This window comes from Paraburkholderia sp. WC7.3g (assembly GCF_050436345.1).
GTDB classification, from domain to species: domain Bacteria; phylum Pseudomonadota; class Gammaproteobacteria; order Burkholderiales; family Burkholderiaceae; genus Paraburkholderia; species Paraburkholderia podalyriae.
The window spans coordinates 284847-342517 of record NZ_JBNDMA010000001.1; the positions used below are offsets into that span (position 1 = coordinate 284847).

Consider the following 57671-nt stretch of genomic DNA (forward strand, 5'->3'; position numbering starts at 1 on the left):
GGCAATCAGGGGCAGGGCCTTCAGCGTCACGCTCGACGTGACGTTCACGATCACACCGGCCCTGCGCTGGCGGAATTGCGGCAGCACCGCTTGCGTCAATGCGATCGTGCCGAAGGCGTTGGTTTCAAAAATTTCGCGTACCGTGGCGATCGGGGTTAGCTCGGCGGGGGACGCCGCGCCGAACCCCGCGTTGTTGACGAGGACGTCGATCGGCCCTGCGGCCTCGACAGTCGCGCGAATGCTGTCCGGGTCCGTGATGTCGAGCGCAAGCACGCGCAGACCGTCGGCGGGCGGCAGTACATCCGCGCGCGGCACGCGCATTGTGGCGATGACGTGCCAGTCGCGCGCGAGGAAGTAACGGGCGATCTCGAGGCCGAATCCGGAAGAGCAGCCGGTGATCAGTACGGTTTTCATGGGGACTCCTGTAGGGCGTGTGTCCGTACGATAAATCGCCAAGGCCGTACTTGCTACAATCGATCATCCGAATTTCATTTGCAGGAGTCCGGCAATGATTGACCCGTTGGCCGAAGTCGTGACGCTGCTGCAGCCGGGCGCCCGGTTCTCCAAGCTCGTCCACGGCGCGAGTCCCTGGCACATTAGCCGCTCGGTCGCCGGCCAGCCGTTCTATTGCGTGATTCTCGAGGGCGGCTGCCGCATCGCGATCGACGGACATGAGGCCATCGAGCTCCTGTCAGGCGACTTTGTCCTGATTCCGGCGGCTTACGGCGTAGCGATGTCGAGCCTCGAGCCGCCATCGCCGGGCGTCGAGACGCGGCCGCCCGCCGCGCTGGGCGACGGCGAGTTCAGAATCGGCGACCCCGATCGCCCCATCGACGCGCGCATGGTGGCCGGCCACTGCAGTTTCGGCTCACCGGATGCATCGCTGCTGGTCTCGCTGCTCCCGCAACTCGTGCATGTGCGCGGCGAACAGCGGCTGGCCACGCTCGTGCAACTGGTGCGAGAGGAAACACGGGAGCAGCGGCCCGCGCGCGAGGTCGTGCTCGCACGACTGCTGGAAGTGCTGCTCATCGAAGCGCTGCGGTCCGCGGCACAGACTAATGCGTCGCCGGGCCTGGTGCGCGGGCTTTCCGATGGCCGCCTCGCGGCCGCGATCCGCGGGATGCACGAACATCCGACACGCGCCTGGACCGTTGCTGAACTCGCGAAGGAGGCCGCACTCTCGCGCTCGGCCTTTTTCGAGCGCTTCAGTCGCACGGTCGGCATCGCGCCGATGGAATATTTGCTCGCCTGGCGCATGGCACTCGCGAAGGACCTGCTGCGTCGTCATGAAGGCCGCATCGCCGAGATTGCGCAGCGCGTCGGCTACAGTTCAGCCAGCACCTTCAGCGTCGCCTTCACGCGGCACGTCGGTCGGCCGCCCACGCAGTATGCGCGCGACGTGCAGGCGGTCGCGAACGGCGCATGAGGCGGCTCAAACAGGCTGTTCTCCGATGTGGACGCGCGTTCCTATGCGATCCGCACTCACCAGGAATGTCCGTTATCGACACCGCTACAGCCCATCGAATGTCCGGCGTCTACGGCCGATGGATGACCGCAGGTGGCCGATTGCACCAGTTGGACGCCCGTTAGCGGAGGCAGTTCGGTTTGCGGGTATGCATCGTGCGGGAGTCTGCGAACCGGCACACCAGTGCTGCATCACTGACGGAGGATCAATGGAACACCAGGAGCATCAATCTTGCATACGGGCTTGTGACGCCTGCGCTGCCGCTTGCGATCATTGCGCAACGGCATGCCTTTCGGAACAGGACGTTGCACATATGGCCGAATGCATCAAGTCAGACATGGACTGCGCAGACATTTGCCGTCTGGCTTCCGCCGTCATGGCTCGAGGCAGTAGTCGCGCGAAGGATATTTGTTCGTTGTGCGCGTCGATCTGCAACGCCTGCGCCGCTGAGTGCGAAAAGCACCGGCACGAACACTGCAAGCAATGCGCAGAAGCCTGTCGGAACTGCGCGAAGGAATGTCGGGCTATGGGGCAGTAAGAAGGGCTCGCTCGCCGAGGTCGCACATGCATCGACGTGCCGCTGCCTGCGCACTGCGCGGTGACGGCTACGCTCGGATCGCACCGGACAGGGATCGATATCGACCGGCAGCATGGGCGTTGACCACGTGCCTGCACGTCAAGGCGCAAAACCATCAGAATAAGGCGCGAAATGTAGAGATTCCCCGACCGGTTTTGACAAAATCAACTGCTATGCTTGAAAACTTGAACCCGTTCACTATCGCGGCTTTTCCAGGTAATTGATGCCGCAGGTCTCGCCAAAGGCAGTCCATCAGCGCCCATACCCGGAGTCGTCAACGTCCCGCGAAATTCGCAACCCGATGTCACAGGGTAGCGAGAGCCGGTACTCCGGAAACGAGTTGCGCAGGTCTCAGCATGGCCCCGCACTGATATGAGGGAGAAATGCATAAACCCATCGACACTGAAACGATCCCGAGCAATGAATTGCAGCAGGTCAGGACGGCTTATGCCAAGCTTTGCGAGGACTACATTGCACATCGTAGCGACGGTGAATACGTGGACTATGTGCAATCTGTCATTGCCAACGACGCGAGTCTTGATCGCCACGTGCGCGCGTTCGAAATTTACGCACCGTATATCAAGCGTGGGATGAAGGTGCTCGACTGGGGATGCAGGCACGCCCCAGATTCATGCATGCTCCGCACGCTCTACCGTGACATCGACATATATGGCTGTGACATCTGCGAGGATGGGCAATTCGCGGAGTTCTATCAGTACGCCGGACTATCTTTCGCATCGCTCGATCATGAATTTCTGCTGCCCTACGAAGACAATCAATTCGATGTGGTGATTGGAAGCGGTGTGCTCGAGCACGTGGCCCGCGAACAGAAGAGCCTCGATGAGCTTTGGCGCGTGCTGAAGGACGACGGTTTGCTGATCATCACATTTTTACCTAACCGCTTATCGGTCACCGAAAACGCATGCCGAGTCATGAAGAAGTACACCGGCCATAATCGGCTGTACAGCCTCAGCGACGCTAAGCGCCTGTTTCTCAGGTCGGGGTTCGTTCTCGAGGAATGCGGCTATCATCAGGTCTTTCCCACTTTCGCAAAAGGTATAAAGGGAGGCGGAGCGCTTAACGCACTTGCCAATATAGGCATGAAGCTGAACCGGCCTTTCGAGCGGATACCGATCGTCAATGCGGTGTCGGCTAATCTGTTTTTCATCCTCCGCCGCGTGCATGAGATGTAGCAGGCGCCCCCCGGGCGGCCTATCTCGCGGGATCATTGCGCAAGGCCGCGCCCTCCTGTTGCGAAGTCACGAATCCTCTCAATGCGGGGGTCAGTCGAAAGACGAGCTTCTCTATTTCCACCACGAAGAAAAACAGCACGCCACCAGCGACGAGCCACGCCCACGCCGACAGGGGCAGAGCCTCGGTGTCGAAGATGGCATTGAACGGTAGCGTATAGGTGAACAGAAGCTGCAAGACCACGACACCGGCTATTCCGTACCACAGATAGCGATTGCCCAGATGGGCGCGCACCGACAGCGACGAGTCGAGCAGATAGCGGATGTTGAGCAGATAGAACACCTGGCCGAGCGTAATGGCGTTGACCGCGGCCGTGCGCGCCATCGGATCCGACGCCCCTTGCCCCTTCATCCAGAAGAAAGTCGATAGCGTATAAAGCACGAGCGCCGCGCCCACGAAGAGGATGCGCCAGATGCCGAAGCGCGTGACGATCGGCCGGTCGATTGCTCGGGGCGAACGGCTCATCACGTCTGCCTCGTGTGGCTCGAACGAAATGGTCAGGCCGAGCGCCACGGATGTAATCATGTTGACCCACAGGATCTGCGGGGCCGTGATCGGCAGCGTGAATCCGAACAGGATCGCCACCGCGATCACCGCGCCTTGCGCGACATTGGTCGGCAACATGAACAGCATCGCCTTCTCGATGTTGTTGTAGACCGTGCGCCCCTCCTTCACCGCCGCGGAGATCGACGCGAAATTGTCGTCGGTGAGGATCATCCCTGCCGCCTCCTTGGTCACCTCGGTGCCCTTGATCCCCATTGCCACACCGATGTCCGCCTTCTTGAGCGCCGGCGCATCGTTGACGCCGTCGCCCGTCATCGCGACGATCTGCCGATTCGCCTGGATCGCCTTGACGAGCCGCAGCTTGTGCTCGGGGCTGGCGCGGGCGAAGACGTCGACGCCGCGCACGCATTCCATCAGCGCCGCATCGTTCATCGCCTCGATCTCGGTGCCGGACACGGCCGTCTTGCCGTCGCCGATGCCAAGCATGCGTGCGATCGCCGCCGCCGTGATCTTGTGGTCGCCCGTAATCATCGTGACGCGGATGCCTCCGCCGTGGCATTCGCGCACGGCATCGATCGCCTCTTTGCGCGGCGGGTCCATCAGGCCCACGAGGCCGAGCAGCACGAGGGTCCGCGGCAGGTCCTGCGGCCCCAGGCCGCCCGTACGGAGGCCCGGGTCCGACAGCCACGCCAGTCCGAGCACGCGCTCGCCTTGCGCGGCGAGCCGGTCGCCCTCCGTGGCGAAATGCTCGCGATCGAGCGGCGCTGGACCTTGCGCCGTTTGCTGCCGGTCGCAATGGTCGAGGATCACCTCTGGCGCGCCCTTGACCAGCAGCATCTCGCCGTCCGCCGAACGGTTCAGCGTCGCCATGAACTTGTGCTCGGACTCGAAGGGAATCGCGTCGATCCTCGGACCGGCGGCGGTCTCGGCGGCCCGGTCCATACCGAGCTTGGCGGCGAACGGATAGAGCGCACCCTCGGTCGGGTCACCCTCCACTTTCCATTTTCCGTCTTCCTCGAAGAGCTCCGCGTCGTTGCACAACAGCGACACGCGGCCCATCAGCTTCAGCACGTCCGGCGCGGCGCCGAGCGGCTTGCCATCGGCGCTGACCTGTCCCTCGCTGGCGTAGCCGTCGCCCGTGACGGCGTAGGCCGCTTCCGCCGTCACGACGGAGGTCACCATCATCTCCATCAGCGTCAGCGTGCCCGTCTTGTCCGAGCAGATGCGCGAGACGGCGCCCAGCGTCTCGACCGCCGGCAGGCGGCGAATAATGGCGTTGCGCCGGGCCATGCGCTGCACGCCGATAGCAAGCGTGATGGTGATGAGCGCGGGCAGCCCTTCCGGGATCACCGACACGGCAATCCCCACGATGGCCTGGAACAGCTCGACGAAAGTCATGTGGCCGAGCCAGTGACCCCACGAGAACAGCAGCACGCTGACCCAGGCGATCACTGCCGTGATCACGTAGCCGAATTTCTTGATCTGGCGCAGCAGCGGCGTCTCGAGCGCGCTGACTTCGGCGAGCATCTGGTTGATCCGGCCGAGTTCGGTCTGGCTTCCGGTCGCCACCACGACGCCGGTTGCCCGGCCCGACAAGACCATCGTGCCGCAGAACGCCATGTTCTCGCGGTCGCCGACCGTGGCCTTGGCCGGTACCTGAGCCGTGCTCTTCTCGGCCGGGACGGATTCGCCAGTGAGGGCCGCTTCTTCGGTGCGCAGGTTCCTTGCGTCGACGAGACGCATGTCCGCCGGGATCTTGTCGCCCGATTCCAGTAGCACGATGTCGCCAGGAACGAGTTCCTCGGCGGGGATCAGGCGAACCTCTGCGCCACGCAAAACGCGCGCCTCGGCGGACAGCATGTTGCGAATCGAGTCGAGCGCCTTCTCGGCGCGTCCTTCCTGCAGGAAGCCGAGCAGCGAGTTGAGGATGACGACGGCCAGAATGACCGAGCCATCGAGCCAAAGGCCCAACAGGAACTTGACGAAACCGGCCGCGAGCAGCACGTAGATCAGAATGTTGTGGAGCTGCATCAGGAATCGTGCGACCGGCCCCTTCTTCTTGCCTTGCGGCAGGCGGTTCGGCCCATAGGTGGCCAGCCGCCCGGCCGCTTCCGTTGCATCGAGGCCCTGCGCGGAATCGACGTTGAACTGCCGCTCGATGTCACCGGCCGGTATCGCATGCCACGGCGTCGCACTGTCAACTGAGCTCATCCTCGTCTCTCCCGGTTCCAGTGTTTTCGGGTCAGGGGGCCGCTCTCAATGGCCTGGATCGCCCCCGGATTGATCGGGTGTCGTGCCGTCCACCGCTTCGGCGTCGAGCTCCGCCCTCGCCGCGGCGAGATCCTTCATCTGCCCTTGCGTAGGTTTCGGATATTCGAGGTCGAGCTTCTCGACGGCCTCGACGATCGCGGCCGCGACGACGAGGCGCGTGAATGGTTTGTTGTCGGCGGGCACGACGAACCACGGAGCCGCTTCGCAAGCCGTCGCGCGGATGGCCGCTTCATAGGCGTGCATGTAGTCGTTCCAGTATCGACGCTCGCGAACGTCAGATGCGGAAAACTTCCAGTGCTTGTCGGGATTGTGAAGGCGCTCCATGAATCGCTTCTTCTGCTCCCCGTACGACAGGTTCAGATAGAACTTCAGGATGACCACGCCCTGGCGCGTGAGATAGTCTTCGAACCGCGCGATGTCGGCGAGCCGCTCGTCCCATAGGTTGTCGCCGAGCCGTGCCGGCGGGATCCTCTGCGCATCGAGCAGATGCTGATGCACGCGCACCACCAGCACCTCCTCATAGTAGGAGCGGTTAAAAATACCGATGTGCCCGCGCTCAGGCACTTTCCTGCCATAGCGCCAAAGGAAGTCATGAGAGAGTTCCTCAGCCGACGGCTGCTTGAACGAGATGACATCGCACCCCTGCGGATTGACGCGCGACATCACGTGCTTGATCGTCCCGTCCTTTCCCGCCGCGTCCATGGCCTGGAACACCAGCAGCACGGACCAGGAATCCTGCGCGTAGAGGATTTCCTGCTCCATCGCGAGCCATTTCGAACCGCGCTGCAGAAGTTGCAGCGCCTCTTCCTTATGCATTTTCAATCCCAGCGTGTCGCCGGGATCGAAATTCTTCAGGAAGAAATCGTTGCCGCTCGTGACGCGGAACGGATCGGTGTACGCCCGCACCGCGTCGAGTATTTCCGTGCGAACCATCGCTGTTTCTCCACGACATCTGCAATCAGTTGCACGATTCGCGGATTGCTGTCCGGGCTACCGGAACGCGGCGTGGGCTGTCTTCTGGCGTTTCACCGAGGCTGTTCCGGACGAGCAGCATCGCAACCGCAGTCGCACTGCGCACAACTCCTTCTGATAATAGGTCACACGAACAGAAACGTGCTCATCGGCACGTCGACGTTCCAGATCAGCGGCGCGATCGGCTCGGTTGGCATTGGCTATCTGATGGACAGGCGTTATCCCGGCGCCCTGCCCAACACCTGCGAATCCGACGCCGCCGCCGTCGTCGACGTCGACGTCTCGTCACGCACGTGCCCATGCCCCGTCGTCGTGACCGCGTTGGTGCCACCCGGCCGACGCACCGACCTGGCGTGCCGCTCGATCAACCGTTGCAGCAAACAGAACGCGCACAGCAGCGCGCCGATCACGATCCGCGTCCACCACGAACTGAGCGTGCCGTCGAACGTGATCAGCGTCTGAATCGTGCCGAGAATGCCGACACCGAACAGCGAACCGACCACATATCCGACGCCGCCGGTCAGCAGCGTGCCGCCGATCACCGTCGCTGCAATCGCATCGAGTTCCATGCCCTGTCCTTGCAGCCCATAGCCCGACAGCACGTAGAACGTGAACACCGCGCCACCGAGCGCCGAGCAGAAGCCGCTCAACGCATAGACGCCGACCCGCGTGCGCGCGACCGGCAGCCCCATCAGCAGCGCCGAGCGCGGGTTGCCGCCGACCGCATACACGTTGCGTCCGAAGCGCGTGAAATGGGCGACATAGATCGCGGCCGCAAGCGTCGCGAGCGCGATCAGCACGTTCGCCGATACCGAACCGACGCCGACATTGAGACGAAACGCGGAGATCGCCTTGAACGTCGGATCGGTGATCGTGATCGACTGCGTCGTGATCAGAAAGCACAGGCCACGCGCGAAGAACATCCCCGCCAGCGTCACGATGAACGCCTGCAGGCGGAAGTAATGAATCAGCGCGCCCTGCACGGCGCCGAATACGGTGCCCATCAATAGCACGATCGGAATGATGAGCCAGACCGACACGTGCATGTGCTCGGATAGCACCGCTTCGACGATCGTCGTCAGCGCGACGATCGAGCCCACCGACAGATCGATGCCGCCCGACACGATCACGAACGTCATGCCGATCGCGACGATCAGCAGGAACGCGTTATCGACGAGCAGATCGAGCAACACCTGCCACGAGAAGAACCCGGTGTACATCACCGAACCAAAGCCGAACAGCGCGCAGAACAGCAGGACCGTCACCGCGATCGGCAGCGTGCGCGGATCGACCACGCGGGCGAGTGCTTCGAGAACGCGCGTCATCGTGCCACCCCGCGCGATCTGACGAGCGACGCGCCGAACGACACCGCGAGCGCGCGCGCCGCTGGCGACTGGATCACGCTGACCGCGAGCACGACGGCCGCCTTGACGACGAGCGTCGCTTCCGGCGGCACGCCGATCGAATACGTGGTGTACGTCAGCGTCTGGATGATCAGCGCGCCGAGCACCGTGCCCGCGAAACTGAAGCGGCCGCCGAGCAGCGACGTGCCGCCGAGCGTCACGGCGAGAATCGCGTCGAGTTCGAGCAGCAGGCCGGCATTGTTGCCGTCCGCACTTCGCACGTTCGAGCTGATCAGGATGCCGGCCAGCGCCGCGGTCAAGCCCGAGAAGCCGTACACCGCGAACACGATCGCCTTCGAGCGCAAGCCGACCAGCCGCGTCGCAACCGGGTTCACACCGATCGCACGAATGAACAGACCGAGCGCCGTGCCCTCCACCAGGGCGGCGGTCGCCAGCACGGCTACGGTCGCGATCCATACCGAGCACGGCACGCCGAGCCAGTAGCCGCCACCGACGAACAGATAGCCGGGCGCGCCGATCGGGATGATCTGCCCGGCGGTCAGCAGTTGCGCGATGCCACGGCCCGCGACCATCAGAATCAGCGTCGCGATGATCGGCTGCATGCCGACGAACGCGACGAGCAGCCCGTTCCACATGCCGCTCAATACGCCGACGACGAGCGCGGCCACGAGCGCCTGCGCGATCAGCGCACCGCTCGGCACGGCTTCGGTCGCCAGTATCGTCGCGGCCGCGGCGCCCGCGATCGCGACCACCGCGCCGACCGAAATATCGATGCCGCGCGTCGCGATCACGAGCGTCATGCCGATCGCGACGAGCACGAGCGGCGCCGCGCGATTCAGGATGTCGATCGGCGCACCGAACAGATGGCCGTCGAGCATGCGCAGCGCGAGAAAATGCGGATTGACCGCGAGGTTCAGTCCGCACAGCAACACGAGCGTCAGGCATGGCCACAGCAGCGGACGCTCGACCCCGTCGCGCGCGAACCAGTTCGATAGCTTCATTCGCCGCTCCCTGCGATGAGTCGGTAGATGTTGTCTTCGTTCGATGCCTTGCCGGCCACCTCGGCGATCTTGCGGCGATCACGCAGCACCGCGACGCGGTGGCTCACGCGCAGCACCTCGCTGATCTCCGACGAGATGAACAGGATGGAGAGGCCGTTCGCGCACAGCGCGAGCAACCGGTCCATGATGTCGAACTTCGCGGCGACGTCGATGCCGCGGGTCGGCTCGTCGAGAATCAGCAGTTTGGGATCGGTCGCGAGCCAGCGCGCGAGCAGCGCCTTCTGCTGGTTGCCGCCCGACAGCAGCCCGATGGGCTGCTCGGCGTCGGACGCCTTGATGCCGAGCCGCTCGATCCACAGATCGGCGAGCTCGCGCGCGCGTTGCCGGCTGATCTTGCGCCACCAGCCACGCCGCGCCTGCAACGCAAGCAAGATGTTTTCGCGAATCGACAGCTCGGCGACGATGCCTTCCTTCTTGCGGTCTTCCGCGCAATAGCCGATGCCGTGGCGCACCGCGTCGTGCGGCGTGCGCAGCCGCACGACGCGCCCCTCGACGAGGATCGTGCCGCTGTCCGCGCGATCCGCGCCGAACAGAAGCCGCGCGGTTTCGGTGCGGCCCGAGCCGAGCAGACCCGCGAGGCCGAGAATCTTGCCGGCCTGCACTTCGAGATCGATCGGCTGCAACGTGCCGCGGCGGCCGACGCCGCGCAGCTCGACGAACGGCCGCGCGGCCGCGGCGTCGGTTGCGTCCGCGTGGTCCTGCTCGATGTCCTGCAGGTCATCGGCGGCCTGCCCTTCGTGCGCCGCTTCGCGCAGACGCGCGCTCATGCGCTCGTGACCGACCATCTTCGCGACCAGCTGATCCGCGGACAGATCGCGCGCGAGATATTCGCCTTCGCGCTCGCCGTTGCGCATCACCGTGATGCGATCGGAGATCGCATAGGTCTGCTCGATGAAATGCGTGACGAACAGAATCGCAATGCCCGATTGCTTAAGATGTCGAAGTATTTTGAAAAGCTGCGCGACTTCGCCGTCGTCGAGGCTCGAAGTCGGCTCGTCGAGAATCAGCACACGCGCATCGACGGACAAGGCTCGCGCGATCGCGACCATCTGTTGCACGGCGATCGGATAGGCGTCGAGCGAGCGCGTGACGTCGAGCGAGACGTCGAGGCGCGCGAGCGCTTCCTGTGCGCGCCGCTTGATGTCGGCCCAGTCGATCGCGCCGAAGCGGCGCGGCTGCCGCCCCGCGAAGATATTCTCCGCGACCGACAGATTCGGGCACAGGTTCACTTCCTGGTAGAGCGTGCGCACGCCGGCCGCCTCGGCTTCCTGCGGCGAGCCGAACGCGACCACCTCGCCGCCGAGGCGGATCGTGCCTGCATCGGGTGCGAGCACGCCTGTGAGCACGTTGATCAACGTGGATTTGCCGGCGCCGTTCTGGCCCATCAGCGTATGGACCTCGCCGGGAAGCAGGCGGAAGTCGACGTGTTGCAGCGCCTTCACACCCGGAAATGTCTTGCTGACGCCGGAGGTCGCCAGAATCGGTTCGCGCGCGCTGATGTCATTCTGTCGGCTTTGCGCGCCCGGCGCGCCGCGTTTCGGCTGGTCCGGCTGATTCGGTTCGGTAGCGGAATGGGTCATGGACCTCGCTCGATCGGCTATGCATGGTTCGGCAGGCTCCAGCGGCATGCCCCGAGGGCGCATGCTCCTGAAAAGAGACCGCCCGCTGCAGAAGCGAGCAGCCCGGGCGGTCAGGCACCACTGGAGAAACCTGTTCGATGCGTCCGTACTGCACGTCTCCTTCGCGCCGTGGGCCCGTTGGCCCCGGCGCCTGAACACCGCACATGCCGCGGCACTCGCGCGAACGGTGCCGCGGCGTCGTTGCGCGCCGCGTCAGTACTTACGCGACGGCAGAGTTTGCGCGGCCACGCTCATCGGGAAGACCGTCTCCTGAGTCAGGATGCGCTTGGGCAGCGGCTTGCCGGCCATCACGTCCTTGACCGCCGACATCAGTTGCGGTCCGAGCAGCGGGCTGCACTCGACGTCCACGTTCATCTTGCCCGCGGCCATCGCCTGGAAGCCGCCCTTGGTTGCGTCGAACGAAACCACGACGATGTCCTTACCCGGATGCATGCCGGCTTCTTCCATCGCCTGGATCGCGCCGAGCGCCATGTCGTCGTTATGAGCATAGACGACGTTGATCTTGTTACCGTAGGTCTTGATGAACGCTTCCATCACCTGCTTGCCGCCGGCGAGCGTGAAGTCGCCGCTTTGCGACGCGATGACCTTGAACTTCGGATCGTTCTTGATCACTTCGATCAGACCCGAGTGGCGGTCGTTGGCCGGCGCGGAGCCGACCGTGCCCTGCAGCTCGGCGATATTGACCGGGCCTTTGTCGTCCTTGTAGTGGTCTGCGAGCCATTTGCCGCCGCGCCGGCCTTCCTCGAGGAAGTCCGAGCCGATCATCGTCACGTACAACGACGTGTCCTTCACGTCGATGTTGCGGTCGGTCAGGATCACCGGAATCTTCGCGGCTTTGGCTTCGAGCAGCACCGGTTCCCAGCCCGATTCGACGACCGGCGAGAACGCGATCACGTCGACCTTCTGCGCGATATACGAGCGGATCGCCTTGATCTGGTTTTCCTGCTTTTGCTGCGCATCGGAGAATTTGAGTTTGATACCGGCGTCAGTCGCCGCCGACTTCACCGATTCGGTATTCGCAGTGCGCCATGCGCTTTCCGCGCCGACCTGCGCAAAACCGAGCGTAATCTGTTTATCCTCGGCATGCGCGCCAGGTGTGGCCAGCGTCAGCGCCCCGAGACTCGCGGAAAGCGCGAGCGCGCCCAGAGCGCGACACGCGGCACGTCGTGTATTCGCCATGACAGTCTCCAATCGTTGTTGTGTAGACGACCCAGCGATCGGCCCGGCCCTCGTGGCCCTCACGGCGCATGGATCGTGATGTAGCGTACTGTGCGAGGCGTTAACCGTCCAATCACATGATTCGCGCCGTCGATACCAATTTTGATATAACGCGGTGGTCAGGGCATCGCGGGTCGCTGCGTCACGTTGGCGTGACCCTCGGCGTGACCCAGCGAAACGTCAGATTGATGCGCTCGCCACTCACGCGCGGCTCCTTCGGCACCCGATGACGCCACTGCGCCTGAGTGTCGCCCTTCATCACGAGCAGGCTGCCGCCCTTCAGCGAGAACGATTGCACGACACCGCTGCGGTTGTGCCGTAGATCGAACCTGCGCGCGACGCCGAGGCTCACCGACGCGATCAACGGCTGGCCGCCGAGTTCGGGCTCGCGGTCCGCGTGCCAGCCCATGCTGTCGGCGCCGCTGCGGTAACGATTCAGCAGCACGCTGTTAAAACGCGCGCCGCTGGTCGCCTCGACAGCGGACTTCAGCTCCGCGACGGCGGGCGTCCACACTTGCGGCACGTTGCGGATGCCCGAGTAGACGTACACCGCGTCCCGCTCGCCCTGCCAGGCGGTCAGACGCGGCAGTGCAACGCGGCCGGCGGGTGTGCCGATCATCTCCTGGCGCCATTGCACCTCGTCGATCAGGCGGGCGAGCAGGCGCTCGGCGTCGGCCGGTGCGAGCCAGTCGGGATACCAGTCGACGTCGGGCGTCGGCAGGTCGTTGAAAAGATCGGAGGTCATGGGAATGCCTGGATGCAAGCGGACGAGTAAAAACCCTGGCTATTATGACGACAACGGCACACCCGCTGATTCACGCGCGTTGCTCTGTCATTCGACGCGGCTCTCCGCGTTCCCTTTCTTCTTTCGCAAAAGACCACTTTCATGACACTTTCCGATCAGGCGCTCGCGCAGCTGTTTCGCGACGCGCGGACGCACAACGACTGGCAGAACAAGCCGATCGACGAGGCCCTGCTGCGCGAGCTGACCGAGCTGGTACTGCTCGGCCCCACCTCGGCCAATTCGAGTCCGGGCCGCTTCGTGTTCGTCAGGACGCCGGAGGGCAAGGAGAAACTGCGCCCGGCGTTGTCGGCTGGCAATCTCGAGAAAACCATGGCCGCGCCCGTCACGGTGATAGTCGGCATGGACATGGCCTTCTACGAGCGTCTGCCGAAACTCTTTCCCCATGCGGATGCGCGCAGCTGGTTCGTCGGCAACGAGCGGTTGATCGCGGACACGGCGTTTCGCAATTCGACGCTGCAAGGCGGCTATCTGATTCTCGCGGCGCGTGCGCTCGGTCTCGACACCGGGCCGATGTCGGGCTTCGATCAGGCCAAGGTCGACGAAGCGTTCTTTGCGGGCACGACGGTGAAGTCGAACTTCCTGATCAATCTTGGCTACGGCGATCCGTCGAAGCTGTTTGCGCGCAGCCCGCGTTTTTCGTTCGACGAAGCGGCGCGAATGGCGTGACGGTGCGTTGATGATGAATGGCGCGAGTGTCGCGCCACGCGGCGGATCGAATCGCGTCAGATCAGCACCGCGATGTAAAACACCACGGTGCCGATCAGCGCGCCGAAGAAGCAGAAACCCTCTTCGGCCTCGTCGCCATTCGAGCGCAGCCACGCGCCGACCACACCGAACAGGCCCGCGATGCCGAGCGCGACGCACACCATCACGATGTCGAACAGCGCGCTTTTGCCGAGCTCGGAGAAATCGATGTTGCGAACGCCGATGTAGAGCGCGATCGCCATCAGCGAGATGCCGACGAGCGGCAGCATCACATGGCTGCCCTCGCGTCCGACATGATGCTCATGATGAACATGATGCACGTCGTGCGCGTGATGCAACTGGTGACCCGATTTGAGCAGTTTCATGGTGTGTCTCCCCCCGCCCTATCCGCCCTATCTTTCCCGGCGACAGAACCAGACGAGGCCGAACCGCCGCTGCGCGGGCCCGGCAACAAGCTGGCCTGTGTCAAGCATACTCCACGCAGGATTACAATTCAAAGCCCATTTAATTCGCTTGCATAGGCATTGAATCGCGTGGCGCGCGGCCCTATGTGCTTGTTCCAAGCACGGATCGCGCCTGCCACGGGCGTACCCCGCTCGTGGCTCGTTCCGGCGCCTTCCGGCCCGCGTGTCGTGCGGTGCGAGAGCACGAATTTTGCGGCCACAGCAGGGGACGAAGCATGCCGGTAGAATGACTCGCCGCGTTCGCCAATCATCGCGAACGCATGCATTGCCCGCCAACCGATCGCCGCCGCGCTGTCGCCGATGTCGGCCCCTTTGGCTTCCTTCCCGCCACGATCCTCTTTATGCGACGTTCATCGTTTCTGTTCCGCATCATCCTGATTGGCGTCCTGCTGCATCTCTACGTCGGCTTGCGCCTGATTCCCGACATGCCGATCGACGCGGCCGGCCGCGGGCTATGCGTGCTGTGGCTGCTGCTGTCGATCTACCTGATCCCGGTCGGCATGATGGCGCGCGGCTTCAAGCGCCAGCCGCTCGGCGATCGGCTCGCATGGGTTGGCCTGCTCGCGATGGGCTTCTTCTCGTCGCTGCTGGTACTGACGTTCGCGCGCGACCTCGTGCTGGCGTCGCTGCTGACGATCGACGCGATCTGGCCGAACACCCTCGCAATCGCGCATTGGCGCACCGGCTCGGCGGCGGCGGTGCCGCTGCTCGCGCTGCTGTCGACGCTGATCGGCCTGTTCAACGCGCGCCGTCGCGCGCGCGTCGTCACGATCGACGTGCCGATCGACGATCTGCCTGCCGCGCTCGAAGGCTTCACGATCGTGCAGATCAGCGACATCCACGTCGGCCCGACGATCAAGGGCCGCTATGTCGACGCGATCGTCGACGCGGTGAATCGGCTGCAGCCGGATCTGATCGCGGTGACGGGCGACGTCGTCGATGGCAGCGTGCCGCAGCTGAGCCGGCATACGCAGCCGCTGTCGCGGCTCGCCGCGCGGCACGGCGCGTTCCTCGTGACCGGCAATCACGAGTACTACTCCGGAGCGAACTCGTGGATCGCCGAGTTTCGCCGGCTCGGCTTGCGGGTGCTGCTGAACGAACACGTGATCGTCGATCATGACGGCGCGCGCGCCGTGATCGCCGGCGTCACCGATTACTCGGCGGGCCATCATGACCCCGCGCATCGCAGCGACCCGGTCGCGGCGCTCGCCGGCGCGCCGGGCGACGTGCTGATCAGGGTTCTGCTCGCGCATCAGCCGCGCTCGGCCGAAGCGGCCGCGGCGGCCGGCTTCACGCTGCAGCTGTCCGGTCATACGCACGGCGGGCAGTTCTTTCCGTGGAATTTCTTCGTGCGCCTGCAACAGCCGTTCACGGCGGGCCTCGCGCGCCTGAACGGCCTGTGGGTTTATACGAGTCGCGGCACCGGCTATTGGGGTCCGCCGAAACGACTCGGTGCGCCTTCTGAAATCACGCGCTTGAGACTCGTGCCGGGTGAACCGGATTGAACTCTACGTTGGCAGTCCGCATTAATTAATTGCTATAGCAAACCCGCAAGCACACTCCTTGCCGATCGCGGCTTGACCAGGCTTTGCGCAGCTCCCACATTTCATTGTCATTGCCGTACTGCCGGTGAAGCGCAGCATGACTGCGATGTCACGCCGATGCCGCACGGTCTGGCCATAGGTGCGCGCGCGTATTGAGCCGCGCACACACCCGCCTGCTTTTACCGTACCCGAGGTAGACGACGTGACTGTCTCACGCGTACGCTTCACGCTGCGGCAGCATGCACGCCAACCTTTCTGAACGATGACACTCGAATTCTTCTTGCGGCTTCTGACCGCTTTTGCTTGCGGCGTTGCGATCGGCCTCGAACGACAGATGCGCCAGCGCAATGCCGGCCTGCGCACGATCACGCTCGTCGCGAGCGGCGCCTGCCTGTTCGTCACGCTTGGCGTGCTGACCGGCAACGGCGTCAGCGGCATCACGCAGATCGCCGCCTATGTGGTGTCGGGCGTCGGCTTTCTCGGCGGCGGCGTCATCATGCGTGACAAAGGCTCGATTCAGGGGATCAACACCGCGGCGACACTGTGGTGCTCGGCGGCCGTCGGCGTGTTGAGCGGCGCCGGCCACTACGGGCCGGCGCTCGCGGGCACCGCGGTCGTGCTGCTGACCAACACCGTGCTGCGCGAAGTAAGCCGGATGATCAACTCGACGCCGGTTTCAAACGCCGATCTCGTTCGCGAGTACGTGTTGACGATCGTTTGCCGCGAAGCCGACGAGATTCACATTCGCACGGCGATATCGAACTCGATGTACTCGGCGCCGCTGTCGTTCCAGAGCCTGACGAGCGAGGATGTCGAGGATGAACCCGGGCGCATTCGCGTGACGGCGACGCTGAAGACGCATCCGAAGGATCAATCGAAGCTCGAACAGATGGCGAGTCGCCTGAGCATGGAAAAGAGCGTGTCCAGCGTCAGTTGGACCGCGCGAGAAGCAGAGCCGACGCCCGAGTGAATCGCGGCGCGCAAGTCACCTTTGTTCGCACGCGTCGTCTACACTTAGCTGGCAGCAAATTCAGATAACGTTAATTCCGCGTCCTGAACATGGACTGTCCCATAACCTTCGACTAAGCTCTGTCACTGTGATTTGTTCACACTCAACCATGGAGTCTCGAATATGGAACACGGCATCATTGCATGGATCATCATCGGCGCGATTGCGGGCTGGCTCGCCGGAGTGCTGGTCAGGGGCGGCGGCTTCGGCCTGATTGTCGACATCATCGTCGGGATCATCGGCGCGTTCATCGGCGGCTGGCTCGCCGGCGTGCTGCATATCTCGCTCGGCGGCGGCTGGATCGGCTCGATCATCACCGCGTTGATCGGTGCGGTCATTCTGCTGTTTATCATCCGGCTCGTGCGACGAGGGTCCTGAGCACGGCATCCAATGACATCAAGCGCCAGCGGGCTCGTGCCGCTGGCGCTTTTTTGTTGCCGGTCGCATGTACTTCTAGCGCTGCAATTGCGGACGCCGCTGCTCGGTGACGACCACGTCGACGTCGTGCTCGTTGTGATCGCAGTGCGGCACCATCGGCACGATGCTCGAAATGCGGCCGTCCTTCGCGGTCGACTTGCTTGCGAACACCGCGCACGACGCATTGCGCGCAAAGTCGCCCGACCCGCCGATGCCGTTCATCATATGCGTGCCGCCCACATGCGTCGAATTGACGTTGCCGTAGATATCGAATTCGAGCGCGGTATTCAGCGCGATCAGACCGAGCCGGCGAATCACTTCGGGATGGTTGCTGACTTCCTGCGGACGCAGCACGAGCCGCTCACGATATCGCCCGATCTCGCCGAATACCTGCGCCTGCCGAGCGGCCGACAACGTGATCGACGCGCCGGATGCGAACGCGACCTTACCGGCGTCCATCAGATCGAAGGTCGAATCTTGCAGGACTTCTGAATAAACTTCGAACACATCGAAAGGCGAATCGACGAAACCCGCCAGTACCGCGTTGGCGATCGTACCGATGCCCGCCTGCAGCGGCGGCAACTGCTTCGACATGCGGCCACGCGTTACTTCGTGCTGAAAAAATTCGATCAGGCGACCGGCGATCGACACGGTTTCCCGATCCGCGGGCAGCACCGTGGACGGGCTGTCGGCCATGTCGGTGATCACGATCGCCGCAATTTTTTCGGGCGGAATCTCGATGGCAGGAGTGCCGACCCGGTCCTGCGCGCGCACGATCGGCAGCGGCTCGCGATGCGGCCGGCGCCCCGGAATCCAGATGTCGTGCAGGCCTTCGAGCCCGAGCGGCTGCGCAAGATTGATTTCGACGATGACCTTGTCCGCGAGAATCGCGAAGCTCGCCGAATTCCCGACCGACGTCGTCGGCACGATACCGCCGCTCTCCGTGATCGCGGCGGCTTCGATGATCGCGACATCGAGCTTGCCGAGCTGGTTCGCGCGCAGCATCTCGACGGTCTCCGATAGATGCTGATCGACGAACATCACTTCGCCGCGATTGATTGCGTCGCGCAGCGTCTTGTCTACCTGAAACGGCAGACGGCGCGCGAGCACGTGCGCTTCGGTCAGCATGCGATCAACGTCATGATCGAGCGAGGCGCCCGTCATCAACGTGATGCGCAGCGGCTCGCCGAGCTGACGCGCACGCTCGGCAAGCGCAACCGGCACGGCCTTCGCGTCGCCCGCGCGCGTAAAACCGCTTGCGCCAACGCGCATGCCGTCGTGAATCAGGAGCGCCGCGTCGACAGCCGTGGTGATCTTGCCGCGCAGCGCGGCGCAGCGAATGCGGTCTTCATACATGCAAGGAAGTCTGTCCATAGTCGCCAGCTCCGTCTAGTGGTGCGCACGTCTGCGGTGTGCTTCGCTCAATAGGCGGTTGCCGCTCCCGTCGCGGCGTCTCGATCGGACGGCGTCGCGTGCAGGTGTTGGGTCGCGTGACATGGTCCGCGACAGGTGTTGCGCGTGACGCAACCGGGCTTAGCTGCCGAAGTAGATGTTGCAGAAGCTCATCGGGCCAACGCATTCATCGGCTTTCGCTTTTGGTGCTTGCACGTGCTTGCGAGCGGCAAGCTTATCGGTGCGCTGACCATCCACTTGTGCAACCTGCTGCGCGGGCTCGGTCGGCGCGGTTTGCGCATAAGCGGCGGCAGCGGTGGACAAAGAACACGCAATCAGGACCATCTTCAACACTTTCATCTCATTCTGCAGGGGTTACGACTACTGTGACGAGTACTGCGAGGCAGTGACGAAACTATATGACCGCCACCTACGCGGATAAACGGGGTCGCCTGGAAGGGATCTTTCCATATGGCAGAAAGATCCACGAAGCATTGCTCAACGAGGATTGAACGGCGCGTCCTTGTCGAGCAACGCGTTACGAATGAAGTGCGGACGGCTCAAGATGCGCTGCAGATCGTGACGGCGGGCGCGATCGGCATGCACTGTCTGCAGCACCAGCGAAGTGCGTCGCGCCGTCGTCGTGAACGGTGTGTCAGCAGCATGCGCAGTTGTGAAGTCAAATCGATCGCCGGTTGGTTCTGGATCGCGACCAACTGGCCGAGCGGCGGCCTCGCCGTGATTGGCCCAAACGTTGGTCTGTGCGTTGACCTCCACTGCGCCACGCGCCACCAGAATGACCGATGATGACCGCCGAGCGCAGGAACGTGAACAACACGGCGAAGTGGTTGGTGCGGCATAAAGGTTTGATTGTGCGGTGGCTTTTATGTGGGCTCGATTTGCGTCGCCGTGTCGAAGTCTGCAATCGATTCCTTGGACGCAGCTTCGAGTGGCCACCTGGTTTCGCGTACCCGCGTGGCAGGTTCGCTCGAAACAGGCGCAGGTCAGCAGCTACGCGCGATGCTTCGACGCCTGCTGCAGCTTGTACCTGGACCAAGCCTCCCAGTTCGTCGAAGTACGGACCGATGGCCGCGAGTATCGGCGCGGCACGGCTCGTTCGCAACCGTTTGAGCAACTAATGCAGTGCGTGCAGACGCGTGCACGCATCCATGAATTCGCAATTCAGACGCGCGAGATGCGCACTGCGCGAGCGCATCGCCGGATCTTCGAACGCGACGAACGTGCGTGTTGCTTCGGAGCCGGCGATTTCGTCGACGAAATCCGCGAAACGCCGTTCGAACCGATTGCGCTCGAGCCCGCGTGCGAGCACCTCGACAGCGAACGCGGTAAAAATCGCGAACCTGACCTGAAGGTTACGTCGTAGCGCAAGGCTCGAGCTCTGCGGCAGCAGCAACGTGCTGAGCGCACTCGAACACACGATGCCGACCGCCACTTCCGCCGCGCGCGCGACCGCCGCGAGGAACAGTCCTTGAGGCGCCATGACGTTCGGAATGCCGATCAGCGCGGCGGTGTAACCTGCGAGCACAAAGCCGTATCACCTGAAATGCCGATACCGGACCGCCGCAGCAATACAGGCGCTCACCCACAAGATCATACCGAGTATGTACAGTTCGGGCTTCTGAACGAACAGCCCGCCGAGCACGAGTGCGGCCACGGTCCCTACTGCTGTTCCAAGAATCCGGTAAAAGCTCTTGGCAAGCACCTTGCCGCTGAACGGTTGCATCAACACAAAAACCGCGGTCATTGCAATGCGCGGCTGCGGCAGATCGAGCAGTATCGCGATGCCCAGCGCGAGCAGACCGGCGGTGACCGTCTTCAACAGATGCAGCCAGTTCATACCGTCGCTGCTGGCCCAATCGCGCATGGCCCGATTGAGTTTGGCTCGGCCGAGTCGTCGCCGCATGTCCGCGCGCGGACCGAAAAAATCCGCCCGCGGTTCAAACGCATGATCGGGTTTCTACTGAAAACAGTGCGCCCCACGCGGTGGCTGAAAGAGGCTCCGGGCAGAATCGCTGACACCGGGGCAGGCGAGGCGCCGATTGTAGGTGCCTGCGATGCGCGCATTAAGACGACGGGTGCAGAACATCTGTTCCAGAATGGACAACAATAGAGTTCTGAGACTGACGGAAAATATGATCCTGGTCATGAAACAGAAGGTTTGATGGACACGCTACAAAATATGCGAGTGTTCGTCCGGGTGGTTGAAGCCGGTAGCTTCACCGCGGCCGCGCAATCGCTCAATTCAACGACCGGCGCGATGTCTCGCGCAGTCTCGGAGCTCGAAGCACATCTGCGCACGCGGCTGCTGAATCGCTCGACGCGTCGGCTTGCGCTGACCACTGCCGGCGAGCGCTATCTGAAGCGATCGCAGCAGATCCTCGCGGACGTCGATATCGCGGAAGAAGAAGCCAGTTGCGCGCACGAGCGACCAAGCGGCGCGCTGCGCATGCATAGTTTTGCGAGCATCGGCCAGCACTACGTTCTGCCGGCCATTTCGCGTTATCGCGCGCTTTATCCTGATGTGACCGTCGAGTTGACGCTGTCGCAGCGCATGCCGGATCTGTTCGAGGGCAGCGCCGATGTGGCCGTGGTCGGCGCATCGACGCTGCCGAATTCGGACCTCGTATCGTTCCCGCTGGGGACGACGTTCAGCATCCTGTGCGCATCGCCGGCCTACGTGCGCGCGAACGGCGCGCCGCAAAAGCCAGCGGACCTTGCGCGTCACGAATGTCTGATCCTGCATACGCCGGCGTTCCCGCCACATGAATGGACGCTCGACGGCCCCAACGGCAGTGAGATGATGGAAGTCAACGGACCGGTGCATGTGAACATCGCCGAATCATTGATCGTGGCGATCCGCGAAGGCATGGGCATCGGCATGGTACCGCTTTACGCGGCCATTTCGGGGTTGCGCGATGGCTCGCTGGTCCGTGTGTTGCCGGAATATATGCTACAGAAGTCGACTGTTTATGCGCTATATCCGTCGCGCAAGTTCATCGACGCAAAGACGCGCACGTGGGTCGAATTCCTGCGCTCGCATCTGCCGAATGTCATTGCGCGCGACGAAGCATTGCTTGCTGAGGTCGCGCGGTGCGATGTTCCAGTTGGACGATGAGATGAAGGTCTATGCTCATCGCGACACCGTTGATTTCCTTGGAACATCAACGGTCTTGCAGTCATCGTCGAGCAATCGATGAGGCTCGATCCGTTCGTGTGGGCAGAGTGTATATTCAGCAATCGGAGTCGCGATCGCGTCAAGATTGGCGTCGTGTCGTTGTAGTGTGACTCGATTGCAAGGAGCTGATCGATCAATCGTGAACCGCCCCGGGTTTGGCGGAGGCTCCAACTCTTGAGAGAATGGAGCCATGAACAAGAAGGTAACCAAGTTTTCCCCGGAAGTCCGAGAGCGCGCAGTGCGCCTGGTGCGCGAGCAGCGTAGCGAACATCCGTCGATGTGGGCGGCGGTCGAATCGATTGCGCCGATGATCGGCTGCACACCGCAGACACTGCACGAGTGGGTCAAGCGCGACCAGGTCGACAGAGGTGGCGCCGAGAATCCGGACAGGTCGGTAAGTGGAAAAGCTGGGGCGTGAGTCGGTCATAATGGCCGGCAAAGGAACCAGAAGATGACGAAACGCAACCGACGGACACACTCACCGGCGTTCAAGGCAAAGGTGGCACTCGCGGCGCTCAAGGGCGACAAGACGCTGGCCGAGCTGGCCCAGCAGTTTGATGTGCATCCGAACCAGATCACGGACTGGAAGAAGCAACTGCAGGAGCGTGTTGCCGAAGTGTTCGAGACGGGCCAAACATCGGCCGAGCCCCCGGTCGATGTGAAGGTGTTGCACGCGAAGATCGGGCAATTGACTCTGGAGAACGATTTTTTGGAAAGCGCGCTCGGCAAGGCGGGATTGCTGAGCGTAAAGCGATGATTGATCGCGAGCACGCATTGCCGGTGAGCCGGCAGGTGCGGCTGGTGGGCATTGCCCGTTCAAGCGCCTACTACCAACCGCACCCGGTCAGCGAGGCCGATCAGGAGCTGATGCGGCGGCTCAATGAATTGCATCTGGAGTAATGAGATGGTCACCCCCACCCTATGAGCGGACTACGCTGTAGGGGTTTCCTTTGTGGAGAGGCCCATCATGCAAGACGTGACACTGGTAGGAATTGATCTTGGCAAACATTCGTTTCATCTCCACGGTCAGGGTCGGGCGCAAACACGTCGGCACGCTGATGAAGCGCATGGGCATTGAGGCGCTGTACTGCAAGCCGAACACGAGCCGCCGTCATGCGAAGCACAAGATCTGGCCTTATCTGTTGCGGGGCATGACGATCAATCGGGCAAACCAGGTCTGGGCACTGGATACGAGCTATATTCCGATGGCGCGCGGCTTCGTCTATCTGACCGCCGTGGTGGACTGGGCCAGCCGAAAGGTACTGGCCCACCGCGTGGCGATTACGATGGAAGCGATGCACGCTGTCGAGGCGTTGGAAGAAGCGTTTGCGAAATACGGGCAACCTGAAATCGTCAACACCGACCAGGGCAGCCAGTTCACCGCGACAGCGTTCACCGACGCCGTGCTCAGCAGGGGCATCCGCCTGTCCATGGATGGCAAAGGCGCCTGGCGCGACAACGTATTCGTCGAACGCGTGTGGCGCAGCGTGAAATATGAAGAGGTGTATCTGAAAGCCTATGAATCAGTCAGCCATGCGCGCCGCTCCATCGGCGATTACCTGAATCTTTACAACCAGAAACGGCCCCATTCGAGTCTGTCCGATCAGACGCCGGATGAGGCATACTTCGCGACGCTGCCAGCGATCAAAGCGGCAGCTTGATGACCCCGGCGCTTCCACTTATAAATTCGATCTGACTGTCCGAACCAACGGCGCCACCTCTGTTAGCCGTCGTTCATCAACACGGCGGCGGGCTTGATGCGGGCATAGCTGCCTTGTCGACTGCCCCCGTCGCCAGACTAACGCGCCTTCGCTCGCCTCCCGCAAGCTTCGCCGTCCATTGCGGGCATACTGCGTATTTCGGTCCAACGTGACCGACCGTTTCGGCATCGTGACCGGCGATTTCGGGAACGTGACCGAGGATTTCGGCAACGTGACCGAGGATTTCGGGAACGTGACCGAGGATTTCGGCAACGTGACCGGTCGCAACGACAGGCGGGTTTGGCGTTGCGCGTGACCCCAGCCACGCGGGCTATGCTCGACGGCTTTGGCCGGAGAGACGATGCCCGCGCACCGGATGAACACGCGCATGATCAAAGACGTTTTACGACTGAAGTTCGACGGCGGCTTCTCGCATGATCGAATCGCCGCGTCGCTAGGCATTTCCAAGGGCGTTGTCACGAAGTACGTCGGCCTGGCCAAGGCGGCCGAACTCGACTGGGCGAGCGCTTGCGATATGGATGAGGGCGAGCTCGAACGGCGTTTGATGGGCAAGCCCGCTGGGCCGGCGGCTTACGCCCAACCCGACTACGGCCGCATTCACCAGGAACTGCGACGCAAGGGCATGACGCTTACGCTGCTCTGGGAAGAGTACCAAGCCGAGTTTGCCGATCGGCAGACCTACCGCTACACGCAGTTCTGCGAGCACTACCGGACGTTCGCCAAGCGGCTCAAGCGCTCGATGCGCCAGATCCACCGCGCCGGCGAGAAGCTGTTCGTCGACTTCGACGGACCCACGCTGCCGTTGACGACGGGGCGGCGCGCGCACGTGTTCGTCGCCGCGATCGGCGCTTCGAGCTACACGTTTGCGTGCGCGACGCCTGCCGAGACGATGGAAGACTGGCTTGGCGGCATCGCACGAGCACTAACGTTCTACGGCGGCGTGCCGCAACTGATCGTGCCCGACAACCCGCGCGCAATGATCGCCGAGCCCGATCGCTACGAGCCTCGTGCGGGCGACACCGTGTTGGACTTCGCGCGCCACTATGGAACGTCGTTCCTGCCGGCGCGCGAACCTACCGACCGCAGGACAAGGCCAAGGTCGAGTCGGCCGTGCAGGTCGTCGAGCGCTGGATCATGGCGCGTCTGCGCCACCATGAGTTCGGCTCGATGCAGTCGGTCAATGAGGCGATCAGCCCGTTGCTGAAGTACCTGAACGAACGTCCCTTCCAGAAGCTGCCCGGATGCCGCGCCACTGCGTTTGCGCAGCTCGACGCACCCGCCTTGTTGCCGTTGCCGGCCCAGCCGTACGAACTTGCACGCTTCAAGACGGTGACCGTGCACATCGATTACCACGTCGAGGTGGGTAAGCATCGGTACAGCGTGCCGCATGCGCTCGTCGGTCTGAAGCTCGAAGCCCGCATCACCGGCGGCGCCATTGAACTCCTGCATCGCGGGCGTCGTGTGGCGAGCCATGCTCGCAACGACCGAGCTGGCGGCTACACGACCATCGTCGAACACATGCCTGCTGCGCACCGCGCGCACCTGGAATGGACGCCACAGCGTCTGATCCACTGGGCGCGGCAGATCGGCTCGGCAACGGCGACGCTCGTCACGCGATTGCTGGAAGAACAGCGCCATCCCGAACACGGCTATCGGGCGTGCCTGGGGCTGCTCTCGCTGTCGAGGCGCTACGGTCGTGAACGGCTGGAAGCCTCATGTGCTCTCGCTCTCGAACTCGGTGTGCATCGTTACCGGCATGTGCGCGAGATCCTGCTCAACAACCGCGACCGCGCCGTCGCCATGACACCGGCGGACTGGACGAGCCCGAGCCATGCGCACGTGCGTGGCCCCGGCTATTACCAATAAGGAGGCGCACTGCGATGATGATGCAACAAACCCTGACACAACTGCGCACGCTCAAGCTCGACGGCTTCGCCGACGGTCTCGAAGAACAACTCGCGCAGCCCGGCAGCGCCAAGCTGAGCTTCGAGGAGCGCCTGTCGTTGCTGGTCGACCGGGAAACCCACTGGCGCGATGACCGGCGTCGCACGCGCTTGCTCAAGCATGCACGCCTTAAATATCCGCAGGCCCTGATCGAGGATCTCGATACGCGATCGGGTCGCGGCATCGATGCTCGCGCGCTCACGAGCCTGGCGCTGGGCGACTGGGTTCAGTCGGGCTACAGCCTGCTCATCAGTGGCCCCACGGGGGGCAGGCAAATCGTGGCTCGCGTGTGCGTTGGCGCAGTACGCCTGCCGGCGTGGGCACTCGGCGCTGTATCTGCGTGTGCCGAGGTTGACCGAAGAACTGAGAATCCTGCACGGCAGCGGCGGCTTCACGAAGTGGCTCATGCAAGTCGCGCGCGTTGACGTCTTGCTACTCGATGACTGGGGCATGGCGCCGCTCGACCCGATGGTACGCAACGACTTGCTGGAGATGATCGACGACCGCGCGGCCGGCAAAGCCACCATCGTGACCAGTCAATTACCCATCGAGCACTGGCACGGCTGGATCGGCGACGAAACGATTGCCGATGCCATGCTCGACCGACTCATGCAGCGACATCACCGCATCACGCTCAAGGGCGAGTCGCTTCGAAAGGCCGCTCCAAACGCTCAAACAAAGGAGGTCGTACTCGACGAAAGCTGATCCAAAAACCTAGAATCAACCCCGCGCAACATCGAACCTGCCAAATCGGTCACGTTCCCGAAATCGGCGGTCACGTTCGCCGAAATACGCACTTACTAACCAGTGCGTAAGTAAGCGAACATAAATCGACGCCATGGTCTAAGCTTTAAGGGGTTTAGGGAGAGGCGAGATGCGCGAGGACGACGGCCGGCAGCTTTCACATGCAACGCTGGAAGAGATCCGCATTCGGGCTGTCAAGCGTGTCGAAGCTGGCGAGTCGCCGGAGGACGTGATCCGCACGCTGGGATTCTCGAGAGCGCGTATTTACGAGTGGTTGGCGGCCTGGCGCGAAGGGGGCATCGAGGCGTTACGAGCCAAGGCAATCCCTGGTCGACCGATGAAGCTGCCGTCCGAGGCTATCCGCTTCGTCTATCAGACGGTCACAACGAAGAACCCAATGCAGATGAAGTTCGAGTTTGCATTGTGGACGCGAGACATGGTGCGGGAGTTGATTCGCGATCATTTCAACGTCAGGCTCTCCGAGGTGTCTGCCGGTCGACTGCTGCGCAAGCTCGGGCTTTCACCCCAGCGGCCGCTTGCGCGTGCTTACCAACGCGACCCTGAACTGGTCGAGTCATGGATGCAGAACGAATACCCGGCCATTGTCGGGCAGGCCAAACGCTGCGGGGCACAGATCTTCTTCGTCGACGAATCGACGGTGCGATCGGACTATCACAGCGGCACGACCTGGGCACCGGTCGGTCAAACACCGGTAGTCGAAGTCACTGGCGCGCGCTTCAAGGTGAACCTGATCTCAGCGATCAGCCCGCGTGGCCAACTTCGATTCATGTGTTTCGAAGGCAGCTTCAAGATCTCCGTGTACGTCGACTTCGTCAAACGACTGATGCTCACCGCCGATGCGCCTGTCTTCCTGATTGCCGATGGTCATCCGGTACATCGTTGCAAAGCGATCCGGCAGCTTGGCGCGGAATCGGATGGGCGCCTTTGTCTGTTCTTCCTTCCTGCTTACTCGCCAGACCTGAACCCGGACGAGTTGGTATGGGGTTATCTCAAACATCACAAGATCGGCAAGCTTGCCATCAAAGGTCCGGGGCATCTCAAGCAGCGAGTTCGAGCGGTTCTGCGCTCGTTGCAGAAGATTCCGGCCTTGGTCCGATCCATGTTTCAACATCCGTCAGTCCGCTACGCGGCATGATTCATGTCCGGTTACTTTGTTTCGGCTTAGTATGTTTATGTGCAGATCATATGCGCAAAGAAGCGTCAGTAGTCGGCCCTGAACAATTCGTTTCGTCACGCAGATGAAGCCACGCCGCTGACCGGGGAGCGGTTTTGAAGCCGAGCAAAGCGACGAGAATCAGGGCGTAAAAAAGCCGCAGCTTGCGCAAGATCATCCGCAGGTTATAACCGGCGCCGCACAGCACCGCATGCAGTGCATCGCCCAGCGCACCCTTAAGCCAATTGCGACCGAGCTTGCCGTCGGCCTTCATGTGCCCGATGGCCGGCTCGATTGCGCTGCGGCGTCGGATCATTGCTCGCAGGCCTCGCGTGATGCCGCGTCGCAATCCGGGGTGATAGACCTTCACACCATCGACGGCGACGCCCTTGTAGCCACGATCGACGACGGCGATCTCCGGCTGTACGTCGCTCAGGATCGCCGCCTGCTCCAGCGCTTCAGCCAGCGTGTGCCCATCGTAGGGATTGCCCGGCATCGAACGAGCTCCGACGACCAGACCTTCCTTGTGCGTCGTGGTAATCGACACCTTCACGCCGAATTCGTACGGCTTGCGTGCCTTGCCCTTGGCCAGACACTCGACTTCTGGCGCATGCAGTGCGTAAAGCTTGTTTTTGTCCTTCTGCTTCTGCGTGAGAATGCGCTTCGTGCGGCCAATCAGATCTTCCAAAGCCGCTCGACTTTGCTGAGCGACGCCGTCCAGCTGCCGCTCGACGTCACGCATCACGCGCCCCACGCGCGAGCGCAACGTGCGCAGCGCTTTCTTCATCCGCTTGTACTGCTTCGCATGCGCATAGCGGCCGATCTGGCCCGCCAGACGCGGCGCTTCTCGGTTGTAGTTCTGCCGAAGCTTCAGCCCGTGCTGGGCCGCAGCCTTCACCAGATGTTCCCTGCAACATTCGAGCAGGCGCGAATCGGTGGGATGCGCTATCGCCTTCTCCATCACCGTCGTATCGACTATCACCCGCTTCAGGCTCGAAGTCTTGATCACGTTGGCACGTTTGGCTGCTTCGATCGTCTCGGCCAGCAGCTCTTCAATGCCGGCTTCGCCCATCCGCTTGCGCCAGCGCGTCAGGCTCGACGGATCGATCGGCGGCTTCGTCTGCAAGTACGTCTCGCCGGTGAACACCTGCCAATACGGGTTCTCCAGCCATTGCCAGACGACCTCCTCGTCCGACAGGTCGAAGGCGTGCTGCAAGTACAGCAGCCCTGCGATCAAACGCGGCGACGTCGCCGGTCGGCCACGATGCGACACGAAACTGGCGCTCATCGCCGTGCTCAACCGATCCCAGTTGGGCAGCGACAATTGTCTTGGCCGGTCGTTGACGCTTGTTTTGGCCGGTGGTGAGGAGTCGTAGGCGGCGTAGCCGCCGGAGACGACGAGCCACCGGCAGCGCCAGGTCGACGGGGCTTTAGGATGGGCTGATCGAAGCTTGAAGAAGAAGCGGTCAGCTCATGTCTGGAACCCGCATTACCGACCAACAGGTTCATCTCTCTCAATAAACACATCGCAAGGTCTTGATTTTGCGAGGAAACAGGGGTAAGTTTGAAACCCAGTTTTTCGGCCCGACGGGCAAGATGATGCATGACGCGTTGACGGTAACGCTCCTCGTAGTAGTCTTGCCCCTGATCGATAAATTCGCCGCCTTTCGTCAGCATCGCATAGATCAGACGCGCCAGCTTATGCGCGGTCGCCGTGATGGCCTTGGGTCGGTCCAGTCTGGCGCACATGCGCCGGTAGTAGGCGCCCAGTGCAGACTGGCTGGTACGCAGTGCTGCGGCTGCCAGACGTAAAGCGTGTGCCGCACGGTTAGTAGTACGTTTGCTCGCGCTGGACAGCACCTTGCCCCCGGAGATCTTCGTTCCAGGACACAGGCCGAGCCATGCTGCAAACTGCTTGGCGCTTCTGAAGCGCGAGAGGTCCGTGCCTGTTTCGGAAATCACCTTCAGTGCGGTTGCCGTGTCGATGCCGTTAATGCGCGTCAGATCAACACCGCACAGGCCAATCAGGTACGTGCGTAAGTCGAACCGTGGAGCATTCTTGCCGCGCGAACGACGCTGAGGCTTATCCAGGCTTCCAGCATGCTTTTGCAGCGCGGCCAGCATGGCCTCAAGCTGCTGGTCACACACCATCAGTTGCGTACTGTATGCGTCATACAATGACATGGCCTGCTTCAGTGTGAACAGGTGCTCGTCGCGCCAGTTGCCCTGCAATGACTTGACGATGTCCTCTTCACTGGCGCGGATGCGGGCGTGTTTCATTCTGGCCAGGGTCACGGCGTCCCGCTCGCCGGAGATGATGGCGCGCACAATCTTCTGTCCCGTTTCGCCCATGATGTCGGAGATCACGTTGGCGAGTTGAACGTTCATTTGCGATAAGGCTTTTTGTATATGCTGGACGTGTCGCGCCTGATAGCGCAACAGCATATCCCGTTGCCGTGAAACAGCCCGCAAGGCGCAGATTTCGTCTGTCGGCCGAAACGCTCCCGACAGCAACCCGTAGCTCATCAGTTGTTGCAACCACTGGCAGTCAAGCACATCGCTCTTGCGGCCCGACACATTCTTTACGTGCCGGGCATTGACCAGATGGACCGTGAAACCCCGTGATTCCAGCAACTCGTACACGGGTATCCAGTAGACTCCGGTCGACTCCATTGCCACAGTGTCGATGCCGCAGGCTGTCAGCCAAGTGGCCAGCTTCTCCAGCTCACAAGTGAAACTCTTGAACTCGCGCACAGGTTCGTCGTCACGATCAGCAGGCACCGCCACATAATGGCTTGCCGAACCAATGTCGATGCCCGCCGCGTTCGGACAGGCTATCTCCAGCGTTGTTCTTGTGCGCATTGCCATGACTTTCGTCCTTTGGATTCGAGGTTGCCGCACAGGTTCGGGTACGTCGTTGTACTCACTCTCTCAAACGGGATGGCCGTTCATCACGGTCTCACCAGTGTCGCCGACGTGACCCAGGACCACGCTCTATCGCGGGCTGAGATGCACCATTGATGAATCGGTCTTCTCCCGCGCGGAATTCAACCTTACCGCAAGGGCGTCGCCACATGTTTATTGCAAACGCCTTTCGGCCGGCGCACCGATTATTTCGCTCTATATGAACAAGCGCAAACAGCATTCTCAGGAAGTCGCGGCCGCCAAGACCGGTATCAGCGTGCGTACGGCACGCCGCATCGAGCGCGATGCCACGTTGCCCTCGCAGAGGCCGCGTCAATCATGGCGGACCCGCCCGGATCCCTTCGTTGACGTATGGGACAGCGAAGTCGTACCGCTGCTGCGCAACGCGCCCAACCTGATGGGCATCACGGTCCTGCGCAAGCTGCAGGATGATCACCCGGATCGTTATCCCGATAGCATGCGGCGCACGCTGGAACGGCGTATCCGCCAGTGGCGGGCCCTTGAAGGGCCGACCCAGGAGGTGTTCTTCCCCCAGGAACATCAACCGGGCGTGCGCGGACTGTCAGACTTCACCGATATGAGCAAGCTGTGCGTGACGATCGGCGGCGCCCCATTCGGTCACCGGCTGTATCACTTCGTGCTGGCGTTCTCGCGCTGGGAGTACGCGAACGTTGTTGAGGGTGGCGAGAGTTCCGAGGCCCTCGCAGCGGGATTGCAGAACGCGCTATGGCAGGCCGGCGGTTGCCCGCGCGAACATCGTTCTGACAGCCTGTCGGCTGCCTTCAAGAATCTGACAGAGCAGGAGGACTTCACGAAGCGTTACGCAGCGCTACTTGACCATTACGGCATGGAGGGCACGCGCAACAATCGTGGCCTGGGTCACGAGAACGGCAGCGTGGAATCCTCGCATCGGTATCTGAAGGAAGCGGTCGACCAGGCCTTGATGCTTCGCGGCCATCGCGAGTTCGCTGACCGGGCCGCGTACGATGAATTCATCCGTGAGGTGGTGATGCGCCGAAACCGGCGCAACGCTGCGGCGTTTCGCATTGAGCGCGCACAGTTGCAGGATTTGCCTGAACGTCGTACCACTGACTTCGCCGAGGAAGAAGCGCTCGTGACCCGCTGCAGCACGTTCACTGTGCGGGGCATCCTGTACAGCGCGCCGTCGCGGCTGATCGGCCACCGGCTGAAGGTTCGGATCTATGGTGACCGGCTCGACTGTTACCTGTCCGGCGCGCCGGTGCACAGCACCGCGCGAGGTTCCCGTGCAGCCGACCACCGCCACGCGCTGGATTATCGTCACTTCATCGATTCTCTCAAGCGCAAGCCGCAGGCGTTCAGGGGGTTTGCGTTTCGCGACGCGCTGTTTCCCCGTGAAGCCTACCGCCGAACCTGGGAGAAGCTGGAGGCGCAACTGACGCAACGTCAGGCATGCAAGACGATCGTGGGGCTGCTCGAACTCGCAGGACACCATGGCGTTTGAAGCGTTGCTGGCCGAGCGGCTCGACGTCTTGCTCGAAGCAGGCGAACTGCCCGATCTGAAGCAGTTGCGCGATGAATTCGCACCACGTCAGGCCCTATGTCCCGAGGTGGTGGTCGAGATGCCGCCCGTCGCGGTCTATGACGAGCTGCTCGACAAGGTGGCGGCATGAACATCCCCGCCCATGACAACGGCCGTCTGGCCCTGATGCTGAACGAATTACGCCTGCCGACGATCGGCAGGTTATGGCCCGAGTTCGTTGAGCGCTCTGACAAGGAAGGTTGGCCGGCTACGCGATTGCTCGGGGCGCTGCTCGAGCATGAACTGGCCGAACGTGCCAAACGACGCATCGAGCGGCACCGGACCGAGTCGCCTCTGGACCCGACCAAGACGCTGGCCACCTTCGACTTCGGCATGGTGCCAATGGTCTCGAAGGCGCATGTTACTGCGCTGGCTACCGGAGATTCGTGGCTGGAGAAAGGTGCCACGATTCTCCTGTTCGGGCCGCCCGGTGGCGGCAAAAGTCATTTAGGTTCGGCCATCGGACATGCTCTGATCGACGTCGGCTATCGCGTGCTGTTCACGCGCACCAGCGAGCTCGTACAGAAGCTCCAGGCCGCGCGCCAGAGTCTGCAACTTCCATCCGCGCTCACCAAGCTCGATCGGTTCGATCTCATCATCCTGGACGACCTGTCGTACGCGCGCAAGGACCAGGCTGAAACCAGTGTGCTGTTCGAACTGATCGCCGAGAGGTATGAGCGCAAAAGTCTTTTAATAACGGCCAATCAGCCGTTCTCTGGCTGGAATGACGTGTTCCCCGACCCCGGCATGACGGTCGCAGCCATCGACCGGCTCGTCCATCACTCGACGATCTTCGAACTGAATGTAGAAAGCTATCGCCGTCGAAAGGCCAACGACAAACAGAGCGCGCGCCGACGACAATTACCCGACGACAATTACGATGGAGGCGCGACAACTATGAATTAGCCAGCGACAACTACACCCGTTGACCGGCCAAAATAATTGTCGCTGACCGGCCGTGCTGCTTGACGCTGTCTACTGTCCGGATTCTCGGCGCCACCTCTCCGAGCCCCCGGTCGATGTGAAGGTGTTGCACGCGAAGATCGGGCAATTGACTCTGGTGAAACGCGCGATATCGGCCGCGTAAACGCAAAAACCCCACCGCGAGGGGTGGGGTTTCTGACGGGGTAAGGAGCCTGACGATTACCTACTTTCACACGGGCAATCCGCACTATCATTGGCGTGGAGTCGTTTCACGGTCCTGTTCGGGATGGGAAGGGGTGGGACCGACTCGCTATGGTCATCAGGCATGACGGGTTGTTGCGTCGCGGGGTGCGCGCCACAGCCAATCTGGAAGAAGTAGTTTCTGGTGATGCTCACCAGGGTAAGGCAGGTTGTGTTGTTTCTGGCACAACACTGATCTCAACCGTGTGTGGTCTGCATAAGACCCTGCGCTTTGCGCAGGGTGGGGCATCCATAAGCGCTGAAGCGCTAACGGCTGCCGACACACACCGGTTATAGGATCAAGCCTTACGGGCAATTAGTATCAGTTAGCTCAGTACATTACTGTACGTGCACACCTGACCTATCAACGTCCTGGTCTTGAACGACCCTTCAAGGGGCTCGAAGCCCCGGGGATATCTCATCTTAAGGCGAGTTTCCCGCTTAGATGCTTTCAGCGGTTATCTCTTCCGAACATAGCTACCCGGCGATGCCACTGGCGTGACAACCGGTACACCAGAGGTTCGTCCACTCCGGTCCTCTCGTACTAGGAGCAGCCCCCTTCAAATATCCAGCGCCCACGGCAGATAGGGACCAAACTGTCTCACGACGTTTTAAACCCAGCTCACGTACCTCTTTAAATGGCGAACAGCCATACCCTTGGGACCGGCTACAGCCCCAGGATGAGATGAGCCGACATCGAGGTGCCAAACACCGCCGTCGATATGAACTCTTGGGCGGTATCAGCCTGTTATCCCCAGAGTACCTTTTATCCGTTGAGCGATGGCCCTTCCATACAGAACCACCGGATCACTATGACCTGCTTTCGCACCTGTTCGACTTGTCAGTCTCACAGTCAAGCACGCTTATGCCATTGCACTATCAGCACGATTTCCGACCGTACCTAGCGTACCTTCGTACTCCTCCGTTACACTTTGGGAGGAGACCGCCCCAGTCAAACTGCCTACCATGCACTGTCCCCGATCCGGATCACGGACCAGGGTTAGAACCTCAAACAGATCAGGGTGGTATTTCAAGGTCGGCTCCACGCAAACTGGCGTTCACGCTTCACAGCCTCCCACCTATCCTACACAGACCGGTTCAAAGTCCAATGCAAAGCTACAGTAAAGGTTCATGGGGTCTTTCCGTCTAGCCGCGGGGAGATTGCATCATCACAAACACTTCAACTTCGCTGAGTCTCGGGAGGAGACAGTGTGGCCATCGTTACGCCATTCGTGCAGGTCGGAACTTACCCGACAAGGAATTTCGCTACCTTAGGACCGTTATAGTTACGGCCGCCGTTTACCGGGACTTCAATCAGGAGCTTGCACCCCATCATTTAATCTTCCGGCACCGGGCAGGCGTCACACCCTATACGTCCACTTTCGTGTTTGCAGAGTGCTGTGTTTTTATTAAACAGTCGCAGCCACCAGTTTATTGCAACCCTTTCACCCTTCTGGCGCAGGCCAGTCAGGCTATGAGGGCGTACCTTATCCCGAAGTTACGGTACCAATTTGCCGAGTTCCTTCTCCCGAGTTCTCTCAAGCGCCTTAGAATACTCATCTCGCCCACCTGTGTCGGTTTGCGGTACGGTCACTGTGAAACTGAAGCTTAGAGGCTTTTCCTGGAACCCCTTCCAGTTGCTTCGTCGCCTAAGCGACTCGCCTCGCACCCTTGAATCCCGCGCCCGGATTTGCCAAAGCGCCTTCTCCAATGCAAGGACCGGGACTTCCAACACCCGGACAACCTTCCGCGATCCGTCCCCCCATCGCATTTCACAATGGTGCAGAAATATTAATCTGCTTCCCATCAGCTACGCATTTCTGCCTCGCCTTAGGGGCCGACTCACCCTACGCCGATGAACGTTGCGTAGGAAACCTTGGGCTTACGGCGAGGGGGCCTTTCACCCCCTTTATCGCTACTCATGTCAGCATTCGCACTTCCGATACCTCCAGCACACTTTCCAGTGCACCTTCGCAGGCTTACGGAACGCTCTCCTACCATGCACATTACTGTGCATCCGCAGCTTCGGTATATGGCTTAGCCCCGTTACATCTTCCGCGCAGGACGACTCGATCAGTGAGCTATTACGCTTTCTTTAAAGGGTGGCTGCTTCTAAGCCAACCTCCTGACTGTTTTAGCCTTCCCACTTCGTTTCCCACTTAGCCATATTTGGGGACCTTAGCTGGCGGTCTGGGTTGTTTCCCTCTTGACACCGGACGTTAGCACCCGATGTCTGTCTCCCGTGATTGCACTCTTCGGTATTCGGAGTTTGCTATGGCGTAGTAATCCGCAATGGACCCCACAACCATGACAGTGCTCTACCCCCGAAGGTGATACACGAGGCACTACCTAAATAGTTTTCGGAGAGAACCAGCTATTTCCAGGTTTGTTTAGCCTTTCACCCCTATCCACAGCTCATCCCCTAACTTTTCAACGTTAGTGGGTTCGGTCCTCCAGCACGTGTTACCGTGCCTTCAACCTGGCCATGGATAGATCACCTGGTTTCGGGTCTACACCCAGCGACTGGACGCCCTGTTCGGACTCGCTTTCGCTACGCCTGCCCTAATCGGTTAAGCTCGCCACTGAATGTAAGTCGCTGACCCATTATACAAAAGGTACGCCGTCACCCCTTCGCAGAGGCTCCGACTGTTTGTATGCATGCGGTTTCAGGATCTGTTTCACTCCCCTCCCGGGGTTCTTTTCGCCTTTCCCTCACGGTACTGGTTCACTATCGGTCGATCACGAGTATTTAGCCTTGGAGGATGGTCCCCCCATCTTCAGACAGGATTTCACGTGTCCCGCCCTACTTCTCGTACACCCAGTCCTTCCATGCTGTTTTCGTCTACAGGGCTATCACCTGCTATGGCCGCACTTTCCAGAGCGTTCGACTAACAATACAGATAACGTGTACAGGCTGCTCCCATTTCGCTCGCCACTACTCTGGGAATCTCGGTTGATTTCTTTTCCTGCGGTTACTTAGATGTTTCAGTTCACCGCGTTCGCTTCGCGTAGCCTATGGATTCAGCTACGGATACCTCAGAAGAGGTGGGTTTCCCCATTCGGACATCTCCGGATCAAGGCTCGTTTGCCAGCTCCCCGGAGCTTTTCGCAGGCTACCGCGTCCTTCATCGCCTGTGATCGCCAAGGCATCCACCACATGCACTTGTTCGCTTGACCCTATAACGGGTGTGTCTCTGTCGACCAGTGTTAGCGCTTTAGCGCTTACTCTGGTCCCATCCCCGGAGGGGACAGGTTCCCGAAGGAGTCGACCATTCACGTTCCGCTACAGGTTGAGTATTCGTGTTGCGCCGTATTCCAAAGCGATCTCTCGATCACCTTTAAAATACATCGATACAATCACAACCCTGATTCACCTACTCACACACCCATCTCCAGGCACGCTTTCGTGAATCTCCTTACTACTTCTTCCTGATTGTTAAAGAACGACAGCCGGTATCAGGCTTGTGCCTCATACCGCCCTGACTGGCTCAATCGCCAATGCGCAACGCTCTGCCTTCATGCAGAGCCCTGCGCATTGAGGATTGGTGGAGGATGACGGGATCGAACCGACGACCCCCTGCTTGCAAAGCAGGTGCTCTCCCAGCTGAGCTAATCCCCCAGTCCCACAGCTATTCCAGAGGCCCCAGCCCTTCAGCTCACCAGACAAGACACTGGTGGGTCTGGATGGATTCGAACCATCGACCCCCGCCTTATCAAGACGGTGCTCTAACCGGCTGAGCTACAGACCCCTGAGCCTGTCTGCGTTTCTTTCATCACCACAGCCGATAAGCGTGAGCACTTGACGCGAGCAATGCATAGCTCTGGAAAGGAGGTGATCCAGCCGCACCTTCCGATACGGCTACCTTGTTACGACTTCACCCCAGTCATGAATCCTACCGTGGTGACCGTCCTCCTTGCGGTTAGACTAGCCACTTCTGGTAAAACCCACTCCCATGGTGTGACGGGCGGTGTGTACAAGACCCGGGAACGTATTCACCGCGGCATGCTGATCCGCGATTACTAGCGATTCCAGCTTCACGCACTCGAGTTGCAGAGTGCGATCCGGACTACGATCGGTTTTCCGGGATTGGCTCCACCTCGCGGCTTGGCAACCCTCTGTTCCGACCATTGTATGACGTGTGAAGCCCTACCCATAAGGGCCATGAGGACTTGACGTCATCCCCACCTTCCTCCGGTTTGTCACCGGCAGTCTCCCTGGAGTGCTCTTGCGTAGCAACTAGGGACAAGGGTTGCGCTCGTTGCGGGACTTAACCCAACATCTCACGACACGAGCTGACGACAGCCATGCAGCACCTGTGTTATGGCTCCCTTTCGGGCACCCCCGGCTCTCGCCAGGATTCCATACATGTCAAGGGTAGGTAAGGTTTTTCGCGTTGCATCGAATTAATCCACATCATCCACCGCTTGTGCGGGTCCCCGTCAATTCCTTTGAGTTTTAATCTTGCGACCGTACTCCCCAGGCGGTCAACTTCACGCGTTAGCTTCGTTACCAAGCCAATGAAGGCCCGACAACCAGTTGACATCGTTTAGGGCGTGGACTACCAGGGTATCTAATCCTGTTTGCTCCCCACGCTTTCGTGCATGAGCGTCAGTATTGGCCCAGGGGGCTGCCTTCGCCATCGGTGTTCCTCCACATCTCTACGCATTTCACTGCTACACGTGGAATTCCACCCCCCTCTGCCATACTCCAGCGCTGCAGTCACCAATGCAGTTCCCAGGTTAAGCCCGGGGATTTCACATCGGTCTTACAGCACCGCCTGCGCACGCTTTACGCCCAGTAATTCCGATTAACGCTCGCACCCTACGTATTACCGCGGCTGCTGGCACGTAGTTAGCCGGTGCTTATTCTTCCGGTACCGTCATCCCCCAGGGGTATTAGCCCCGGAGCTTTCTTTCCGGACAAAAGTGCTTTACAACCCGAAGGCCTTCTTCACACACGCGGCATTGCTGGATCAGGGTTGCCCCCATTGTCCAAAATTCCCCACTGCTGCCTCCCGTAGGAGTCTGGGCCGTGTCTCAGTCCCAGTGTGGCTGGTCGTCCTCTCAGACCAGCTACAGATCGTCGGCTTGGTAGGCCTTTACCCCACCAACTACCTAATCTGCCATCGGCCGCCCCTTGAGCGCGAGGTCCCGAAAGATCCCCCGCTTTCCTCCTCAGAGCGTATGCGGTATTAATCCGGCTTTCGCCGGGCTATCCCCCACTCCAGGACACGTTCCGATGTATTACTCACCCGTTCGCCACTCGCCACCAGACCGAAGTCCGTGCTGCCGTCCGACTTGCATGTGTAAGGCATGCCGCCAGCGTTCAATCTGAGCCAGGATCAAACTCTTCAGTTCAAACCTGTTACTGTTTTCGGTCCATCTCTGAACCGGTCGCTCACTCAACGTACTGACGATGATCAATCCGTCTTCCGACAGATCAACCTTCCTCTGATACTGTGTGAGGCTTCCTGATACTGTTGCCTGACAGCAGGTTCCGCAGAACCCGCCGCCGCACCGCGCATCAAGCGCCCACACTTATCGGCTGTTAGTTTTTAAAGATCGTTCCGCCCAACCCGCAGCACCTGCACCACAACCACCGGCACCGCTTCGTTTGCGTCGCTGCATCTGCAGCAGAGAAGCGAGATTATGGAGAACTTCCTTCGGATCGTCAACAGGTTTTTATCACTCGCCTGACCTGCCCACGCCGCTGAAACCCCCGCCATCCAAGGCTTCCCGCTTCTCCGTGCCCCGGCGTCCGGAGCACGAAAGAGCGGAATTCTAGTCGCCGCCATCGGGACTTGCAAGCGATATTTTGACGCGCGCGGCGCAACCTACCGCGACCCAACGCACCTCGACTCAAGCAGTCGCATGCGCGCGCATCGCCCGTTCGACCACGGCCAAATAACGGTCGATCTCCGGCGTCGCGCGACCCTTCTCTTTCGCGCGATCGTCCCATCGGCGCAAACGCATCGCGTCTTCCGCGTACGGTTTCTGCATAAACGCCTGCGCCTCTTCCTCGCTGAAGATCCCGCCCTGCAATTGCAGGCTGCGCACCGAGTCGGCGGACAGCTGGCCGAAATAGGTGGCGTCGATCGCGCATAGGCAGCGCTTCGCGTCGACGTGCAGACGAATCGGCTCCAGCACCGCATCCGACAACACCGGCCGCAAAAACGGCAAGGCGAAATACTGATGCAGATCGTCGACACCTCGCTCCGTCGGCGTCTCGCCTTGCAGGTTCAGCAGATGCCCGAGGTCGTGCAAAAACGCCGCGGCGACCAGTTCGTCGCTCGCGCCCTCTGCCTCGGCCAGCGCGCCGCTCTGCAACGCATGCTCGAGCTGCGTCACCGGTTCGCCGCTATACGCGAGGCTGCCGTGTCGCTCGAAAAGCACACGGATATCGTCGAGACTCAATGCCACCTGTTACTCCCAAGGTAACGACAACGACTTCAGATTAGTAAAGCTCTTCATCGCTTCCTGAACGCCTTCCTTAGCCCAGCCCCGAATCCTTGATGCCGCCGAATGGCGTCAGCCCGATCCGGTAGCCCGGGACTTCGCACACATTGACCGTGCCCACGCGCAGCTCATTAATGAAGCGCGTGATCGCGTCCTGCCGGTTCGTACACACGCCCGAAGACAACCCGAACCGCGTCCCGTTCCTAATGCGGATGGCGTCGTCGAGCGTCTCGAATGCCCACTTTGTGCGCGACCTCGTTCATCGGATGATTAAATGGTGTGATCGCGGCGATCACGCCCGCGAGCGGCTCGCGCTGCGAGAACACGCGACGCTTTTTGCCATGCGGCGTCAGATCGGCAGGAGAAGCGCTGAGCGTCGTCGCGCAACGCCTCGATCGACGCAAAGCGGAACACGTCGGCGACGCGGCCGCCCTCGTAACGCGAGTCCTGCTTCGACAGCCCCGACTCGAGCGAGATCAGATCCGACGCCGGTTCGAAGCGCTCGCGCAGCAGCACCGCCGCGCGCTCGAGAATCTGCGAACGCTCGAACACGTCGAGCGTGCGGGCGCGTGTCGCGCGCTCGCCGCCGAGGCGCAGCGCTTCGGCGCGGAACGCCGGATGGTCCCGCAGCGCCGTGTTCATGATGCCGATACGTGATTGAGCGCGACGTCGAAGATATCGAAATTGCGCAGCCGATTGCCTTCGCTGCCGGCGGCCGAAGGCTGAACGCGCCGGTTGAACAGCAGCGGCACTTCCTGCTCGGAAAGTCCGCCATGCGAGCGCAGCGGCACGGTGAGCCCGGACAGGTCGTGCTCGTCGCGCCGCGTGCCGAGCACGACATGCCTGGTGCCGATCACGACGAGATCGCCGATGCGATCCTCGGGCAACCCGAAGCGCGCGCACGCGGCGCGCCGATCGAGCGCGACTTCGATTCCCGGCAGGCGACCGATCCGCGCAATCACGGACACAGCGTCGATCTCGCGCGGCAAATAGACCGTCGCGAACGAACCCAGCGCGCCGTGATGCACGACATACGGGTCGGTGATCGGCAAAATCACGCGCGCCGTCGCCGCGCCGAGCCAGTCATCGAGCAGGTCCTGCAGATAGATCACGTTCGGCTCGCCGGTCTTCGGATCGTGCTTCGCGTTCATGCCGTGGTCGGCGGTGAGGCCAATCACCCAGCCAAGTGCGTCGAGCTTCGCGAGATAGCCGTCCATCATCGCGTAGAACGCGTTCGCGCCTTCGGTGCCGGGCGCCCATTTGTGCTGGATATAGTCGGTCGTCGACAGATACATGAGGTCGAGCTCGCGTGTCTGCGCAAGCCGCACGCCGGCCGCGAACACGAACTCCGACAGCCCCGCGCTATATACGTCCGGCAACGGCAGACCAACCAGAGCGAGCACGTCGTCGATTCCATTTTCCTCGCGCGTCACCTGGTCGGCTTTTTCCGCAGAAAAGCAGATGCCCTTCAACTGCCAGCCGAGCAGCGCGCGCAGTTTGTCCTTCGCGGTGACGACGGCGACCGCGGTGCCTGCGTCGGCGGCGGCCGCGAGCAGCGTGGGCGCGCGCAGGTAGGCCGGATCGTTCATCAGCACCGCCGCGCCCGCGCCGTCGTTCGCGTCGGTGTCCCAGAAGTAGTTGCCGCAGATGCCGTGCACGGACGGCAGCACGCCGGTCACGATCGACAGGTTGTTCGGGTTCGTGAACGACGGGATCACGCAGTCGCCGCGAAACGCCGCGCCGTCCTCGAGCATCGAACCGATGAACGGCGCGACGCCGGCCGCGACCGCCGCTTCGAGATAGGCAAACTCACAGCCGTCGACACAGACGACGACCGTCGGTTGCGAAGGCAGCCGGTAGCTTCGGCCGTTGACTTCGATCGTGCGTTGCTCGAGGTGTGTCATCGCGTGCTTTTCCATTACAGGGTTGTCACTGTCAAGGTTTGATCGCCTGTGGTCCGTTCGCGGGTCGTGTTGCCGAAGCGTTCGCCGCAGCGTCATCGCCCGCGCGAGCGAGCCGCGCCCGCGGCCGCCGGGATGCGTCGCTCGTGCACCGCATCGCCCGCCACCGCACAGGCCGCATGCGCGCGCATCAACTGTGCGGCCTGCTCGGCATCGCGCGACGCAAGCGCGGTCAGAATCGCGCGATGCTCGGCCAGCGAATGCGCCATCGCGTCGCCCTGCACGACCAGCGCCGCTCGCCGAAACAGCTTCAACTCGCTGACGAGCCGGCGATACGTGTCGTACAACTTCGAATTGCCCGCCGCCGCGACGAGCGCATCGTGAAACGCGACGTTCGCGCGCGCATACGCATCGTGATCGTGCGACGCGAGCGCGGCGCGCATCGCGTCGACCCAGTCGCGCAGCACCGCGAGCTTGCCCGCGTCGATGCGCGCGGCCAGCATCCGGCACGCCGCCTCTTCGAGCACCGCGCGGACCGCGTAAATCTCGTCCGCCTCCGCGAGCGACACCGTCCGCACGAACACGCCGCGATTCTTCACGGTGCGCACCAGCCCCGCCTGCTCTAGCGCGCGAAACGCCTCGCGCACCGGCCCGCGCGACACCCGCAGCCGCGCCGCCCAGTCGGCTTCATTGAGCTTCTCGCCCGGCGCCAGCGAGCCGTCGACGATATGCCGCTCGATCTCGTCGCGCACCAGCGTCGTCAGCGAGTGGCGGCGCACGACCTCGATCGGATCGACGGAAGCTGAGTGCATATAGTCAGTCATTTTGACACATTTCGCCACATCGATCGACGCCAACTGGTTGACGTGCGTGCACCAGATCACGAAAATCGCCCGGCGGTCAGTCGGGTCGGACGGGTCAGTCGATCCGGCGGCGGGGAGCGCGCGCCGCGATCAACAGCAGCGCGACCAGCGACACCAGCAGCAGAATCAGCGACAGCGCGGAAGCCGGCAGGTAATAGCCGCGCTCCACCTGCCCGACGACGACGATTGGCACCGTCGCGAAGCCCGGCGGATACACGGTCAGCGTCGCGCCCAGTTCGCCGAGCGAAAGCGCAAAGCCGAGCGCGAGACTCGCGCGGATCGCCGGCACCAGTTGCGGCAACACGACGCGGCGCAGCACCATCGACGGCGGCGCTCCAAGGCTCGCGGCCGCTTCGCGCAGCACGGTCAGCTCGGGACGCAGCGCGGCGGCCGCGCAGCGGTAGCAGAACGGCAGCACCAGCGCGAGCTGCACGAACACGACGATCGCCGCCGAGCTCGATAGATCGAGCGGCCGCTTGTGATACGCGATCAGCACCGCGAGGCCGAGCACCACGCTCGGCACGCCGTTGGGCATCATCGCGATCGTATCGACGACGGCGCCGAGACCGCGGCGGTCCCGTCCTTCGAGCGCGAGCGCGAGCCACAAACCGAGGATCGTGCCGAGCACCGCGACGCCCATGCCGACTTCGAGGCTGGTCGTCAGCGCGTCGAAGTCGCTCGAACCGAGGCGCTCGAACCAGCGCATGCTGAAACCGTCCGGCAGAATCGTGCCGGACCAGTGTGAGGCGACGCTCGACAGCGCAACCACCAGCACCGGCAGCACGAACAGCCAGAAGCACAGCAGCGCGGCGAAGCCGAGAAACAGACTGCCCAACACACGCACCGCGAAGCCGTGCCGCACCGGCCGGCCCTTCTTGTGCATGACCGGCAGCACGGTCGGATCGAGTTCAACGGCCATGACCGGCTCCTTTCACCTTGCGACTATTGACGCGCCGGTACAACGCGTACAGCGACAACGACATCAGCAGCATCACGACCGCGCCGGCGGCGGCGGTCGGCAGATCGAGATCGACGGTGGCGGCGCTATAGATCGCGACCGGCAGCGTGATCAGATGCGCGCTGCCGAGCACCAGCAGAATGCCGAACTCGTTGAGCGTCAGCAGAAAACACAGGATCGTGCCTGCCGCGATACCCGGCCACGCGAGCGGCAGGATCACCTTGAACGCGACCATCAGGCCGTTCGCGCCGAGACTGCGCGCGGCTTCGATCAGCCGCTGGTCGAGCAACGCGAACGATGCCAACGTCGGACGCACGACGAACGGCGTATAGAACACGACTTCCGCGAGAATCACGCCGCCGATGCCGAACAGGAAATCGAGCGGCGGCGCCTGCAGGTTGAACAGCCGCTGCAGCCCGATGCTGACCGAGCCCTGCGAGCCGTACAGAAAGATCAGCGTGAACGCGACCAGAAACGACGGAAACGCGACGAACAATTCGAGAAAGCGCGTGACCATGCGCGCGCCCGGAAACGGCTTGAAGAACAGCAGCGACGCAAGCGCCACGCCGAGCAGGGAAGCGAGGCTCGCGCTCGCAAACAGGATGCCGAGCGTGGTGCCGATCACGCCGCGCGTTTCGGGGTTGCTGAAGAACGTCGCGTACGCGTGGCCCGAGAGGCCATGCGCGTCGGTCAGACTCAGCATCACGAGCCGCACGAGCGGATAAATGACGAGCGGTCCGAGCACCACGACCGCAATGAACAGCAGATGCCATTGCGCGAGGCGCTCACGCCGCTTCACGGCGGCCGCATGCGCCGCGGCGCTCGCGAGACGGCGCGCGGCGGCGTCGGCCTCCGCTTGCACGGCAAGGCCGAGCGGATCAGGCGTGTCAGGGCTTGATAAGGACGACATCGTCAGCCTCGTAACGCAGGGAAACACGCGCGGCCTTCTCCGGCGTCACGCCGTGACCGCGCTGCATCGTGACGAGCACAGGGTCGTTCGGCAGCGCATCGAGCACGACCGATACCGACAAGGCCGCGCCATACCATTCGACCGACGCGATCGCGCCGTGCACCTGCCCTTCTCCGGGCGGCACGATGCGCAGCGCCTCCGGACGCAGACACGCGACACGTTCGCGTTCGTTGTAGCGCGCGTCGTCCATACCGAACGCGACCTGCGGCGGCAGCAGATTGGCCGCGCCGAGGTAACGCGCGACGAAGCCGTCGGCCGGCGTGTCGTACAGCTGCTGCGGCGTGCCGAGTTGCGCGATACGGCCATCACGCATCAGCAGCGTGCGGTCGGACAGCACGAGCGCGTCGTCCTGATCGTGCGTCACGCAGATGATCGTCAGATTCGGCAGGCGCTCATGCAGCGCCTTCAGTTCGGAGCGCACCGACGCGCGCAGATTGGCGTCGAGCGCGGACAGCGGTTCGTCGAGCAACAGCACGTCCGGCTCGATCACGAGCGCGCGGGCGAGCGCCACGCGCTGCTGCATGCCGCCCGACAGTTGCGCGGGCATCACGTGACCGGCGTCGCCGAGTTGTACGAGCTTTAGCGCGTCGGCGACGCGGCGCGCGACGTCGCGTGACGGAATCCGCCGTGCGCGCAAACCGAACGCGACGTTCTCGAATACCGTCAGGTGCGGAAACAGCGCGTAGCTCTGGAACAGCAGACCGAGATTGCGCTTGTGCGGCGGCACGTGCGTCAGATCGCGGCCGGCCACCGTCAGCGTGCCGGCCAGACCGTCGGCCTCGATAAAGCCCGCGATGAAGCGCAGCAAGGTGGTCTTGCCGCAGCCGCTGCGGCCGAGCACGGTGAGCAACTCGCCGCGCTCGATGGTCAACGACAGATCGTCAAGCACCGTGCGCGCGCCGAAGCGGACCGTCAGGTGATCGATCTGCACGCCGCCCGGCGCGTCCGCACGCGCGGCGTCGAGCGCATCCAGCGGAGCGCCAGGCGCAGTGGGGTGAGCGAGACTGGCCGTATTCACCGGGGTCGTCCTCCAACAGAATCAATGCTGAGGCGGCGCCGCGCACTACGCGCGAAGCGCCGCCTGAATCGACTTACTTCGGCTTGACCACTTCGGTCTGTTTGCCCGACGAACCGATCACGTCGCTCTTCCAACGGGCGGTCCAGTCGGCCTTCTTCGCCATCACGTGGTTCCAGTCAACCGGAATCAGCTTGACGCCGCTGATCGCCTGCTTGACCGCTTCGCCGTTCTTGCCCGCGAGCGGCACGTCGCTGCGCCCCGGAATGCCGAAGATGTCCGGCACCTTCGACTGCACTTCGGTCGACATCAGATAGTCGATCAGCTTCTTGCCCTCGGCCTGGTTCGGGCCGTTCTTGATCAGCCCGATCGCGTACGGCAGCTGGAACGTGGTCGGCTGACCGCCGGGGGCGGCGGCGAGGAACACCGGCTTCAGCGACAGTCCGCCGTTGGCCGCGTCGTCGAGATCCATCTGCAGATCGCCGTTGGCGACCGCGATCTCATTACGCGAAAGCAGCACGTCGAGATAGCCCGTGCCCTTGGTGTGGAACTTGGCGCTCTGCTCGAGCTTCTTCAGAAAGTCGAACGCCTGGTCTTCGCCCATCAGCGACGAAGTCAGGATGATCACCGCCATACCGTCGCCGGCGGTCGCCGGATTCGAATACGCGACCTTGCCGCTGAAGTCCGGGTGCAGCAGGTCCGCGAACGTCTTGGGCTCGGTCTTCGTGACTTCCGGGTTGATCGCGAACGAGAAGTAGTTGTTCACGAAGGTCGCCCACGCGCCGTTCGGCGCCTTCGCGATGGCCGGCACGTTCTTGTAGTTGGCGCTCTGGTACGCCTGCAGCAGACCGCTCTGGTCGGCCTGCTGGATGAACGGCGGCAGCGTGACGAGCACGTCGGCCTTCGGCTGATCCTTCTCGATGGTCGCGCGGTTCACGACTTCGCCGCTACCCGCCGTGACGATATTGACCTTCACGCCTTCCTTCTTTTCGAAGGCGGGCAGCACATCCTTGTACAGATTTTCGAGGCCGTCGGCCGTGTACAGCACGACGGCGTCGGCCGCATGAGCCTGCATCGCGGCACCACCGAACGCCGCCGCGGCGACGAGCGCCGGCAGCAGTTTGCGCGCGAGACCGGCCGCGGCGTGAATGGAATTCGTCGTTTTCATGTCGCTCTCTCTCCGAAAGGCTAAAAACCAGACGGTCGGGGATAACCCATACCTGTAGTGATTGAACGGCGGCACGCGCCGCTTGCGTGTTGCCCGCTGCGGTTGCCGCGCCGGTCTGTCGTGGATTGCAGATTGCCGACAACTTTGCCGCTACTCGCCCAGCCTGACTGACAGCCGCCTACGACCCCGCGCCGCCTGCCGCGCCTGAACGGGCACGGCAAGAATCACAAGTTTCGATGACAAGGCCGTGACCATTTTGCCGAATTCCAAAAAAAGACACAATTTGCCAATTCAGGCCAACCGATAGACCTCGCCGCGCCACGCAAAAGCGAAGCGCCGCGCGCCGATACGGTGTGGATCGTACATGGCGAAAATGACGATGTATGCACGATGCGTCGGAGAAATTGCGGAGGGTGCGCCGGCGGCGGCGGCGGGCGGTGCGGTGCTCGCGGACGCGGGACTCGCGTGTCGCGCTGGCCATGCTCGGGGGCCTGCGCAGTGCGGAACCTGAAGCGAAACCCGCAGCTTTTTTTACTTAGATTTTGGCGGGTGCGCAATGGCGCTCAGAACGAGTGGCATAAGAACGCGGCCGAGACCGCCCCACCTGGCCATCTCATGCGATCAGAATCTCGGGGCCATGCGCGGTGATCGTCTTGCCGAGCGTGCGCTCGGGCGCGAGCTCCGTGACCAGATAACGCGCCGACTCGATGCCGTTGATGCGCACCGGCGTCACACGTCCGAACTTCGAATGATCGGCGACGATCAACACCATGTCGGCCGCGGCGATCATGCGGCTGCGCACTTCGGCCGCCATGCGGCTGTAGTCGGTCAGATAGCCGTCGGGTGAAATCCCGCCCGCGCCGATGAACGCAAAATCGGCGTGGTATTGCGTCAGCTGCTGCACGGTGTCGAGGCCGAAGGTGGCGTCCTCGATATCGGACAGCTCGCCGCCGAGCAGCGTCACGCGATTGTCGTTGCGCCGGCCGAGCAGCAGCGCGATGCGCCAGTCGTTCGTGTAGACCGTCAGCCGATGCCGGTCGAGCAGCGCCCGCGCTACCGCCTGCGTGGTGCTGCCCGAATCGATGATCAGCGACGCCCCGTCCGGCACGAACTCGGCCGCGCGCTCGCCGATCGCGCGCTTCGCGCCGGCATTTTCGGTTTCGCGGGTATCGAGATCGGGCTCGCGCCGATCGCTCGACAAGGCGCCGCCGTGCGTCGTCACGAGCAGGCCGCGGCCGGCCAGCGCATTGAGATCGCGGCGGATCGTTTCGCGCGATACGTTCAGTTCGCGCACCAGTTCGGCGACCGACAGCGCGCCGTTCTTTGCGACTTGCGCGAGGATGTATTGATGACGTTGTTCTGCGAGCATCTGTGAAGACCGGAAACCGGCACGCTTGAGTTTCGCCGTGGTTGAGGAAGGCCGCCGTATTGTATTACGCGTATTACACGTTGTTGGTGCTGGTGAGCAGGCGGCGCTAAGGGCGCGCTGTTGGCACGCTCACGTCGCCTCGCACCGCCGTTGCGCGCGAACCCGCCAGCCATGGCGCCGACCTGCTAACCTTGACGGCTCGACTCGTCGACCATGCGGTGAGCGCAACGTCGCCGCCCAGCCGAGTCCCGCGCACAACGCCTCGACCGTCAACCGAACCACCGATGCCGCCACTGTTTCGCCGTCTACTGCTGCTGTTCCACGCGCTGCGTTACGGCGCGCGCCTGATCTGGCTCGCCGCCCCACCCGACCACAAACTGCACTGGATGATCGAGCTGATCGGCCGCGTGCATGCGTCGGAGCGTAGCGGCGAGCAGTTGCATGGTCTGCTGCCGGCGCTCGGTCCGCTCGCGAGCCGCTTTGCGCAGACGCTCGCCGGGCGCCCGGAGCTCGCGACCGGCACGCTGCATGACGCGCTGGATGCAATCGATCACATGGAAGTGCCGCTGTCGCCGGATGACTCCGCGCTGGCTTTGGCGCGCGCTTTCGGCCGGCCGCTCGCCGAGTTGTTCAGCGCGGTCGACCTCGAGCCGGTACGCAGCGGCTTTGCCGAGCAAACCCATTTCGCCCGACTCGCGGTGCCGATCAAAGGTCACCACGAAGTCGCGGTCAAGCTCGTGCGCGCGCGGCAGTTGCAACAGATCGGCGATGAACTCGCGCTGTTGCGCTGGGTCGCGCGCTGGCTCGAAAAGCTGTCGCGCGTCGCACGCCGGCTGCAGTTGCGCGCGCTCGCGCAAAGCTTCACCGACGACATCCTGCGCCGCTTCGACCTGCGCGCGGAAGCCGCAAACCTGAGCCAGACCGGCCACCATTTCGACGGCGACAAGCGCATCGTCGTACCGGACGTGATCTGGGAACTATGCACCGACCACACGCTGACGATGCAGCGCATCAACACGCTGCCCGCGAGCGACCTGCCCGGCCTGCACGCGCACGGCATCAAGCTGGCACCGCTCGCCGCGCATATCGTCGAGGTGGTCACCGAGCAGGCATTCGAGCATGGCTTCTTCCATGCGACGCTCGATGCGCGCCGCGTGCGCGTCAGCATCGAGCCGGACACGTTTGGGCGCCTCGTGCTCGCGGAGTTCTCGATCATGGCGACGCTGTCGAGCGACGAGCGCGAGTTCTTCGTGCACGGCGCGACCGCCCTCTTCGACCAGGACTACGGGCGGCTCGCCGACATGCATCGCGAGGCCGGCCACGTGCCGCCCGACACGCGTGCCGAGACCCTTGAAGCCGAGTTGCGCACGCGCGCCGAAGCGCACTTCGCCGCGGCGCCCGAGGATCGCTCGGCGGGTTCGCTGTTTCATCATCTGCTGCACGGCGTGCAGCCGTTCGACGGCCACGTGCCGGGCCGGCTCGCGACCGCGCAGCGCTCGTTCCAGCAGGCAGAGATGCTCGCGCGGGCGCTGCATCCGGGCGTCGATACCTGGAACATCGCGCGCGGCGTGCTCGCCGATATCGCGCGACGCGATCTCGGTCATCGCGGCTGGCTCAAGCGGCTGTCGCAGGAGGTGCCGCATCTCGCGCATATGCTGCCGCGCGTACCACAACTGGCGGTGCGCTATCTGCAGCGGCACGAGCGCACCGGCACGCCGCAGCAGAATGCGCAGCTGCTCGCGGATCTCGCGCGTGAATACCGGCGCACGCGCTGGCTGTTGTGGGCGTGCGTCGTCTGTGGCGGCGTGCTCGGAGCGGGAATGACGCTGCTGGCATGGTGACGGCCCCGAGCGTGCGTTGCAGCTTCGAACAAGACGCGAGCCGCCTGTGCCGCCAACATGGCGGCTTTTTTACGCCGTCCGCTTCAATGTCCGCTTCAATGCCCGCCTCAATGCCCGCTTCGATGCTCGCTACCTTTCTTGCCGCCGTCTTCGTCGTGCTGTGGTCGACCGGTTTCGTGGTCGCCCGCGCGATCACGCCTTACGCCGATCCCAATCGGTTTCTGCTTGCCCGCTTCGGCGGCACCGCGCTGGTCTTCGCGCTGGCCGCGCTCGTCGCGCGCGCAGCCTGGCGGACGGGACGCGACTTCGGCAAGCACCTGGCCGCGGGCGCGCTGCTGCAAGGCGTCTATCTCGGCGCCGGCTACTGGGCCGTCGCTCAAGGTCTGAGCGCCGGCGTGATGGCTCTGCTCGGCGCGCTGCAGCCGCTCGCGACGGCCGCCGTCGCCGCGCCGCTATTCGGCGAGCGCTTGTCGCGGCGCGGCTGGAGCGGCATGGCACTCGGCCTCGCCGGCGTGGTACTGGTGCTCGCGCCGAAGCTCGCTGCCGCGACGCCACCTACGCACGGCAACGCACCCGCGTGGCTGGTCGTGCTGATATCGATCGTCGCGGTGGGGGCGATCACCGCGGGCACGCTGTTCCAGAAGACCTCGCTCGCGAACGCCGACATTCGCAGCGCGAGCGCCGTGCAGAATGTCGGCGCGGCGGTCGTCGCGGGGGTGCTGGCGCTGGCGCTCGGCGAGCATCGCTGGATCGCGTCGCCGACGCTATGGGCATCGCTCGCGTGGGGTGTCGTGATGCTGTCCGGCATCAGCGTCACGTTGCTCGTCTGGATGGTCCGGCGCGGCGATGCGGCGCGCGCGACCGCGCTGATGTTTCTCGCGCCGCCGCTCGCCGCGCTCGAAGGTTACCTGGGGTTCGGCGAAACGCTGCTGCCGGTGCAGATCGCCGGGTTTGCGGTCGCTCTGGCTGGCGTGCTGCTGGCGAGATCGTAACGACCACCTGGCGGCGGCGATGCGACACAGCGCCCGTCAGTCCGCCGTATCCGCGCGCGCGGGCATTTTCGCGCGCGCAACCGCGCCGGGCGCCGGCGACCACGCCGGCCGACTCTTGCGCTGCGAATCGACGACGACGATATAGCGCCCCGCCCACGGCATGTTCTGCCGATCGCTTTTCAGCACCCACAGCGATTGGCCGGAATCGACCAGCTGCGCATACCCCGCGTCGAGAATCCCGTAGTGATCGAGAAACGTATTCAGCGACGCGGGTATCCGTATGCAGCCCTTCGAATGGCGAATGCCGAGCAGCGGTTCGAGCCGATCGGGGTCGGTCGCGTGCATCTGGAAGCGCATCTGCGACATGCCGCCCTTGCCCCAGCCGCGTTCGCCCTGCGCCCAGCCGAGGTCGAAGATGCGCATGTCGCGCCGGCCGTAGCCGCGAATGTGGTTTTCGTTCTGCGTGCCCTCGGAGCGGAAATCCATGTTGTCCGGCGTATGCTCGAACACGCCGAGCGGCGTGACGAAGTGATCGTACTCGCCGGGCCGTCCGGTGGATACTGGCGATGCGCCGATCATCTGCCAGCTATCGGCCGGCGCCGGGCGGAAGTAAATCAGCAGCACCTGCACGTTCGGATTGCGATCGACGAGCACCACGTACTCGCCCGACAGATTGCCGAGCTCGTTCTCACTGAGCGCCTTCTCCAGACGGCCGGCGTACGCGCGCTGCTCCGCGGCGGGCAGTCTGAGCCGGCGCGTCACGTCCTGCGCGAATATGTCACGTAGCAGGAACGCGCGGCGCGGATCGACAACGCCGGCCGCGTCGGGCGCGGCGATGGTGGCGGCGTCGATCGTGGTCAACTGCCGGCTCGCGCTATTCGATGCTTTGGCCGGATTGGTCAGATTCACCGCATGCGCCGCGGATGCCGGCAGGGCTGGTGACTGTGCGGTGTCGAGCGCCGCGGCATGAACTTGCGTCGCTATTGCGCCGGCACTCGATACAACGCCTGCGCAAACCCACGCGCAAATCCTCAGGCGGTTCAATCCCCGCTGGCCACGCCGATCTGGGTATGTCATCGCGTCTTGGAGCAAACATGATTATTATTGATTGCACGCCGTGTCCCTACGGCGCTCGGAACGAACGATATTACTCAGCGAACTGAGGCGTGTCGATGAAAATACCGTCGAGTCCTCTCTCTTCGAAATGATTGGCTATTTTCCGACAATCGACGTATCAGACAAAAGACAATTAATGCGCGATTAAAACCGCCATCGGAAAATCAAGCCAATAAAGCGGAACACGATTCATTCCACGAAAGATCCACCGAAAGCCGCGGCGCATCCCGATACTCAAACCGTTTTTCAAGGCCGCTTTTAATCCGCTTCAAACGATTTTTCTCACGAGGAAAACAAGATGATGGCTCAATTCGATCCAGCCGACCGCCAGGCCAGCATCGCGGCCGAAATGCACATCGCCGCCGAATTCGACGCGAACCGCGAAATCGAGCGCCGGGTTGATTTTCTGGCGCACTATCTGCGCAGCAGCCACCTTAAAACTTATGTGCTCGGCATTAGCGGCGGCGTCGATTCGACAACGGCCGGACGTCTCGCGCAACTCGCGGTCGAGCGTTTGCGCGCGAACCATTACAACGCGCGTTTCGTCGCAGTCCGCCTGCCTTACGGCAAACAACGCGATGAAGCCGATGCGCAACAGGCACTGCGCGCAACAGGCACTGCGTTTCATTCGCGCCGACGAAAATGTGACTATCGATATCAAGCGGGCCGCCGATGCGATGCTCGAGTCGCTCGATAAAAACGGCGTATCGTTCGCGGACGAATCCCAGCGGGATTTCGTGCACGGCAATATCGCCGGATGGGCGATGAAAAGGCCGCCGACGGCTCTCCGATACGAACAAACGCGGTGGGCATGCGCGCGTCGTCGCCCATGTGCACCGCCTTCGAAAAGAATCGAGCTTACCGCTTGGCCGGCGGTTCGCCGCTGAACAGGTCGGCGCTCGCTTCGAGCGGCTGGCCGCCCAGATGCTTGCCGTGAATCTGCCGCGCGATCACGTCGCCGACATACGGAACGCTCGCGTCGAGTTCGACCGTCGCGTATGCGCTGGGCTTGCCGGCGTCCACCACCTCGACGTGTTTCGCGTAATGGCCAAGTTCGCGCTTCAGAAATTCCCGCACGTCCTGCTCGCTGCACGATTCGGCGATATTGCGCACGGTCAGGTTCATGCGGCCTACCCTCGCCGCGCCTGACGGTCCGTCCGGCCGTCATGGCTTGAAATGCGCACCGGTCGCAGCGCGGCACGCTGCTTCGCCTGAGCCGCGGCGAGTGCGCGAAGCGCGACGACGCCGGTCGCGCCGGCCAACCCCATAGCGAGCCATGACAAGTAGAAGGCCATCGTTCAAATCTCCTGTGCGAATTTTGTCCTGTTGTCAGGATAGCCCGCTTCGACATCGGACACACTAGACGCAGTGTCCTCGTCGATGCACTGTACCTGAATCAGTCGCGCCAACCCTAAATAAGCATCAGCTGCTTCAGCAGCCGGCATGCCTGGCCGGCCCCGGCCTGGCACGAAGTTGTATCGTCGAAGGCATCGTACGGGGGACATGGGCGAAGGCGGACTGATCGCGCCGATCAGTCCGCCGCTTGCACGTTCGCCGCGCTCACCCACCAGGCATTCTTGCCCTGCGGCAGACGGACCAGCACGGCGGAAGGATCGTCGACGCCGTCGTCGGCGATCTGGCACACCGGCAGGCCGTCGGGCAGACGCTTCACTTCGCCGGCGGCCTCGAATAGCGCGATGCGCCGCGCATTCAGCGGGCGCAGTTGCCGATACACGTCGAAGCTGAGCGCCGCGGGCACGTCGCCGCGAATTTCGAGCGCATCGGCGCGCGCGCAATGCGCGGGCGCGGCGGCAACTGCGGCGGCGCTGCCGCTCAGGCAGCCGATCGTCAGCGCAACGGCGGCGAGACGGGAATGGGTCATCGTGTTTCTCCGAAAAAAGTGAGGGGCAGCGAACCGTCGTTTCGCGAGGAATGCGCGGGCGCGCCGATGCGCGACGCGCTCAACGCGGGCTCTCACGCTGACGCGCGTCGCCGCGCCGGCTGTCTTCGCTGTCGACGCCATCGTCGTCGCCGGTCGCGACGTCGAGCCGGCTCACGTCGCAGGACGCCTGGCCAAAACCCGCATATACCGCCGACCAGTTGCCGACGATCGCCGCTTGCGCCTGCGCGAGACTCAGCTTGCCTTCGCAGACACAGCGCTTGAGCATCGCCGCCGCGCGCGCCTTGCGACGCTCACCCTGCGGGCCGGCCCACGGCAACAGATCGAGATTGGCCGGCGCATCGGGCGATCCGCCGAGCACGATCGGCACGCGCCGGTCGAGCGCGAGCCCGGCGCCGTCATCCATCTCGATGCCGCGCGCGGCAAGCATGCGATCCTTGTGCGCCACCAGTTCGTCGAATGGCGGCGCGACGGTTTCCGCATAACCTCGGCGGCAAATCGTTTGGCCGATCGACTGCTGGGTCACGCGTTCGTCGAGCACGGCGCTCTGTTGCGCGACGGCGTCCCCGATGAACAGCGCGAGCAGCGCGCCGACGCTGACGAGCAGCGTACGATGCGTCGCGCGCACGCGCGGGCAAAAGACGCGCTTGCGCGCGAGCCGCGACGCGTTGGCCACGTCATTGCTGCGGGTAGTGTCGCGGGAAAGACCGCGCCGATGTGTGTCTGCGATGCCTGCGTTCATTCGTCTGCGCGCCGGCGGCGGCACGCGGTAATCCAATTCGCCAGGCAATTAAAACACATTCAATCTGGATAGTACAAAAGCCGCATATGGCTGCGCGCGTGCCCGACCGATTCGGCGGGGCCCGCGCGCAGCTTGCCGCCGCTACTTCGCAACCCGCGCCTGCAAAGCGCGGATCCGCCCGAGCGCTTGCGCGTTCGACACTGTCGCTTCGTACATCTTTGCGAGGTCGGCTTTCAGCGCGGTGCGCGAACCGCCGTCGAGATAGACCATATGCCCCGACGGATAGAATCGCGCCGACAGGTTCTGCCGCACCTGCTGACTGAGCAGCGGCATTTGCTGCAGATCGAGCACGGTCTGATAGAACGGCGTGACGAAATCGAAGAAGCCGTTCGCCGATAGCACCTTGAGGTCGGGATTGAGCGCCATCACGGCCGCAAGATCGCCGGCGGTGTACAGAATGATGTCGCCTTTCGAGTCGACGCCCTTTTGCGCGCCGGTCGGATCGATATGGCTGAAATCCCAGTACTTGAACGCCTGATCGTTGAGGTCGGTGAACGACGAGTTCGACGTGTACTTCAACTGCTCGTTCAGATACACGTTCCACATCGTCGTGTAGACGCCGGTAACAGCCGTCATCGTCGGATCGTTGCCGCCGGAGTTCGGGTCGATCTTGCCGGCGATGCCGGTGTCGATTGCGGTCACGCGGCCGTCGTAGGCGCCGAGCGCGAGGCCTTGCGACTTCAGCAACGTGGTCAGGAACAGCGAATTGCCGCGGCTGTCGTAGCCCGCGATGTCGAGGCTCCACGCGAGCAGCGTCGTTTTGTCGATGCCGGTGTATTCGCTGAGTTTTTCGACGGTCGCCGAATCTGTGGTCGGAAACTTGCGCAGCGCGGCCAGGTAGTCGGTGCGCGCGAATTGCGCGACCTCCTCGGCGAACGCGCCGAGATCGGTCGGGCGCGGCGCGGCGCCGAGCTTCTTGTGATACCACGCGTCCGCGGCCGCCGTGGGCAGCGCGCCGACCGGATTGCCCGATTGCGTGTAATCGAGAATCGACGATTGCAGCGTGATGCCGTTCAGATCGACCCCATCCTCGTGCAACCGGTACGCGAGCACGCAGCTACGAGCGGTGCCGTAGGACTCGCCGAACAGATACTTCGGCGAATTCCAGCGGTTGTTCTTCGTCAGAAAACGCTTGATGAACTGCTTGATCGAATCCGCGTCCTGATCGACGCCCCAGAAGTCGCGATTCTTCTTCGGCGCGATCGCCGCCGAATACCCGGTGCCGACCGGGTTGATAAACACGAGGTCGCTTTTGTCGAGCAGACTGTCCGGATTGTCTTCAAGTGAATACGGCGCGGGCGGTGTGAAGCCCGGCATCGACGTTTTGATGCGGCTCGGCGCGAACGAGCCTAGCAGCACGAATACTGACGAGGACCCCGGGCCGCCGTTATAGAAGAACGTGACCGGCCGCGTCTCCTCCGTCTGATTGTCCTGCGTGAACGCGACGTAGAACATCCTCGCCGACGGCTGCGAGCTGCTCGGATCGACGATCACCAGATGGCCCGCAGTCGCCGTGTAGTGGATCTGGTGTCCGCCGATCGTCACCGAATGATGCGTGATCGCGGCCGTCTCGACCGTTTCGGTGACTGAATCGTCCGGGCCGTTGCCATAGGCAACCGGATCGAATAGCGGCTGGTCGCCGGCCTTGTGCGGCGCGCTTGTGGCGGTGAGCGCGCCTGACGAGGCCACGGCATGTGTGTTGTGCGGCGAATGCTGACTACCGGAAGCTGATTCTGTATTCATGATCGCTCCAAGGGTTCGTTTTACGTGCCGTGCGTCTTCGTTCTTACGTCTTGTCGTTGTGTTATGGGCTGTGTTGCAGACTATAGTGCGCCCGCCACCTTCGCGCCATTGGGACTGCCAAGTCCGGTGCAGGCGTCCCAGCCCTTCGACGCCGCGAAGCTGCCGTTGTTGCCCTGCGTAATGTCGTTGCACACGCCCGGCGCCTTGTACAGCTTCGCGTTGACGAAGCCGGCCGGCTGTCCCTTCGCCGCGTTGATGCGCGCGATCAGCGCCGCCCACAGCGGCGCGACCGCGCTGGTGCCGCCCACCACCGTTTGCGTGCCGTCGATCAGCACGTCGTAGCCGGTCAATGGCGACGCATCGCCCGCGACATCCGGCACGCCGCGTCCGCTGAGCGGCTGGCTGCCGCTCCCCGTCGCCGTGGCCGACAACCCCCCCTGCCACGCCGGTACCGGAAACGCCGTGCTGACGCCGCCGCCACTCGCACCGCCCTGCGCGCCGTCGTTCCACACGACCTCGCGCGTGATCGCCGAACCCGACGCGCTCAGGTGCGTGCCGCCGCAGGCGAGCACGTACGGGCTCGACGCCGGGAAGTCGACCGCGTCGCCGCCGCCCGAGCCGTCGCTCGACCCGCTGTCGCCCGAGGCCGCGCAGACCGTCACGCCGAGCGCCGCCGCGGATTGCAGCACGCTATTGAGCGCCTGCATCGACTGGCTGGTCCAGACCGATTCCGGCGCGCCCCAACTGATCGAGATCACCGACGGCTTGTTGGTCGTGTCGTGCACCGCGCGGCTCACCGCGTCGATGAAGCCGGCGTCGCTGTTCTGCGTGAAGTACACGGCGATGGCCGCGCGCGGCACGATCGCACCGACGATCTCGATGTCGAGCGTGACCTCGCCGTCCGGCCCGTTCGGGTCGCCGCTCGGCTGGTTGCCGGCCTGATCGACGCCCACCGGGGTCACGGTCGGCTCGCTCACGCCGAGGCTCGAGAAATAGGTTTTTAGGTCCGACGTGTTGTAGCCGCCGCCAAGCTCGATGATGCCGACGCACTGGCCGCCGCCGTCACCTTGCGGAAACTGGTAAAGCGACGCGAGCTGCGGCGGCGTGTACGACACCTGCAGGGCGCGCGCCGGCACGAACGGCGGCCGGATGCGAAAGTGCGGCCGCGCCTGCGGCCGGTTGTCGAGCCCGAGCACCGCTTCGACGACGCCATGCAGATCGTCCGGCACGCTGATCGCGCCGGCGCGGCCACGGAACTGGCCGGCCACGTGGTGCTGGTAGAGCTCGAGCTTGACCTCGAACGCGCTCTGGAACTGCGCGATGGTGCCGCTTAGCAGAACCGAGCGCGCCGCCGAATCTTCGCGCGCGACGGTGAGCCCATGCGCGGCCGCGAAGGCGCGGACCTTCCCGATGTCCTCGGGCGCCGCGCCGTAGTCCTGGGCGAGCGCCTCGCGCGACAGCGGCTTAACGCTCGCGTCGCCGGCCGCGA

At 62.8% G+C, this 57671-nt stretch carries 42 protein-coding genes, 2 tRNA genes, 3 rRNA genes and 10 pseudogenes (2 of these 57 cut by a window edge); 22 read left to right on the forward strand and 35 right to left on the reverse strand.

Annotated elements, in window-relative coordinates; all coding sequences use genetic code 11:
* On the reverse strand, window positions 1–414 hold the 5' portion of the coding sequence (locus OKW43_RS01375) for an SDR family oxidoreductase (RefSeq protein ID WP_429444733.1). The gene continues 336 nt to the left of window position 1, outside the view; the window shows 414 of its 750 coding nt (coding positions 1–414); the start codon lies at window positions 412–414; the stop codon falls past the left edge of the window.
* 94 nt (window positions 415–508) lie between these two features.
* On the opposite strand from OKW43_RS01375, the gene OKW43_RS01380 reads away from it, so the two are divergent.
* The 3 genes from OKW43_RS01380 to OKW43_RS01390 all read left to right on the forward strand — a co-directional run bounded on the left by OKW43_RS01380 (window position 509) and on the right by OKW43_RS01390 (window position 3235).
* Complete coding sequence (locus OKW43_RS01380; RefSeq protein WP_429444735.1) at window positions 509–1426, forward strand: AraC family transcriptional regulator; 918 nt, start codon at window positions 509–511, stop codon at window positions 1424–1426.
* A gap of 247 nt (window positions 1427–1673) precedes the next feature.
* Window positions 1674–2003, forward strand: coding sequence for a four-helix bundle copper-binding protein (locus OKW43_RS01385; RefSeq protein WP_187638946.1), 330 nt, complete (start codon window positions 1674–1676; stop codon window positions 2001–2003).
* Between the two features lie 422 nt (window positions 2004–2425).
* Complete coding sequence (locus OKW43_RS01390) at window positions 2426–3235, forward strand: class I SAM-dependent methyltransferase (protein ID WP_429444737.1); 810 nt, start codon at window positions 2426–2428, stop codon at window positions 3233–3235.
* Window positions 3236–3254: 19 nt separating this feature from the next.
* Here the strand turns inward: OKW43_RS01390 and OKW43_RS01395 are convergent, their stop codons facing one another.
* The 7 genes from OKW43_RS01395 to OKW43_RS01425 all read right to left on the reverse strand — a co-directional run bounded on the left by OKW43_RS01395 (window position 3255) and on the right by OKW43_RS01425 (window position 13068).
* Window positions 3255–6008: an HAD-IC family P-type ATPase gene (locus tag OKW43_RS01395; protein WP_429444739.1), complete on the reverse strand. Its 2754-nt coding sequence runs from the start codon at window positions 6006–6008 to the stop codon at window positions 3255–3257.
* A gap of 45 nt (window positions 6009–6053) precedes the next feature.
* Window positions 6054–7001, reverse strand: coding sequence for a polyphosphate kinase 2 family protein (locus tag OKW43_RS01400; RefSeq protein WP_429444741.1), 948 nt, complete (start codon window positions 6999–7001; stop codon window positions 6054–6056).
* A gap of 257 nt (window positions 7002–7258) precedes the next feature.
* Window positions 7259–8365: a galactofuranose ABC transporter, permease protein YjfF gene (yjfF, locus tag OKW43_RS01405; protein ID WP_429444743.1), complete on the reverse strand. Its 1107-nt coding sequence runs from the start codon at window positions 8363–8365 to the stop codon at window positions 7259–7261.
* Entirely contained in the window at window positions 8362–9405 is a 1044-nt protein-coding gene (locus tag OKW43_RS01410; protein ID WP_187638941.1) for an ABC transporter permease, read from the reverse strand. Before OKW43_RS01410 ends, yjfF begins: the two co-directional genes overlap by 4 nt.
* The gene (locus OKW43_RS01415; RefSeq protein WP_429444745.1) at window positions 9402–11045 is read right to left on the reverse strand and encodes a sugar ABC transporter ATP-binding protein; all 1644 of its coding nucleotides are present in this window, start codon (window positions 11043–11045) and stop codon (window positions 9402–9404) included. The genes OKW43_RS01410 and OKW43_RS01415 overlap by 4 nt, the downstream gene beginning before the upstream one ends.
* 252 nt (window positions 11046–11297) lie before the next feature.
* A complete protein-coding gene (locus tag OKW43_RS01420) occupies window positions 11298–12284 on the reverse strand; it encodes an ABC transporter substrate-binding protein (protein WP_187638939.1) in 987 nt (328 codons plus the stop codon).
* Window positions 12285–12465: 181 nt separating this feature from the next.
* Window positions 12466–13068, reverse strand: coding sequence for an alpha-ketoglutarate-dependent dioxygenase AlkB family protein (locus tag OKW43_RS01425; RefSeq protein ID WP_429444747.1), 603 nt, complete (start codon window positions 13066–13068; stop codon window positions 12466–12468).
* Window positions 13069–13209: 141 nt separating this feature from the next.
* Between OKW43_RS01425 and OKW43_RS01430 the strand changes: the two genes are divergently transcribed.
* A complete protein-coding gene (locus OKW43_RS01430; RefSeq protein ID WP_429444749.1) occupies window positions 13210–13794 on the forward strand; it encodes a malonic semialdehyde reductase in 585 nt (194 codons plus the stop codon).
* 56 nt (window positions 13795–13850) lie between these two features.
* Here OKW43_RS01430 and OKW43_RS01435 read toward each other — a convergent pair whose 3' ends face one another.
* Window positions 13851–14198, reverse strand: a complete 348-nt coding sequence (locus tag OKW43_RS01435) for a hypothetical protein (RefSeq protein ID WP_429444751.1) — start codon at window positions 14196–14198, stop codon at window positions 13851–13853.
* A 440-nt stretch (window positions 14199–14638) separates the two neighbouring features.
* On the opposite strand from OKW43_RS01435, the gene OKW43_RS01440 reads away from it, so the two are divergent.
* The 3 genes from OKW43_RS01440 (at window position 14639) to OKW43_RS01450 (ending at window position 17228) form a co-directional block, all read left to right on the forward strand.
* A complete protein-coding gene (locus tag OKW43_RS01440) occupies window positions 14639–15802 on the forward strand; it encodes a metallophosphoesterase (protein ID WP_429444753.1) in 1164 nt (387 codons plus the stop codon).
* A gap of 301 nt (window positions 15803–16103) precedes the next feature.
* Complete coding sequence (locus OKW43_RS01445; RefSeq protein ID WP_187638934.1) at window positions 16104–16811, forward strand: MgtC/SapB family protein; 708 nt, start codon at window positions 16104–16106, stop codon at window positions 16809–16811.
* A gap of 162 nt (window positions 16812–16973) precedes the next feature.
* A complete protein-coding gene (locus OKW43_RS01450; RefSeq protein WP_018420763.1) occupies window positions 16974–17228 on the forward strand; it encodes a GlsB/YeaQ/YmgE family stress response membrane protein in 255 nt (84 codons plus the stop codon).
* Window positions 17229–17303: 75 nt separating this feature from the next.
* On the opposite strand, the gene OKW43_RS01455 is transcribed toward OKW43_RS01450, so the two are convergent.
* The 3 genes and pseudogenes from OKW43_RS01455 to OKW43_RS01465 all read right to left on the reverse strand — a co-directional run.
* Window positions 17304–18623 (reverse strand): acetyl-CoA hydrolase/transferase C-terminal domain-containing protein, encoded by a 1320-nt coding sequence (locus tag OKW43_RS01455; RefSeq protein WP_429447289.1) that lies wholly within the window; start codon window positions 18621–18623, stop codon window positions 17304–17306.
* A 177-nt stretch (window positions 18624–18800) separates the two neighbouring features.
* A complete protein-coding gene (locus tag OKW43_RS01460) occupies window positions 18801–19019 on the reverse strand; it encodes a hypothetical protein (protein ID WP_429444755.1) in 219 nt (72 codons plus the stop codon).
* 697 nt (window positions 19020–19716) lie between these two features.
* Window positions 19717–20583 (reverse strand): annotated as a pseudogene (locus OKW43_RS01465) (FUSC family protein); the annotation flags it as partial.
* Between the two features lie 258 nt (window positions 20584–20841).
* Here OKW43_RS01465 and OKW43_RS01470 point away from each other — a divergent pair.
* From OKW43_RS01470 to OKW43_RS01515, 10 genes and pseudogenes are all read left to right on the forward strand, one after another.
* Window positions 20842–21795: a LysR family transcriptional regulator gene (locus OKW43_RS01470; RefSeq protein ID WP_187638932.1), complete on the forward strand. Its 954-nt coding sequence runs from the start codon at window positions 20842–20844 to the stop codon at window positions 21793–21795.
* Between the two features lie 45 nt (window positions 21796–21840).
* Window positions 21841–21960 carry an IS66 family insertion sequence element accessory protein TnpB gene (gene tnpB / locus OKW43_RS01475; RefSeq protein ID WP_429447291.1) on the forward strand — a complete coding sequence of 40 codons (120 nt, stop codon included), beginning with the start codon at window positions 21841–21843 and terminating at the stop codon, window positions 21958–21960.
* Between the two features lie 85 nt (window positions 21961–22045).
* A pseudogene (locus tag OKW43_RS01480) lies at window positions 22046–22225 on the forward strand (IS3 family transposase); the annotation flags it as partial.
* A gap of 81 nt (window positions 22226–22306) precedes the next feature.
* Window positions 22307–22612 carry a transposase gene (locus tag OKW43_RS01485; protein ID WP_429444758.1) on the forward strand — a complete coding sequence of 102 codons (306 nt, stop codon included), beginning with the start codon at window positions 22307–22309 and terminating at the stop codon, window positions 22610–22612.
* Entirely contained in the window at window positions 22609–22755 is a 147-nt protein-coding gene (locus OKW43_RS01490; protein WP_429444760.1) for a hypothetical protein, read from the forward strand. The genes OKW43_RS01485 and OKW43_RS01490 overlap by 4 nt, the downstream gene beginning before the upstream one ends.
* 128 nt (window positions 22756–22883) lie before the next feature.
* Window positions 22884–23516: pseudogene (locus OKW43_RS01495) on the forward strand (IS3 family transposase); the annotation flags it as partial.
* 208 nt (window positions 23517–23724) lie between these two features.
* Window positions 23725–23871 (forward strand): hypothetical protein, encoded by a 147-nt coding sequence (locus OKW43_RS01500; RefSeq protein WP_429444762.1) that lies wholly within the window; start codon window positions 23725–23727, stop codon window positions 23869–23871.
* Window positions 23872–23916: 45 nt separating this feature from the next.
* Window positions 23917–25442 (forward strand): annotated as a pseudogene (gene istA / locus OKW43_RS01505) (IS21 family transposase).
* Between the two features lie 14 nt (window positions 25443–25456).
* A pseudogene (gene istB, locus OKW43_RS01510) lies at window positions 25457–26225 on the forward strand (IS21-like element helper ATPase IstB).
* 169 nt (window positions 26226–26394) lie between these two features.
* Window positions 26395–27420 (forward strand): IS630 family transposase, encoded by a 1026-nt coding sequence (locus OKW43_RS01515; protein ID WP_429444763.1) that lies wholly within the window; start codon window positions 26395–26397, stop codon window positions 27418–27420.
* Window positions 27421–27466: 46 nt separating this feature from the next.
* Here OKW43_RS01515 and OKW43_RS01520 read toward each other — a convergent pair.
* Window positions 27467–28750 (reverse strand): annotated as a pseudogene (locus tag OKW43_RS01520) (IS5 family transposase); the annotation flags it as partial.
* Window positions 28751–28992: 242 nt separating this feature from the next.
* Window positions 28993–30306 (reverse strand): annotated as a pseudogene (locus tag OKW43_RS01525) (IS110 family transposase); the annotation flags it as partial.
* 256 nt (window positions 30307–30562) lie between these two features.
* On the opposite strand from OKW43_RS01525, the pseudogene istA (OKW43_RS01530) reads away from it, so the two are divergent.
* A pseudogene (gene istA / locus OKW43_RS01530) lies at window positions 30563–32015 on the forward strand (IS21 family transposase).
* Window positions 32012–32830 carry an IS21-like element helper ATPase IstB gene (gene istB, locus OKW43_RS01535; RefSeq protein WP_429444765.1) on the forward strand — a complete coding sequence of 273 codons (819 nt, stop codon included), beginning with the start codon at window positions 32012–32014 and terminating at the stop codon, window positions 32828–32830. Before istA (OKW43_RS01530) ends, istB (OKW43_RS01535) begins: the two are co-directional and overlap by 4 nt.
* A 228-nt stretch (window positions 32831–33058) precedes the next feature.
* Here the strand turns inward: istB (OKW43_RS01535) and rrf are convergent.
* The 14 genes and pseudogenes from rrf to OKW43_RS01605 form a co-directional block, all read right to left on the reverse strand.
* Window positions 33059–33172: ribosomal RNA gene (gene rrf, locus OKW43_RS01540) — 5S ribosomal RNA — on the reverse strand.
* Between the two features lie 211 nt (window positions 33173–33383).
* Window positions 33384–36265 (reverse strand): 23S ribosomal RNA (locus tag OKW43_RS01545).
* Between the two features lie 366 nt (window positions 36266–36631).
* Window positions 36632–36707, reverse strand: a tRNA-Ala gene (locus OKW43_RS01550).
* A gap of 53 nt (window positions 36708–36760) precedes the next feature.
* Window positions 36761–36837: transfer RNA gene (locus OKW43_RS01555), tRNA-Ile, on the reverse strand.
* 76 nt (window positions 36838–36913) lie between these two features.
* Window positions 36914–38446, reverse strand: a 16S ribosomal RNA gene (locus OKW43_RS01560).
* Together the 16S, 23S and 5S rRNA genes with 2 tRNA genes alongside form the textbook arrangement of a ribosomal RNA operon.
* 501 nt (window positions 38447–38947) lie before the next feature.
* Window positions 38948–39508, reverse strand: coding sequence for a phosphonate degradation HD-domain oxygenase (locus OKW43_RS01565; protein ID WP_187638291.1), 561 nt, complete (start codon window positions 39506–39508; stop codon window positions 38948–38950).
* 3 nt (window positions 39509–39511) lie between these two features.
* Window positions 39512–40186 (reverse strand): annotated as a pseudogene (locus OKW43_RS01570) (aldehyde dehydrogenase family protein).
* On the reverse strand, window positions 40183–41448 hold the full coding sequence (phnA, locus tag OKW43_RS01575) for a phosphonoacetate hydrolase (RefSeq protein WP_429444768.1): 1266 nt from the start codon (window positions 41446–41448) through the stop codon (window positions 40183–40185). The pseudogene OKW43_RS01570 and the gene phnA overlap by 4 nt, the downstream one beginning before the upstream one ends.
* A 92-nt stretch (window positions 41449–41540) precedes the next feature.
* Window positions 41541–42269 (reverse strand): phosphonate utilization associated transcriptional regulator, encoded by a 729-nt coding sequence (locus tag OKW43_RS01580; RefSeq protein WP_187638289.1) that lies wholly within the window; start codon window positions 42267–42269, stop codon window positions 41541–41543.
* 94 nt (window positions 42270–42363) lie between these two features.
* Window positions 42364–43227, reverse strand: a complete 864-nt coding sequence (phnV, locus tag OKW43_RS01585) for a 2-aminoethylphosphonate ABC transport system, membrane component PhnV (RefSeq protein WP_187638288.1) — start codon at window positions 43225–43227, stop codon at window positions 42364–42366.
* Window positions 43217–44176, reverse strand: coding sequence for a 2-aminoethylphosphonate ABC transporter permease subunit (locus OKW43_RS01590; protein WP_187638287.1), 960 nt, complete (start codon window positions 44174–44176; stop codon window positions 43217–43219). Before OKW43_RS01590 ends, phnV begins: the two co-directional genes overlap by 11 nt.
* Window positions 44154–45254, reverse strand: coding sequence for a 2-aminoethylphosphonate ABC transport system ATP-binding subunit PhnT (gene phnT / locus OKW43_RS01595; protein WP_187638286.1), 1101 nt, complete (start codon window positions 45252–45254; stop codon window positions 44154–44156). The genes OKW43_RS01590 and phnT overlap by 23 nt, the downstream gene beginning before the upstream one ends.
* Before the next feature lie 73 nt (window positions 45255–45327).
* Complete coding sequence (gene phnS / locus OKW43_RS01600) at window positions 45328–46419, reverse strand: 2-aminoethylphosphonate ABC transporter substrate-binding protein (RefSeq protein ID WP_187638285.1); 1092 nt, start codon at window positions 46417–46419, stop codon at window positions 45328–45330.
* Between the two features lie 613 nt (window positions 46420–47032).
* Complete coding sequence (locus OKW43_RS01605) at window positions 47033–47788, reverse strand: DeoR/GlpR family DNA-binding transcription regulator (protein ID WP_187638284.1); 756 nt, start codon at window positions 47786–47788, stop codon at window positions 47033–47035.
* A 284-nt stretch (window positions 47789–48072) separates the two neighbouring features.
* Between OKW43_RS01605 and OKW43_RS01610 the strand changes: the two genes are divergently transcribed.
* Window positions 48073–49629, forward strand: a complete 1557-nt coding sequence (locus OKW43_RS01610; RefSeq protein ID WP_429444772.1) for an ABC1 kinase family protein — start codon at window positions 48073–48075, stop codon at window positions 49627–49629.
* A 122-nt stretch (window positions 49630–49751) separates the two neighbouring features.
* Window positions 49752–50621, forward strand: coding sequence for a DMT family transporter (locus tag OKW43_RS01615; RefSeq protein ID WP_429444774.1), 870 nt, complete (start codon window positions 49752–49754; stop codon window positions 50619–50621).
* A gap of 36 nt (window positions 50622–50657) precedes the next feature.
* Here OKW43_RS01615 and OKW43_RS01620 read toward each other — a convergent pair whose 3' ends face one another.
* Window positions 50658–51605 carry a L,D-transpeptidase gene (locus OKW43_RS01620; protein ID WP_429447293.1) on the reverse strand — a complete coding sequence of 316 codons (948 nt, stop codon included), beginning with the start codon at window positions 51603–51605 and terminating at the stop codon, window positions 50658–50660.
* Between the two features lie 433 nt (window positions 51606–52038).
* On the opposite strand from OKW43_RS01620, the pseudogene OKW43_RS01625 reads away from it, so the two are divergent.
* Window positions 52039–52489: pseudogene (locus OKW43_RS01625) on the forward strand (ammonia-dependent NAD(+) synthetase); the annotation flags it as partial.
* 106 nt (window positions 52490–52595) lie between these two features.
* Here OKW43_RS01625 and OKW43_RS01630 read toward each other — a convergent pair.
* The 6 genes from OKW43_RS01630 to OKW43_RS01655 all read right to left on the reverse strand — a co-directional run.
* On the reverse strand, window positions 52596–52862 hold the full coding sequence (locus OKW43_RS01630) for an RNA recognition motif domain-containing protein (protein ID WP_187638281.1): 267 nt from the start codon (window positions 52860–52862) through the stop codon (window positions 52596–52598).
* 5 nt (window positions 52863–52867) lie between these two features.
* Window positions 52868–53032 carry a hypothetical protein gene (locus tag OKW43_RS01635; RefSeq protein ID WP_187638280.1) on the reverse strand — a complete coding sequence of 55 codons (165 nt, stop codon included), beginning with the start codon at window positions 53030–53032 and terminating at the stop codon, window positions 52868–52870.
* Window positions 53033–53268: 236 nt separating this feature from the next.
* The gene (locus OKW43_RS01640; RefSeq protein ID WP_187638279.1) at window positions 53269–53619 is read right to left on the reverse strand and encodes a hypothetical protein; all 351 of its coding nucleotides are present in this window, start codon (window positions 53617–53619) and stop codon (window positions 53269–53271) included.
* Window positions 53620–53698: 79 nt separating this feature from the next.
* Entirely contained in the window at window positions 53699–54379 is a 681-nt protein-coding gene (locus tag OKW43_RS01645; RefSeq protein WP_429444777.1) for a hypothetical protein, read from the reverse strand.
* Between the two features lie 141 nt (window positions 54380–54520).
* Window positions 54521–56185: a S10 family peptidase gene (locus OKW43_RS01650; protein WP_429447295.1), complete on the reverse strand. Its 1665-nt coding sequence runs from the start codon at window positions 56183–56185 to the stop codon at window positions 54521–54523.
* Between the two features lie 77 nt (window positions 56186–56262).
* Window positions 56263–57671: the 3' portion of a S53 family peptidase gene (locus OKW43_RS01655; protein WP_187638277.1), read on the reverse strand. It continues 151 nt past the right edge of the window; the window shows 1409 of its 1560 coding nt (coding positions 152–1560); the start codon falls outside the window, past its right edge — the gene reads right to left on this strand; it ends in the stop codon at window positions 56263–56265.

What these genes read in the sequence shown, in the direction of transcription:
- OKW43_RS01395 (WP_429444739.1), bottom strand. Translation starts at nt 6,008, where the DNA reads ATGAGCTCAGTTGACAGTGCGACGCCGTGGCATGCGATACCGGCCGGT.
- OKW43_RS01420 (WP_187638939.1), bottom strand. Translation starts at nt 12,284, where the DNA reads ATGGCGAATACACGACGTGCCGCGTGTCGCGCTCTGGGCGCGCTCGCG.
- OKW43_RS01410 (WP_187638941.1), bottom strand. Translation starts at nt 9,405, where the DNA reads ATGAAGCTATCGAACTGGTTCGCGCGCGACGGGGTCGAGCGTCCGCTG.
- OKW43_RS01635 (WP_187638280.1), bottom strand. Translation starts at nt 53,032, where the DNA reads ATGGCCTTCTACTTGTCATGGCTCGCTATGGGGTTGGCCGGCGCGACC.
- OKW43_RS01470 (WP_187638932.1), top strand. Translation starts at nt 20,842, where the DNA reads ATGGACACGCTACAAAATATGCGAGTGTTCGTCCGGGTGGTTGAAGCC.
- OKW43_RS01440 (WP_429444753.1), top strand. Translation starts at nt 14,639, where the DNA reads ATGCGACGTTCATCGTTTCTGTTCCGCATCATCCTGATTGGCGTCCTG.
- OKW43_RS01630 (WP_187638281.1), bottom strand. Translation starts at nt 52,862, where the DNA reads ATGAACCTGACCGTGCGCAATATCGCCGAATCGTGCAGCGAGCAGGAC.
- OKW43_RS01380 (WP_429444735.1), top strand. Translation starts at nt 509, where the DNA reads ATGATTGACCCGTTGGCCGAAGTCGTGACGCTGCTGCAGCCGGGCGCC.
- OKW43_RS01445 (WP_187638934.1), top strand. Translation starts at nt 16,104, where the DNA reads ATGACACTCGAATTCTTCTTGCGGCTTCTGACCGCTTTTGCTTGCGGC.
- phnS (WP_187638285.1), bottom strand. Translation starts at nt 46,419, where the DNA reads ATGAAAACGACGAATTCCATTCACGCCGCGGCCGGTCTCGCGCGCAAA.
- OKW43_RS01460 (WP_429444755.1), bottom strand. Translation starts at nt 19,019, where the DNA reads ATGAAAGTGTTGAAGATGGTCCTGATTGCGTGTTCTTTGTCCACCGCT.
- OKW43_RS01580 (WP_187638289.1), bottom strand. Translation starts at nt 42,269, where the DNA reads ATGACTGACTATATGCACTCAGCTTCCGTCGATCCGATCGAGGTCGTG.
- phnV (WP_187638288.1), bottom strand. Translation starts at nt 43,227, where the DNA reads ATGGCCGTTGAACTCGATCCGACCGTGCTGCCGGTCATGCACAAGAAG.
- OKW43_RS01615 (WP_429444774.1), top strand. Translation starts at nt 49,752, where the DNA reads ATGCTCGCTACCTTTCTTGCCGCCGTCTTCGTCGTGCTGTGGTCGACC.
- OKW43_RS01645 (WP_429444777.1), bottom strand. Translation starts at nt 54,379, where the DNA reads ATGAACGCAGGCATCGCAGACACACATCGGCGCGGTCTTTCCCGCGAC.
- OKW43_RS01430 (WP_429444749.1), top strand. Translation starts at nt 13,210, where the DNA reads ATGACACTTTCCGATCAGGCGCTCGCGCAGCTGTTTCGCGACGCGCGG.
- OKW43_RS01490 (WP_429444760.1), top strand. Translation starts at nt 22,609, where the DNA reads ATGATTGATCGCGAGCACGCATTGCCGGTGAGCCGGCAGGTGCGGCTG.
- OKW43_RS01425 (WP_429444747.1), bottom strand. Translation starts at nt 13,068, where the DNA reads ATGACCTCCGATCTTTTCAACGACCTGCCGACGCCCGACGTCGACTGG.
- yjfF (WP_429444743.1), bottom strand. Translation starts at nt 8,365, where the DNA reads ATGACGCGCGTTCTCGAAGCACTCGCCCGCGTGGTCGATCCGCGCACG.
- OKW43_RS01390 (WP_429444737.1), top strand. Translation starts at nt 2,426, where the DNA reads ATGCATAAACCCATCGACACTGAAACGATCCCGAGCAATGAATTGCAG.
- OKW43_RS01640 (WP_187638279.1), bottom strand. Translation starts at nt 53,619, where the DNA reads ATGACCCATTCCCGTCTCGCCGCCGTTGCGCTGACGATCGGCTGCCTG.
- OKW43_RS01415 (WP_429444745.1), bottom strand. Translation starts at nt 11,045, where the DNA reads ATGACCCATTCCGCTACCGAACCGAATCAGCCGGACCAGCCGAAACGC.
- OKW43_RS01385 (WP_187638946.1), top strand. Translation starts at nt 1,674, where the DNA reads ATGGAACACCAGGAGCATCAATCTTGCATACGGGCTTGTGACGCCTGC.
- istB (WP_429444765.1), top strand. Translation starts at nt 32,012, where the DNA reads ATGAACATCCCCGCCCATGACAACGGCCGTCTGGCCCTGATGCTGAAC.
- OKW43_RS01435 (WP_429444751.1), bottom strand. Translation starts at nt 14,198, where the DNA reads ATGAAACTGCTCAAATCGGGTCACCAGTTGCATCACGCGCACGACGTG.
- OKW43_RS01485 (WP_429444758.1), top strand. Translation starts at nt 22,307, where the DNA reads ATGACGAAACGCAACCGACGGACACACTCACCGGCGTTCAAGGCAAAG.
- OKW43_RS01450 (WP_018420763.1), top strand. Translation starts at nt 16,974, where the DNA reads ATGGAACACGGCATCATTGCATGGATCATCATCGGCGCGATTGCGGGC.
- phnA (WP_429444768.1), bottom strand. Translation starts at nt 41,448, where the DNA reads ATGACACACCTCGAGCAACGCACGATCGAAGTCAACGGCCGAAGCTAC.
- OKW43_RS01590 (WP_187638287.1), bottom strand. Translation starts at nt 44,176, where the DNA reads ATGTCGTCCTTATCAAGCCCTGACACGCCTGATCCGCTCGGCCTTGCC.
- OKW43_RS01455 (WP_429447289.1), bottom strand. Translation starts at nt 18,623, where the DNA reads ATGTATGAAGACCGCATTCGCTGCGCCGCGCTGCGCGGCAAGATCACC.
- OKW43_RS01605 (WP_187638284.1), bottom strand. Translation starts at nt 47,788, where the DNA reads ATGCTCGCAGAACAACGTCATCAATACATCCTCGCGCAAGTCGCAAAG.
- OKW43_RS01515 (WP_429444763.1), top strand. Translation starts at nt 26,395, where the DNA reads ATGCGCGAGGACGACGGCCGGCAGCTTTCACATGCAACGCTGGAAGAG.
- OKW43_RS01400 (WP_429444741.1), bottom strand. Translation starts at nt 7,001, where the DNA reads ATGGTTCGCACGGAAATACTCGACGCGGTGCGGGCGTACACCGATCCG.
- OKW43_RS01610 (WP_429444772.1), top strand. Translation starts at nt 48,073, where the DNA reads ATGCCGCCACTGTTTCGCCGTCTACTGCTGCTGTTCCACGCGCTGCGT.